48 protein-coding genes, 7 tRNA genes and 1 pseudogene (1 of these 56 cut by a window edge) are annotated in these 57,313 nt (G+C 55.0%); 33 read left to right on the forward strand and 23 right to left on the reverse strand.

Features of this window, described 5'->3' with window-relative positions; genetic code table 11:
- Positions 1–248: 248 nt before the first annotated feature.
- Positions 249–1,105: pseudogene (locus tag HNQ59_RS04870) on the forward strand (IS5 family transposase).
- Between the two features lie 260 nt (positions 1,106–1,365).
- On the opposite strand, the gene HNQ59_RS04875 reads toward HNQ59_RS04870, so the two are convergent.
- Both HNQ59_RS04875 and HNQ59_RS04880 read right to left on the reverse strand, forming a co-directional pair.
- Positions 1,366–2,124, reverse strand: coding sequence for a LytR/AlgR family response regulator transcription factor (locus tag HNQ59_RS04875; protein ID WP_184036000.1), 759 nt, complete (start codon positions 2,122–2,124; stop codon positions 1,366–1,368).
- 2 nt (positions 2,125–2,126) lie between these two features.
- Positions 2,127–3,134, reverse strand: a complete 1,008-nt coding sequence (locus HNQ59_RS04880) for a sensor histidine kinase (RefSeq protein WP_184036003.1) — start codon at positions 3,132–3,134, stop codon at positions 2,127–2,129.
- Positions 3,135–3,164: 30 nt separating this feature from the next.
- Between HNQ59_RS04880 and argH the strand changes: the two genes are divergently transcribed.
- From argH to HNQ59_RS04895, 3 genes are all read left to right on the forward strand, one after another.
- On the forward strand, positions 3,165–4,568 hold the full coding sequence (gene argH, locus HNQ59_RS04885) for an argininosuccinate lyase (RefSeq protein ID WP_184036006.1): 1,404 nt from the start codon (positions 3,165–3,167) through the stop codon (positions 4,566–4,568).
- A 1-nt stretch (position 4,569) separates the two neighbouring features.
- Positions 4,570–4,908: a glutaredoxin domain-containing protein gene (locus HNQ59_RS04890; protein WP_184036009.1), complete on the forward strand. Its 339-nt coding sequence runs from the start codon at positions 4,570–4,572 to the stop codon at positions 4,906–4,908.
- Between the two features lie 190 nt (positions 4,909–5,098).
- On the forward strand, positions 5,099–5,506 hold the full coding sequence (locus tag HNQ59_RS04895) for a GNAT family N-acetyltransferase (protein ID WP_246490852.1): 408 nt from the start codon (positions 5,099–5,101) through the stop codon (positions 5,504–5,506).
- Positions 5,507–5,703: 197 nt separating this feature from the next.
- Here the strand turns inward: HNQ59_RS04895 and HNQ59_RS04900 are convergent, their stop codons facing one another.
- Positions 5,704–6,270, reverse strand: coding sequence for a GNAT family N-acetyltransferase (locus HNQ59_RS04900; RefSeq protein ID WP_184036013.1), 567 nt, complete (start codon positions 6,268–6,270; stop codon positions 5,704–5,706).
- 438 nt (positions 6,271–6,708) lie between these two features.
- On the reverse strand, positions 6,709–7,944 hold the full coding sequence (gene lysA, locus HNQ59_RS04905; RefSeq protein ID WP_184036016.1) for a diaminopimelate decarboxylase: 1,236 nt from the start codon (positions 7,942–7,944) through the stop codon (positions 6,709–6,711).
- 154 nt (positions 7,945–8,098) lie between these two features.
- On the opposite strand from lysA, the gene HNQ59_RS04910 reads away from it, so the two are divergent.
- The 15 genes from HNQ59_RS04910 (at position 8,099) to HNQ59_RS04980 (ending at position 21,182) form a co-directional block, all read left to right on the forward strand.
- Positions 8,099–9,025: a LysR family transcriptional regulator gene (locus tag HNQ59_RS04910; RefSeq protein WP_184036018.1), complete on the forward strand. Its 927-nt coding sequence runs from the start codon at positions 8,099–8,101 to the stop codon at positions 9,023–9,025.
- Between the two features lie 502 nt (positions 9,026–9,527).
- Positions 9,528–10,832 (forward strand): trigger factor, encoded by a 1,305-nt coding sequence (gene tig, locus HNQ59_RS04915; protein ID WP_184036021.1) that lies wholly within the window; start codon positions 9,528–9,530, stop codon positions 10,830–10,832.
- The gene (gene clpP / locus HNQ59_RS04920) at positions 10,832–11,449 is read left to right on the forward strand and encodes an ATP-dependent Clp endopeptidase proteolytic subunit ClpP (protein WP_184036024.1); all 618 of its coding nucleotides are present in this window, start codon (positions 10,832–10,834) and stop codon (positions 11,447–11,449) included. The genes tig and clpP overlap by 1 nt, the downstream gene beginning before the upstream one ends.
- A gap of 138 nt (positions 11,450–11,587) precedes the next feature.
- Positions 11,588–12,856: an ATP-dependent Clp protease ATP-binding subunit ClpX gene (gene clpX, locus HNQ59_RS04925; protein ID WP_184036027.1), complete on the forward strand. Its 1,269-nt coding sequence runs from the start codon at positions 11,588–11,590 to the stop codon at positions 12,854–12,856.
- 193 nt (positions 12,857–13,049) lie between these two features.
- Positions 13,050–15,470: an endopeptidase La gene (gene lon / locus HNQ59_RS04930; RefSeq protein WP_184036030.1), complete on the forward strand. Its 2,421-nt coding sequence runs from the start codon at positions 13,050–13,052 to the stop codon at positions 15,468–15,470.
- Positions 15,471–15,572: 102 nt separating this feature from the next.
- Positions 15,573–15,860 (forward strand): HU family DNA-binding protein, encoded by a 288-nt coding sequence (locus tag HNQ59_RS04935; RefSeq protein ID WP_137939309.1) that lies wholly within the window; start codon positions 15,573–15,575, stop codon positions 15,858–15,860.
- A 95-nt stretch (positions 15,861–15,955) separates the two neighbouring features.
- Positions 15,956–16,031: transfer RNA gene (locus HNQ59_RS04940), tRNA-Val, on the forward strand.
- A gap of 9 nt (positions 16,032–16,040) precedes the next feature.
- Positions 16,041–16,117: transfer RNA gene (locus HNQ59_RS04945), tRNA-Asp, on the forward strand.
- Between the two features lie 151 nt (positions 16,118–16,268).
- Positions 16,269–18,107 carry a SurA N-terminal domain-containing protein gene (locus HNQ59_RS04950; protein ID WP_184036033.1) on the forward strand — a complete coding sequence of 613 codons (1,839 nt, stop codon included), beginning with the start codon at positions 16,269–16,271 and terminating at the stop codon, positions 18,105–18,107.
- A gap of 122 nt (positions 18,108–18,229) precedes the next feature.
- Entirely contained in the window at positions 18,230–20,053 is a 1,824-nt protein-coding gene (uvrC, locus tag HNQ59_RS04955) for an excinuclease ABC subunit UvrC (RefSeq protein ID WP_184036036.1), read from the forward strand.
- Between the two features lie 16 nt (positions 20,054–20,069).
- Positions 20,070–20,645 carry a CDP-diacylglycerol--glycerol-3-phosphate 3-phosphatidyltransferase gene (pgsA, locus tag HNQ59_RS04960; RefSeq protein WP_184036039.1) on the forward strand — a complete coding sequence of 192 codons (576 nt, stop codon included), beginning with the start codon at positions 20,070–20,072 and terminating at the stop codon, positions 20,643–20,645.
- Between the two features lie 78 nt (positions 20,646–20,723).
- Positions 20,724–20,799: transfer RNA gene (locus tag HNQ59_RS04965), tRNA-Gly, on the forward strand.
- A gap of 28 nt (positions 20,800–20,827) precedes the next feature.
- Positions 20,828–20,903 (forward strand) — tRNA-Gly (locus HNQ59_RS04970).
- Between the two features lie 99 nt (positions 20,904–21,002).
- A tRNA-Cys gene (locus tag HNQ59_RS04975) sits at positions 21,003–21,076 on the forward strand.
- Positions 21,077–21,093: 17 nt separating this feature from the next.
- A tRNA-Leu gene (locus HNQ59_RS04980) sits at positions 21,094–21,182 on the forward strand.
- A 261-nt stretch (positions 21,183–21,443) separates the two neighbouring features.
- Here the strand turns inward: HNQ59_RS04980 and HNQ59_RS04985 are convergent.
- The 5 genes from HNQ59_RS04985 to HNQ59_RS05005 all read right to left on the reverse strand — a co-directional run bounded on the left by HNQ59_RS04985 (position 21,444) and on the right by HNQ59_RS05005 (position 26,235).
- Entirely contained in the window at positions 21,444–23,030 is a 1,587-nt protein-coding gene (locus tag HNQ59_RS04985) for a DHA2 family efflux MFS transporter permease subunit (protein WP_184036042.1), read from the reverse strand.
- Positions 23,027–24,106, reverse strand: coding sequence for an HlyD family secretion protein (locus tag HNQ59_RS04990; protein ID WP_184036044.1), 1,080 nt, complete (start codon positions 24,104–24,106; stop codon positions 23,027–23,029). The genes HNQ59_RS04985 and HNQ59_RS04990 overlap by 4 nt, the downstream gene beginning before the upstream one ends.
- A 52-nt stretch (positions 24,107–24,158) precedes the next feature.
- Positions 24,159–24,812: a TetR/AcrR family transcriptional regulator gene (locus HNQ59_RS19800; RefSeq protein WP_184036047.1), complete on the reverse strand. Its 654-nt coding sequence runs from the start codon at positions 24,810–24,812 to the stop codon at positions 24,159–24,161.
- 373 nt (positions 24,813–25,185) lie between these two features.
- Positions 25,186–25,413: a hypothetical protein gene (locus HNQ59_RS05000; RefSeq protein ID WP_184036050.1), complete on the reverse strand. Its 228-nt coding sequence runs from the start codon at positions 25,411–25,413 to the stop codon at positions 25,186–25,188.
- A gap of 90 nt (positions 25,414–25,503) precedes the next feature.
- On the reverse strand, positions 25,504–26,235 hold the full coding sequence (locus HNQ59_RS05005) for an RNA methyltransferase (protein WP_184036053.1): 732 nt from the start codon (positions 26,233–26,235) through the stop codon (positions 25,504–25,506).
- A gap of 274 nt (positions 26,236–26,509) precedes the next feature.
- On the opposite strand from HNQ59_RS05005, the gene HNQ59_RS05010 reads away from it, so the two are divergent.
- Positions 26,510–27,307, forward strand: a complete 798-nt coding sequence (locus HNQ59_RS05010; protein ID WP_184036056.1) for an inositol monophosphatase family protein — start codon at positions 26,510–26,512, stop codon at positions 27,305–27,307.
- A 222-nt stretch (positions 27,308–27,529) separates the two neighbouring features.
- Here the strand turns inward: HNQ59_RS05010 and HNQ59_RS05015 are convergent, their stop codons facing one another.
- The 10 genes from HNQ59_RS05015 to HNQ59_RS05060 all read right to left on the reverse strand — a co-directional run bounded on the left by HNQ59_RS05015 (position 27,530) and on the right by HNQ59_RS05060 (position 39,851).
- Positions 27,530–28,756 (reverse strand): alkaline phosphatase PhoX, encoded by a 1,227-nt coding sequence (locus HNQ59_RS05015; RefSeq protein ID WP_184036059.1) that lies wholly within the window; start codon positions 28,754–28,756, stop codon positions 27,530–27,532.
- A 122-nt stretch (positions 28,757–28,878) separates the two neighbouring features.
- On the reverse strand, positions 28,879–29,982 hold the full coding sequence (locus HNQ59_RS05020) for a hypothetical protein (protein WP_184036061.1): 1,104 nt from the start codon (positions 29,980–29,982) through the stop codon (positions 28,879–28,881).
- Positions 29,983–30,304: 322 nt separating this feature from the next.
- A complete protein-coding gene (htpG, locus tag HNQ59_RS05025; protein WP_184036063.1) occupies positions 30,305–32,209 on the reverse strand; it encodes a molecular chaperone HtpG in 1,905 nt (634 codons plus the stop codon).
- A 94-nt stretch (positions 32,210–32,303) separates the two neighbouring features.
- Entirely contained in the window at positions 32,304–32,483 is a 180-nt protein-coding gene (locus HNQ59_RS05030) for a hypothetical protein (RefSeq protein WP_184036065.1), read from the reverse strand.
- A gap of 160 nt (positions 32,484–32,643) precedes the next feature.
- The gene (locus HNQ59_RS05035; protein ID WP_184036067.1) at positions 32,644–33,321 is read right to left on the reverse strand and encodes a response regulator; all 678 of its coding nucleotides are present in this window, start codon (positions 33,319–33,321) and stop codon (positions 32,644–32,646) included.
- On the reverse strand, positions 33,306–34,706 hold the full coding sequence (locus HNQ59_RS05040; RefSeq protein WP_184036069.1) for an ATP-binding protein: 1,401 nt from the start codon (positions 34,704–34,706) through the stop codon (positions 33,306–33,308). The genes HNQ59_RS05035 and HNQ59_RS05040 overlap by 16 nt, the downstream gene beginning before the upstream one ends.
- Before the next feature lie 287 nt (positions 34,707–34,993).
- Positions 34,994–36,058 (reverse strand): Vps62-related protein, encoded by a 1,065-nt coding sequence (locus HNQ59_RS05045; RefSeq protein WP_184036071.1) that lies wholly within the window; start codon positions 36,056–36,058, stop codon positions 34,994–34,996.
- A gap of 181 nt (positions 36,059–36,239) precedes the next feature.
- Complete coding sequence (locus HNQ59_RS05050; RefSeq protein ID WP_184036073.1) at positions 36,240–36,659, reverse strand: substrate-binding domain-containing protein; 420 nt, start codon at positions 36,657–36,659, stop codon at positions 36,240–36,242.
- A gap of 13 nt (positions 36,660–36,672) precedes the next feature.
- On the reverse strand, positions 36,673–38,154 hold the full coding sequence (locus HNQ59_RS05055) for a hypothetical protein (RefSeq protein ID WP_184036075.1): 1,482 nt from the start codon (positions 38,152–38,154) through the stop codon (positions 36,673–36,675).
- An 86-nt stretch (positions 38,155–38,240) separates the two neighbouring features.
- Positions 38,241–39,851 carry a methyl-accepting chemotaxis protein gene (locus HNQ59_RS05060; RefSeq protein ID WP_184036078.1) on the reverse strand — a complete coding sequence of 537 codons (1,611 nt, stop codon included), beginning with the start codon at positions 39,849–39,851 and terminating at the stop codon, positions 38,241–38,243.
- Positions 39,852–40,107: 256 nt separating this feature from the next.
- Between HNQ59_RS05060 and HNQ59_RS05065 the strand changes: the two genes are divergently transcribed.
- The 4 genes from HNQ59_RS05065 (at position 40,108) to HNQ59_RS05080 (ending at position 45,735) form a co-directional block, all read left to right on the forward strand.
- Positions 40,108–40,875 (forward strand): TetR/AcrR family transcriptional regulator, encoded by a 768-nt coding sequence (locus HNQ59_RS05065; protein WP_246490853.1) that lies wholly within the window; start codon positions 40,108–40,110, stop codon positions 40,873–40,875.
- Positions 40,876–40,990: 115 nt separating this feature from the next.
- Positions 40,991–42,139 carry an efflux RND transporter periplasmic adaptor subunit gene (locus HNQ59_RS05070; RefSeq protein ID WP_246490865.1) on the forward strand — a complete coding sequence of 383 codons (1,149 nt, stop codon included), beginning with the start codon at positions 40,991–40,993 and terminating at the stop codon, positions 42,137–42,139.
- Between the two features lie 15 nt (positions 42,140–42,154).
- Positions 42,155–45,256, forward strand: a complete 3,102-nt coding sequence (locus tag HNQ59_RS05075) for an efflux RND transporter permease subunit (protein ID WP_184036087.1) — start codon at positions 42,155–42,157, stop codon at positions 45,254–45,256.
- Positions 45,244–45,735, forward strand: a complete 492-nt coding sequence (locus HNQ59_RS05080) for a GAF domain-containing protein (protein WP_184036089.1) — start codon at positions 45,244–45,246, stop codon at positions 45,733–45,735. The genes HNQ59_RS05075 and HNQ59_RS05080 overlap by 13 nt, the downstream gene beginning before the upstream one ends.
- A 97-nt stretch (positions 45,736–45,832) precedes the next feature.
- Here HNQ59_RS05080 and pstB read toward each other — a convergent pair whose 3' ends face one another.
- The 4 genes from pstB to pstS form a co-directional block, all read right to left on the reverse strand.
- The gene (pstB, locus tag HNQ59_RS05085) at positions 45,833–46,624 is read right to left on the reverse strand and encodes a phosphate ABC transporter ATP-binding protein PstB (protein WP_184036092.1); all 792 of its coding nucleotides are present in this window, start codon (positions 46,622–46,624) and stop codon (positions 45,833–45,835) included.
- 9 nt (positions 46,625–46,633) lie between these two features.
- Positions 46,634–47,476 carry a phosphate ABC transporter permease PstA gene (gene pstA, locus HNQ59_RS05090; RefSeq protein WP_184036095.1) on the reverse strand — a complete coding sequence of 281 codons (843 nt, stop codon included), beginning with the start codon at positions 47,474–47,476 and terminating at the stop codon, positions 46,634–46,636.
- Positions 47,477–47,485: 9 nt separating this feature from the next.
- A complete protein-coding gene (gene pstC / locus HNQ59_RS05095; RefSeq protein ID WP_184036098.1) occupies positions 47,486–48,490 on the reverse strand; it encodes a phosphate ABC transporter permease subunit PstC in 1,005 nt (334 codons plus the stop codon).
- Between the two features lie 136 nt (positions 48,491–48,626).
- Entirely contained in the window at positions 48,627–49,670 is a 1,044-nt protein-coding gene (pstS, locus tag HNQ59_RS05100) for a phosphate ABC transporter substrate-binding protein PstS (protein ID WP_184036101.1), read from the reverse strand.
- A gap of 325 nt (positions 49,671–49,995) precedes the next feature.
- On the opposite strand from pstS, the gene secG reads away from it, so the two are divergent.
- The 9 genes from secG to nuoG form a co-directional block, all read left to right on the forward strand.
- The gene (gene secG / locus HNQ59_RS05105; RefSeq protein WP_184036103.1) at positions 49,996–50,331 is read left to right on the forward strand and encodes a preprotein translocase subunit SecG; all 336 of its coding nucleotides are present in this window, start codon (positions 49,996–49,998) and stop codon (positions 50,329–50,331) included.
- A 6-nt stretch (positions 50,332–50,337) separates the two neighbouring features.
- A tRNA-Leu gene (locus HNQ59_RS05110) sits at positions 50,338–50,423 on the forward strand.
- Between the two features lie 110 nt (positions 50,424–50,533).
- Positions 50,534–50,890 (forward strand): NADH-quinone oxidoreductase subunit A, encoded by a 357-nt coding sequence (locus HNQ59_RS05115; RefSeq protein WP_184036419.1) that lies wholly within the window; start codon positions 50,534–50,536, stop codon positions 50,888–50,890.
- Positions 50,881–51,357: a NuoB/complex I 20 kDa subunit family protein gene (locus HNQ59_RS05120; protein WP_184036105.1), complete on the forward strand. Its 477-nt coding sequence runs from the start codon at positions 50,881–50,883 to the stop codon at positions 51,355–51,357. The genes HNQ59_RS05115 and HNQ59_RS05120 overlap by 10 nt, the downstream gene beginning before the upstream one ends.
- Before the next feature lie 11 nt (positions 51,358–51,368).
- On the forward strand, positions 51,369–51,962 hold the full coding sequence (locus HNQ59_RS05125) for an NADH-quinone oxidoreductase subunit C (protein ID WP_184036107.1): 594 nt from the start codon (positions 51,369–51,371) through the stop codon (positions 51,960–51,962).
- The gene (locus HNQ59_RS05130; RefSeq protein ID WP_184036109.1) at positions 51,955–53,208 is read left to right on the forward strand and encodes an NADH-quinone oxidoreductase subunit D; all 1,254 of its coding nucleotides are present in this window, start codon (positions 51,955–51,957) and stop codon (positions 53,206–53,208) included. The genes HNQ59_RS05125 and HNQ59_RS05130 overlap by 8 nt, the downstream gene beginning before the upstream one ends.
- Positions 53,208–53,681, forward strand: a complete 474-nt coding sequence (gene nuoE, locus HNQ59_RS05135) for an NADH-quinone oxidoreductase subunit NuoE (protein WP_184036111.1) — start codon at positions 53,208–53,210, stop codon at positions 53,679–53,681. Before HNQ59_RS05130 ends, nuoE begins: the two co-directional genes overlap by 1 nt.
- A complete protein-coding gene (nuoF, locus tag HNQ59_RS05140; RefSeq protein ID WP_184036112.1) occupies positions 53,682–54,977 on the forward strand; it encodes an NADH-quinone oxidoreductase subunit NuoF in 1,296 nt (431 codons plus the stop codon).
- Positions 54,978–55,013: 36 nt separating this feature from the next.
- Positions 55,014–57,313, forward strand: partial view of an NADH-quinone oxidoreductase subunit NuoG gene (nuoG, locus tag HNQ59_RS05145; RefSeq protein ID WP_184036114.1) — the 5' portion only. The gene runs 67 nt beyond the window's last position; the window shows 2,300 of its 2,367 coding nt (coding positions 1–2,300); its start codon is at positions 55,014–55,016; its stop codon lies off the right edge, out of view.

A 57,313-nucleotide genomic window follows, 5' to 3' on the forward strand; every position in this document is an offset into this window, starting at 1 on the left:
GAGCCAGCCCTATGTTTAGGCCTGACCGTGACGTCATGGCGATCACCATGCAGGGGGCTTGGCTTGAGAAGTCGGGAAGAGGAAAGTGCGATATGGGGGGATGGTGCATCCCCAAACGACAGTATGTCGTCCAGGGGCCGGCAGAAGAGGAGGCCTATGGAATTCGGACAGTCCGTTAAGGATTTATCCGTAAATTAAATATACAATACAACCCTGAGCCGACCGTAACTCGGCACAGGATTCTCAAGATGACCAAAACTCGTGCCCATCCGTGGGAAGTGACCGATGAATTCTGGAAACGTGTGGAGCCCCTGATTCCGCAACCCTCACGCGATCCAGCCAGGTAGTACCTGCGCTGTGCTGGTGCAGGACGCCCGCCCAAATTGCCTCGTCTGGTCTTTGAGGCCATCGTGTATGTGCTTAGAACCGGTTGCCCATGGAAGGCTTTACCCAAGGAGCGCTTTGGCAGAGCCAGTGCGGTGCATCAGAAGTTCATGCAGCGGTCCAAGGCCGGATTCTTCGAGGCGCTATGGAAAGTGGGCGTTGCCGAATACGACAACTTTGAAGGCATCGCTTGGCGTTGGCAAAGCATGGATGGGGCGATGTTCAAGGCACCCTTGGCGCAAGAGGCTGTCGGCCCCAACCCGACGGATCGGGGAAAAAACGTAAGCCAGCGTCATCTGCTGGTGGACGGACCTGGTATCCCGCTATCACTCGTCGTGACCACAGCCAATGTGAACGACGTGACACAGATTGATGTTGTACTCGATGCTGCGGTGATCAAGTACCCAAGCAGCGTCGCTCCAAACCTCTGTGTCCGGATGCGGGCTATCGCGGCAAAGGTGCCATGGCTGTGATCCTGGCACATGGCTACATCGCGCATGTGGTCAGTCGGCAGAGAAAAGCGGCAGAGAAAAGACGTGATCCGCAGAAGAAAGTCCGGCGCTGGATGGCCGAGGCTTGCCATGGCGGGTTTAACCGGTTCCGCAAGCACTTGGTACGCTACGAAAAGCGGGAGCATACCTGCTTGGCACTCAACCACCTTGCTGCAGCCATCATTGCCTTGCGCAAGATCGATTTACCCGTCCATATTATTTATGGATAAATCTTAAGCAATCGCGTCGTGACTGCCCAGGGTGTCATGGGAGCCATTGCTGCTGTGCCAGCACGTGTCGCGATCCAGCCAGATTATCAACGACCCGCGTGCTTTGGGCGCTACGTCGTAGGCATACTAGTTCGTGATCTTGTCCTTTGGCGGGATGGACTTGCTTTTGCCATCATTACTACCTCGCTGGTTCGGACCGTGATAGGGCAGCAAAGTCATTGCCTAGCATTGCCCGGCAAAGAGAGGGCGCAATTGGGCTTTTATAAGTGTCGATACTCGCGCACGATGGCTTGCTGGCGGCGACTGATGGGGAGGCGTTCGGGGACGCCGTTCAGGATGGCAACCCAGTGCCCTTCGCCTTCTTGGGTTGTGGCTCGTTCAAAGCCGGCGATATAGGCTCGTGCGACTAGGCAGTTGCGGTGGATGCGGACGAATGCATCGGGGAATTCTTGTTCGAGATGGGTGAGCGATTCTTCCAATAGGTATTCTCGCGCCAATGTGCGGACAGTGACATATTTCAGCTCTGCTTTGAGATACAGCACGTCTTTGATTGGTACCAGCACCACCTTGCCTCGTTCAGAGACGCTGAGGAACTGGCGGCTTTTTTGATCGAGATTTTTGACTGAAGGGGGAGGGGCATGGAATTTATTGGCTTTTTCCAATGCGGCCTGTAGGCGTTCGAGTCGGATTGGTTTCAACAAATAGTCGATGGCATTGACTTCAAATGCTTGTAGCGCGAATTGATCATAGGCGGTGGTGAAGATGATGGCGGGCGGCTTGGGCAGTTTTGCCATGTGCTGGGCCAGCTCGATGCCTGACATGCCTGGCATTTTGATATCCAGCAGGGCTACGTCAGCCTCATTTTCATTCAGCCAAGTCAGTGCCTGTTGGCCAGAGGCGGCCTCTCCGGCGATGGATAGGCCCAATGCGCCGGGGCAGTCGTCGATCAGGTCTTTGAGGCGCTGTCGAGCGGGCATTTCGTCATCGACGATCAAAATTCGAATAGCATTTGCAGCCATGATTATTCTCGATAGGGCAGCACGATATGTACTTGATAATAGTTGCTGCCAACGGTCGTGGTAAGGGATGCTTCTGCGTCGAAGAACAGCGCAAGTCGTTCTCGGATGTTGCCCATGGCCATCTTGTTGCCGGCGTGATGTTTGCCGTCATCGGGCGAGAACGGGTTGCGGATGTCCAGATGGACTTCGTTACGCGAGCGGTAAGCATTGATGCTGATGATGCCCGGCGTTTCGCAGGGCTCGATTCCATGATAAACGGCATTTTCAAGCAAGGGCTGTATGACCAACGGTGGAATTTTAGCTTGTAACGGCGCCTTTTCAATATGCCATTCGAGTTGCAATCGTTCGCCTAGACGCAACTGCTCAATGGCCAGATAGTTGGATGCCAGCTCTAATTCACGCTTCAATGAAGACAGCTGGTTGTTGTCTGCCATGACTACGCGGAACAGATCTGCCAAGTCTTCCAGTGCGCGCTCTGCGACACGGGGTTTGCTGCGGATCATGCTCAGCACTGCATTTAGGCTGTTGAACAGGAAGTGGGGTCGGATACGTGCCTGCAGGGCTTGGAGGCGTGCTTCTGCAAGGGCAGGAGACAGTGCGCGATTCCTTAAATAGAAGTAATTCAGCAGTACACCGCTGCTGGTGGCACCGTACAGTAGGGCACGGATGATGCGCTCGCTCACCTTGATGGTAGGGTCGCCAAATACCCATGCGCCAATGGCACAGATCAGGGCGGTGCTGCCGAGTACGATCAATACGCCATTGCTGTAGCTTTGTCGGTGCAAGGGTTCGTTGATCGCGGCCAGGCATAGCATCGCGGCCAGCATGGTTGGCTGGGCAACCGTTGAGAATGCAGTGAAGGTGTTGGCCAGATCGCGAAGGGCATCGCTGCAGGTCAGGGCTGCCATCAAGATGGCAAGGTTGATGGCCAGCAGTATCCGTACTTGGGTGCCCAGGTTGCGGAAGTCTGGCAGGGCGTCGGGGACGCGGTTTTGGCTTATAATCGTCATCCCTCCATTTTTGTACAAGGCGAATGACATATGCAAGCCAGTAACCTGGATAACCGCGATAAAGCGTGGTCTGGCCGATTCTCCGAGCCGATGTCCGATCTGCTGCAACGCTATAATGCGTCGGTGGATTTTGATAAACGCATGGCGGAATTCGACATCCAGGGCTCATTGGCGCATGCGCGGATGTTGACCCGTGCCGGTGTGCTGTCAGAGGCGGATCTGAGTGCCATCGAACAGGGTATGTCGGAAATCCTGGCGGATATCCGCGCGGGCCGGTTCGAGTGGACGATTCAGCTTGAAGACGTGCACATGAACATTGAAAAGCGGCTGACGGATAAGATAGGGGATGCTGGGAAACGCTTGCATACCGGGCGCTCGCGCAATGATCAGGTGGCAACCGACATTCGCCTGTACGTGCGTGCTGCCATCGATGAAATCAGCGCCTTGTTGGTCGAGGTGCAAAAATCGTTGTTGGATCTGGCGGAGCAACATGTTGATACGGTCATGCCTGGCTTTACTCATCTGCAGGTTGCGCAGCCGGTCACCTTTGGCCACCACCTGATGGCGTATTTCGAGATGTTTGGGCGTGATATCGAGCGCTTTGTCGATGCTCGCAAGCGTACCAACCGCATGCCACTGGGCAGTGCCGCCTTGGCGGGCACCAGTTACCCGATCCAGCGTGAGTACACCGCAGAGCTGCTGGGCTTTGAGCAGGTCTGTCGCAACTCGCTCGATGCGGTATCAGATCGTGATTTCGCCATCGAATTCACCAGTGCGGCCTCGATTGCCATGATGCACATGTCACGTTTGTCCGAAGAGCTGATTTTGTGGATGAACCCGCGTTTCGGTTTCATTGATATCGCGGATCGTTTCTGCACGGGCAGCTCGATCATGCCGCAAAAGAAAAACCCAGATGTGGCTGAGCTGGCGCGTGGCAAATCTGCACGTGTGTTTGGTCATCTGATGGGGCTGCTGACGCTGATGAAAGGCCAGCCGCTCACGTATAACAAAGACAACCAGGAGGACAAGGAACCGTTGTTCGATACGGTGGATACCTTGACCGTCACCCTGACCATCTACGCGGACATGCTACGGGGCATCACCGTCAATAAGGAAGCAATGCGGGCTGCGGCCTTGCAAGGCTATGCCACTGCTACCGATCTGGCTGACTATCTGGTCAAGCGAGGCTTGCCTTTCCGCGATGCACACGAGGCGGTGGCCCTGGCGGTGCGTCATGCCGAGCAGCAGCGTTGTGATCTGGCTGAGCTGAGTCTGGACACCCTAAGGCAATTTTCAACCTTGATCGAAGCGGATGTATTTGAGGTGTTGACCCTGGAGGGTTCGCTCAATGCCCGTAATCATATCGGCGGCACCGCACCCGCTCAGGTGCGCGCAGCCATTGCCGCTGCCAGGCAAGCGCTCGGAGGGGATTGAGATGTGGCGGAGCGTCGCGCCGATCCTGATCATCTGTGCGTTGGGTGGGCTGTGGCATGGGTGGAAGCAACCATCCAAGCTGGAGATCAAGCCAGATGAGCTAGGGCGTGTACAGCTCTATGCAACGACCTGGTGTGGTTACTGTCAGGCTGCACGCCAATACTTCCAGGCCAAGGGCATCCAATATGTCGAATACGATGTCGAAAAAGACGCTGAGGCCAATCGGCGTGCTGTTGGCTATGCAGGCCCTGGCGTGCCGGTCATTGTGGTGGGGCAGGACGTGATGCATGGTTTTTCAGTTGAAGAATTTGAAGAGCGCTTTGCCTCACGGGCTCAGTGACAGCGTTGCTGCTGGCATTCGCCCCTCGGCCATCAAAATTCAGCTCAGTCATTTTCCATCGGTGCAGCAGGGGCTGCTCAGCGCGGCTCCTGCCATGTCATGCGTTTCATCGATGTGGTAGCGAAATATGCAAATCCATTGGCAGTGTCTGGCATTTCATCAGCTGAATGTCCATCAATTGTATCTGGTGATGTCTTTGAGACAGCAGGTGTTTGCGGTCGAGCAATCCTGTGTCTATCAGGATGCTGATGGCGCGGATCAAGCAGCATGCCATCTCATGGGGTGGTCTGTTGATGGCAGGCTGCTGGCTTACGCCAGATTGCTCCCGCCAGGTGTCAAGTTCGCAGATGCTTCGTTTGGCCGGGTGGTCACCAGCCCGGATGTACGTCGCCAACGTATTGGCTGGCAATTGCTGGATCAGGTCATGCAGGCCATGGATCGGCTGTTCCCTGGGCAGCCGATCACCATCGGTGCGCAAAGCCATCTGCAATCATTCTATGGCAGCAAAGGGTTTGTAGCGATTGGGCCAGAATACCTGGAGGATGGGCTGCCGCACATCGACATGAGATGCCCAGGTTCCGTCGGCGCGATTGCATAGTCCACGCTGAATCGGGTCATCAGAACCTGGTGGCCACCGCTGGGTGATGCAATCAGGCTGTGTTGGGCATCACCGCAAGGATAGGGCTCAGAACGAGCCGGGCGGGCGAACGACGGTGGATGGCACGTCTGCCAACCAAGCCAGCTGTCGTGCTGCCTTGAAAGGGTGAAGTCATAACCCGTCCATACCCGCTTGGTTCAACGCAGGCTGGAGATATCATCTGCCGACATGGCCAGCATCGGGTTGCCGTTGTGGGCGGTTCGATTGATCGGTCGGAACCCCAACGAGCGGAAAAAAGCACGAGAGGTTGCGTTGTCAGGGTGGTGGGTGACGACCATCCATTGGCAATCCGGCAAGGCTGCCAGCCCTTTCAAAATGGCGGTGGCCGCGATCCGGCCCAGGCCTTGACGATGATAACGTGCATCGATGACCAGCTGCTTCAGCTCATATTCACCCGGCACGCGCTGTGTCTGGGCGGGGTCATTGTAACTGGGGCCGAAGGCAATCATGCCAACCGCACCGTCGGCAATGTCAGCGTGAATCAGCCTGAATTGTATGCCAGGGCGATCCAGCGATTGCTGATGCCAATACCAGCAAGGCTGCACCCAGGTTTTTTCCAGCGCGCCCGGGTCGATCTGTTCCAGATCACTACGATTCAGGAGTGTGACGGGTCTGAGTTCTAAATTCATGGTTGTTGGGGTTTCCAATTGCAGGGCAAGAAGAAGCGGGGCAATCGCTGTCATGGCGGCAACGGAACTGGCCATGAGCTGCCTCCCCACCAAGTGCAAACGCAATCCATCGATCATGTGTCAAAAGCGGACTTGGCGGATGGTTTATGCCAAGGCCTGCCTTATTCTGCGGTGCGCTATGTGGGGTCGAATCCTAGTGCAGCAATAATATATTAGCCAACTACTTTCGATGCTTCTTATATTTTAATGATGAAATGTATGGAAGCGTCGTGAAATCGGTGGATATGAAGAATATTGCTTCTCTTTGAAATCATTAATGTTTGTGAGGTGAGAGGCAATACATGCACATCGGTAAATGTAGATGTAAGCGGTTGAGACTTGGTGCCGATGGGCCAAGAGGCGTAGATAAAAAGTAGGGGCAGCGGCTGTGCCAAGCCCTGCTGCATGGCAGCCAGCCGGGCTTGGTCGAGGGGTATCGGCAGGAGCGCCCAAGGCGGGCGCACTGGGCAAGCGTTACAGGCTTTCCAGCTGCAGCAGTTCCTCGATGGTTTGCCGCCGACGGATCAAGTGTCCTTGTCCGTTTTCAACCAACACCTCTGGAATCAACGGGCGGCTGTTGTAGTTGGACGACATGGACGCCCCATAGGCACCGGTATCGTGGAAAAGCAACAGGTCACCCACCTGTGTCGTGGGCAGATCACGTGACACGACTGTGCCGCCATCCTGCTGGGTGAACACGTCGCCGGATTCACACAGCGGGCCTGCCACGACAGTCGGGACTGGCGGCGCCTCGCCAGACTGGGCGCGATCGGAAATGACGGAGATGCCGTGATAGCTGCCATACATGGAAGGCCGCATCAGATCATTGAACCCCGCATCCACTAGCACAAAGTGCCTGGAACCCATCTGCTTGACCGCCCGAACCTCTGTCAGCAGCGCACCGGCCTCGGCCACCAGATAGCGTCCTGGCTCGATTTCCAGGCGGATCGGGTGCCCCAGCTTGGCTGCAATCCGCTGCCGGGCTGCGTCCCACAGGCCGAAATAGTGCTGGGTGTCAACGCGGGGCTCGTGCCCGACATAAGGAATCGATAACCCGCCACCTGCGGAAATGGCCTCGATGTCATGCTGCATCCCGCAGGCCAGCTCAACCATGGCATCGCACACCTTTTCGAGGTGTTGATAATCCACCCCCGAGCCAATATGCATGTGCAAGCCGACCAGGTGTAGCTGATGTTGTCGGATGGCTGCCAGCGCTTGCGGCAGTTGCGTGTGCCAGATGCCATGCTTGCTGTTCTCGCCACCAGTGTTGGTCTTGTTGCTGTGGCCGTGCCCAAACCCTGGGTTGATTCTCAGCCAGACGCGGTGGCCGGGGCTACGTTGCCCCAGCTGGTGCAGCATGTCGATCGAGCCCGCATTCACCTCGATTCGTTGCGCCACGACCTGCTCCAGCGTGGGGCGATCCAGCAGATCAGCCGTGAAGACGATGCCTGCAGGATCTCCCGCAGGGCTGAATCCCGCCTTGAAGGCCCTTTCCAGCTCGCCTGCCGAGACGGAATCCACCACCACGCCAGCTTCTCGCATCAGGCGGAGGATGTGGGTGTTCGAACAAGCCTTCTGCGCAAAGCGAATCACGTCAAACGCGCGTAGTGCCTGGATTCGCTCGCGGATCACCGAGGCATCATACAGCCAGAGCGGCGTGCCGAACTCCTCGGCCAATTGGTGCAGCAAGGGGGAGGGGAAGGTGGGCATGGTCGGTCAGCTCCTCGACATCGGATTGGATTCGTTGGCGGCATGCGCCGCAAAGATACCGATATCTTTACTTGATTTGATCATTCAATAAAATAATAAAATATCGCCTATCCATTCATTTTTGATATGCATTGGCGATCATGACAAGGGCCATATGAAGATCTCTTTCCGTCATATCGAGGTGTTTCGCGCCGTGATGACCGCAGGCAGCGTAACCGGTGCCGCCACGCTGCTGAGCACCTCTCAGCCCACCATCAGCCGGGAGCTGGCGCGGCTGGAGCAATTGTTGCAGCTCCAATTGTTCGAGCGTGTAAAAGGCCGGCTGATCCCCACCACCCAGGCACTCTCGCTATTTGATGAGGTGCAGCGCGCCTATGGGGGGCTGGAGCGGGTCGTGAGCAAGGCTCAGTCACTCCGTCATTTCGAGCAGGGCCAGCTATCCATCGCCGCCCTGCCGGTTTTTGCGCAGACCTTGCTGCCACTGGCATGCCGCGCCTTCAATGACCAGTTTCCACACGTCAGCCTGACCATCACCCCAGAGGAATCCCCCCTGCTTGAGGAAAGCCTGAGTGCCCAGCAGCACGACCTGGGCTTGTCGGAGCAGGCGACAACGCCACCAGGGACGGCACAGCACGGCATATTGACGGCGGACATGGTGTGTATTTTGCCCGAGGGGCATCGGCTTCTTGACCGGGCTTGTCTGGCGCCCAGCGATTTCCACAAGGAGCCATTCATCAGCCTGTCTGGCTTCGACGTGTATCGACAAAGGCTCGACAGCCTGTTCCTGGAGCATCAAGTCGAAAGGCGGATGTTGATTCAGACCACCAGCGCGGCATCGGTGTGTGCCATGGTTCGCGAAGGGCTGGGGGTGGCCATCGTCAACCCGCTGACAGCCTTTTGCGAGTTGGGGCAACGCATCCAGGTGCGACCATTTAGCCTGTCGGTGCCGTTTCAGGTCTGCAGCGTCCGCCCCCTGCATCGTCCGCCATCCGCGTTGGCAGACGCTTTTGCTGCGACCTTGTTGAAAACGGCGCGGCAGCTGCAACAACGCATCCAGCAGCAATTCAGCCCGGCTGGATAGCCTCCATCAGCGGGCATACCCACATATCCGCATCGACCAAGTTCAGAGCTTTGCTCTTGTCCACGAATGAACACCCACATCGCCATGATCCACGTCAATACCGCGCGGTCTGACGCTGCCACCAAGAATTCTCAGCAGATACGGCTATGCCATGTAAGTAGCTGACTTTCATATTAATCAATGCCTTGTGTGCTGATGTCGAGCTGAGAGACTGGTTGTGCGCAATATCCCAATCGGTCGATGATCTGACATACCAAACCATCAACCACGCGATGCACGAAAACCCGCTCCATGACGCTGTTATGACGAAGACGGACATATGCCAGATCCAAACGAATACCTCGCCAAACCGCACCACGCCATGCGGCTTGCCTGTTTATAAAGCGAATGGCATCATTCATAGTTTGCGGTCAGTTCGACTCCACCAGCTTGTTGGCCCGCGCTCAACCACTGAGTTGCCGCCGGATTTGAATACAAGTAATTGAATGATTGAGGAATAGCAATGCAAGTGAATTTGGAAACCCTGGGCCAGCTAGAGCGTCGCCTGAACATAGTCGTGCCCTTTGCGCAAATCGATGCCGAAGTCAATTCCCGCCTCAAGCGCGTATCCCGCACCGCCAAGATCCAAGGCTTCCGCCCAGGTAAGGCGCCGCTGCGTATCGTTGAGCAGTTCTACGGCCCACAAGTGCGTGAAGAAGTCTTGGGTGAAACCGTGCAGCGTAGCTTCAGCCAAGCGGTAACAGAACAGCAATTGCGCGTTGCCGGCTATCCTCGCTTTGAGCCGCTGCCTGCAGAGGGCGACACCACTGATTTCAAATTCAGTGCAGTCTTCGAGGTGTATCCGGAAATCGCCGTGGGTGACCTGTCCGCAGTCGACCTGGAAAACCCTGTCACCGACGTGACCGACGCCGAAGTAGACAAAACCATCGACATCCTGCGCAAGCAACGCACCTCGTTCAACGCAGTGGAGCGCGCAGCTCAGGAAAACGACCGCGTGATCATCGATTTTGCAGGCAAGATCGACGGTGAAGTGTTCGAGGGTGGCAAGGCAGACAACTACTCCGTATGGCTTGGCCAAGGCCAGATGCTGAAAGATTTCGAAGCAGGCATCGTGGGCGTGAAGGAAGGCGAATCCAAGACTTTCGAAATGGTCTTCCCAGAGGACTATCATGGTAAAGACGTGGCTGGCAAGACTGTGGTTTGGGAAATCACCGTCAAGAACGTTGCCGAAGCGACATTGCCTGAATTGAACGACGACTTCGCCAAGATGCTGGGTATCGAAGACGGCGACTTGACCAAAATGCGCGATGAAGTGAAGAAGAATGTTCAGCGCGAAGTCAGCCGCCGCCTGAAGGCCCGCCTGAAAGAAGGCGTGATGCAAGCCCTGCTCGACAACACCAAGTTCGATGTGCCCAAGGCATTGGTGCAGATGGAAGTAGGCCGCCTGCAGCAACAGACAGCCAATGATTTCGCATCGCGTGGCATTGATGTTGCTAATATGCAATTGCCAGCGGAGCTGTTCACTGCACAGGCAGAGCGCCGTGTTTCTTTGGGCTTGATCCTTGCAGAATTGGTGAAGCACCACAATCTACAAGCGAAGCCGGAGCAGATCCGTGTGATCGTGGAAGAGTTCGCTGAGTCTTATGAACAGCCGGAAGATGTTGTCAAATGGTACTACGCAAGCCGCGAGCGTCTGGAAGGGCCTGAAGCGTTGGCTACCGAAGACAATGTGGTTGAGTGGGCCAAGACACAGGCGAAAGTTCAAGACAAGGCACTCAGTTTTGATGAACTGATGGGGAATAAGTAATGTTCCAAAAATCGGATTGGCAGCCTCAAAACATCGGCTTGGTGCCGATGGTTGTAGAAAGCAGCGGGCGCGGCGAGCGCGCCTACGATATCTATTCACGCTTGTTGAAAGAGCGTGTGGTGTTCCTCGTGGGGCCCGTCACAGACGAGTCAGCCAATCTGGTTGTGGCGCAGTTGCTGTTCCTGGAGTCGGAAAATCCCGACAAGGATATTTCGCTCTATATCAATTCACCCGGTGGTTCGATCACCGCCGGCATGTCGATCTACGACACCATGCAATTCATCAAGCCCGATGTCAGCACATTGTGTATTGGTCAGGCTTGCAGCATGGGCGCGTTCCTGCTTGCATCCGGCAGTAAAGGCAAGCGCTTTGCACTGCCCAACTCTCGTGTGATGATTCACCAGCCGTTGGGCGGATTCCAAGGCCAGGCTTCGGATATCGAAATCCATGCCAAGGAGATCCTGTATTTGAAGGACAAGTTGAATCGCATGCTGGCAGAGCACACCGGGCAACCACTGGATAACATCCTGCGCGATACAGACCGTGACAATTTCATGAGCGCAGAAGCGGCTCGTGAATACGGCTTGATCGATCAGGTCATCTCCAAACGCGGTTGAAATGCCTGAGCACGGGCCTTGCAAGGCCCGTGTTTCACTTGCTGATGAAATTCGCTACACTGCAGATAAATCATTGTATTGATCAGCTCGGTACGTCGAGCGTCTCTATCTGCCATCCAGTTTTTCGGGGATACGGCCATGTCCGACAGTAATGAAAAAATGCTTTATTGCTCCTTCTGCGGCAAAAGCCAGCACGAAGTGCGCAAATTGATTGCCGGCCCCCAAGTGTTCATCTGCGATGAATGTATCGAACTATGCAACGATATTATTCGCGAAGAGACGCAAGGCCAGAGCAACGAAGACAAAGTCACCGGAGAAAACAAATTACCGGTGCCTTCCGAGATCCGCTCGATTCTCGATAGCTACGTCATTGGTCAAAACAAGGCCAAGAAGATCCTGGCCGTAGCGGTCTACAATCACTACAAGCGCCTTGCGCAGCAGGAAAAGAGCTCCGATGTGGAGCTGGCGAAGAGCAATATCCTCCTGATTGGCCCGACCGGCTCAGGCAAGACGCTATTGGCCCAGACCCTGGCTCGATTGCTGAATGTACCATTCGTGATGGCTGACGCCACCACGCTGACCGAAGCCGGTTATGTGGGAGAGGATGTCGAGAATATCATCCAGAAGCTCCTGCAGAAATGTGATTACGATGTGGAGAAGGCCCAGCGCGGCATTGTCTACATTGATGAAATCGACAAGATTTCCCGCAAATCCGACAACCCCTCGATCACTCGTGATGTATCGGGAGAAGGGGTTCAGCAAGCTTTGCTGAAGCTGATCGAAGGCACGGTTGCGTCGGTTCCACCTCAAGGTGGGCGTAAGCACCCCAATCAGGAGTTCGTACAGGTTGACACCACGAATATCCTGTTTATCTGTGGTGGCGCATTTGATGGTCTTGAAAAAGTCATCCGCAATCGCTCCGTAAAAGGTGGGATTGGCTTCGGTGCTGAAGTTCAAAGCAAGGATGACAAAGTCGCTGTTGGTCAGACTTTGCGTGATGTCGAGCCTGAGGATTTGATCAAATTCGGTTTGATTCCAGAGTTTGTTGGTCGCCTGCCTGTGGTGGCGACGCTGGAAGAGCTGGATGAAGCCGCATTGGTCACCATCCTGACAGAACCCAAGAATGCGCTGGTCAAGCAATATCAAAAGTTGATCGCCTTGGAAGGCGCAGAGTTGGAAATCCGCGAGGACGCCCTGTATGCCACAGCACGTAAGGCACTGGCACGTAAGACGGGTGCACGCGGTCTGCGGTCGATTCTGGAGCATGCATTGCTGGATACCATGTATGAGCTGCCTGGAATGACCAATGTGAAAAAGATCGTGTTGGATGAGAACTGTATTCAAAACAATGCAGCGCCACTCATGATCTATGAAGATCAGCCCAAAACAGCCAATGCAGCACCTTGAGTGTTGAATCTGTTTTTGTGAATGTAGTAAGTTTTCCGCCCCTTCTGGGGCGGAACTTTTTTCTGCTATGCCTTGGTAAATCGGCTAACATTAGCTGAACGCTACATCTATTCTGGGCGTGCGGCCAAAGCTTGAATTATGAACGGTCGCCCACATCTGCCTAATCTGTCAACTTGCTGCCCAGGTGAACGATATGTCCCACCAAAACGAACTACCTGCAACACCGACCTCGTTGCCACTTTTGCCATTACGTGATGTGGTGGTATTCCCACACATGGTGATCCCGCTGTTCGTCGGGCGTCCGAAATCCATCAAAGCGCTGGAAACCGCGATGGAAGATGGCAAACAGATCCTATTGGTTGCGCAGAAATCTGCCGCCAAGGATGAGCCTCAGCCCGAAGATTTGTACGGTGTTGGCACGGTTGCTACGGTGCTCCAGATGCTGAAGCTGCCAGACGGCACCGTGAAAGTGCTGGTTGAAGGATCACAACGCGCCTTGGTTGACTCAGTCGATAGCGAACAAACGCATTTCGTGGCTAAAGTGACACCTGTGCAATTGGATGACAAGGAAAACCACGAAGTCGAAGCCATGCGCCGTGCTTTGATCGCGCAGTTTGATCAATACGTCAAATTGAACAAAAAAATACCCCCGGAAATCTTGACCTCGCTTTCTGGAATTGATCAGGCTGGCCGGCTGGCTGATACCATTGCCGCCCATCTGCCACTCAAACTTGAGCAGAAGCAAGAAGTTCTGGAAATGTTCCCGATCAAGGATCGATTGGATCATCTACTCGGTCTGTTGGAAGCGGAAATCGACATCCTGCAAGTCGAGAAACGCATCCGTGGCCGCGTCAAGCGCCAGATGGAAAAGAGTCAGCGCGAGTACTATTTGAATGAGCAAGTCAAAGCCATTCAGAAAGAGCTGGGAGAAACCGAGGAAGGTGCTGATCTCGACGATCTTGAGAAAAAGATCAAGGTTGCAGGCATGACCAAGGAAGGCAAGGCCAAGGCGGAAGCCGAGCTTAAGAAGCTACGACTGATGTCCCCGATGTCAGCCGAAGCCACCGTCGTCCGTAACTACATCGAAACTTTGATCGGCCTGCCCTGGAAAAAACGCACCAAAATCCACAAAGACCTGGCTGAAGCCGAAACCGTGCTCGATACAGATCACTATGGATTGGATCGCGTCAAGGAACGCATTCTGGAGTACCTCGCGGTGCAACAGCGCGTTGACAAGCTCAAAGCACCGATTTTGTGCCTAGTAGGCCCGCCAGGGGTGGGCAAGACCTCACTGGGGCAATCCATTGCCCGCGCCACCAACCGCAAATTTGTCCGGATGGCACTGGGTGGTGTGCGTGATGAAGCGGAAATTCGCGGCCATCGTCGGACTTACATCGGCTCCATGCCCGGCAAGATTCTGCAAAACATGAATAAGGTTGGGGTGAAAAACCCATTGTTCCTGCTGGATGAAGTAGACAAGATGGGCATGGACTTCCGAGGCGATCCAAGCTCCGCGCTGCTGGAAGTGCTCGACCCCGAACAGAATTCAACCTTTGTTGATCACTACATCGAAGTTGAATATGACCTGTCAGATGTGATGTTCGTTGCCACCGCCAACACATTGAACATCCCCGGACCCCTGCTCGATCGGATGGAAATCATCCGTTTGTCAGGTTATACCGAGGACGAAAAAGTCAATATTGCCGAGCGCTACCTGATTCCAAAGCAGATGAAGGCCAACGGGCTGAAAGAAGGCGAGTTGAGCATCACCGAAAGCGCCATTCGAGATGTCGTCCGTTATTACACCCGCGAGGCAGGTGTGCGTAGTCTTGATCGCGAGATTGCCAAGATCGCACGAAAAGTGGTCAAGAGCCTATTGCTGAAAAAGGACAAAACTGGCAAGGCCATCTCGGTCAATGCTCGGAACCTCGATAAATACCTGGGTGTCCGCAAATACCTCTACGGAATTGCAGAGCAGACCAATCAGGTTGGCCAAGTGACCGGTCTGGCCTGGACAGAAGTGGGCGGCGAGCTGCTGACCATTGAATCGGTGGTGTTGCCTGGCAAAGGAAAAATGACCACGACGGGCAAGCTGGGCGATGTGATGCAAGAGTCCATCCAGGCTGCGCTATCTGTCGTTCGTAGTCGCGCACGTAGCATGGGTGTCGATGAGTCCTTCCATGAAAAGAAAGATATCCATATTCACCTGCCAGAAGGCGCAACACCCAAAGATGGTCCAAGTGCGGGTATCGCCATATGCACCGCAATCGTCAGCGTGCTGACAGGTATCCCTGTGCGCGCAGATGTAGCGATGACCGGTGAGATCACATTGCGAGGTGAGGTACTGCCTATCGGCGGCTTGAAAGAGAAGTTGTTGGCGGCCCATCGAGGCGGAATCAAGAATGTATTGATTCCAGAGGGCAACGTGAAAGATTTGGCTGAGATTCCGGACAATATCAAACATAAATTAACGATTCATCCAGTGAAATGGATCGATCAGGTGCTTGAATTGGCCTTGGAAAGACTGCCTGTGATCGAAGGTGAAAATGACGTTGGCATCGAAGTTCCGCCTAAAACAGAAGACTCGGCTACTGGCGCGGCTTTGAAGCATTGATTTATCTGGCAATTAACTTGACATGGAGAATTTGCAGTTGCTATAAAAGCCCTGTAGGGCGTTTAAAGTGAACCTAAATAACTGAATGGAAAGGGGACGTTCGTGAACAAATCCGAATTGATCGACGCGATTGCCGCACATGCCGAGATCTCCAAAGCCGCTGCTGGCCGCGCCCTGGATGGTGCGATCGAAGCGGTCAAGGACGCATTGAAAAAAGGGGATATGGTTACGCTGGTGGGTTTCGGTACCTTCTATGTTGGCGAACGTTCTGCTCGTAATGGGCGCAATCCGCGTACGGGTAAGACAATCAAGATTGCGGCAGCGCGCCTGCCGAAATTCCGTGCAGGTAAGTCTTTGAAAGAGGCGGTTCAGCCCCCAGGGAAAAAATAATTTCGTCTGAATGCAAAAAAGAGCTTGGCGAAATAAGGATGTCTCTATATAATGCCGGTCTCTGTCGTTAGCCAAGACTGGTTTTCGGCAGATCCGGGCGCTTAGCTCAGTTGGTAGAGCGTCTGCCTTACAAGCAGAATGTCGGCGGTTCGACTCCGTCAGCGCCCACCAAAGCATTCCGGAGCGGTAGTTCAGTTGGTTAGAATACCGGCCTGTCACGCCGGGGGTCGCGGGTTCGAGCCCCGTCCGCTCCGCCAAATTTAAAAAAGGGTGAACTCCGGTTCACCCTTTTTTGTTTCTTGTCGCCACCTTTTGTCAAAAGATACTTGCCCTGGCTGGTTTTATCGATAGAATTACGCGCTGACCCTTCAACATCAAACCTATGAAGCTCGTGCTTCCCATATCCAAATGTTTGAATTTGTAGAAAAGTATAAAACTCCGCTTCAAGTCCTGCTAGGCGTCATCGCCGTGTCTTTCGTTGGTTTCGGTGTTGGCAGCTATGATATCGGTAGTGATCCGAATTTCGTGGCGAAGGTGGGCGGGCAAAAAATCTCCCGTCAAGAATTGGTGAATGCTATCCAGGGGCAGAATCTGCCCAATACGCCAGAGGTCAAGGAAGAAATTCTGCGCGGATTGATTTCCCAGCGATTGCGCATTAATCATGCAACTGACATTGGTATGCGTGTGTCAGATGCTGAGTTGGCAAAATACATTGCGGGTATTCCAGCATTTCAGGATAACGGGGTGTTTAGCAAAGCCAAGTATGAACAATTCCTGAAAGCGCGCGGATGGTCTGTCGAGTATCTGCAGAACCAAGTCCGTAATGATCTGGTTTCGGCCCAGTTGGTGGATAGCGTTGTCAGCAGTGGGTTTGCATCGAAGACCATGACTGCCCAACTGCTGGGTTTATTTGAAGAGCAACGAGAAGTGTCGGTAGCTACCTTCTCGCCCCAGGCTTTTACAGCTCAGGTCAAGCTGGATGCGGATGCAGCGAAGAAATATTACGATGCGCACCCTGACGAGTTCAAGCAGCCAGAGCAGGCGAGGGTGGAGTATGTCGTGCTCTCCAAAGAGGAATTGGCTGCGCACCAGGCGGTGACAGATGCCGAGTTACAGCAATACTTCGATCAGAATAAAGACAGCCTGGCCAAAGAGGAGCGCAAGATCAGTCATATCTTGCTGACAGTTGATCCAAAGGCAAGCGCGGAAGAGAAGGCTAAAGTCAGGGCTAAAGCGGAAGACCTTCTGAAAAAGGTACAGGCTGCGCCGGATACGTTTGCCCAATTGGCAAAAGCAGAATCTCAGGATCCGGGCTCTGCGGTCAATGGTGGTGATCTGGGTTTCTACAGCAAGGGTGGTGGTTTTGTAAAACCGTTTGAGGATGCGGCCTTCTCAATGAAGAAAGGCGAAATCAAAGGATTGGTCGAGACCCAATACGGCTTCCATATCCTGAAGCTGGATGATCTGCATATGAAGTCGTTTGATGATGTCAAGCCGCAGGTCGAGGCAGCAGTCAAGGCACAAAAAGCGTCGCAGCTATTTGGTGCTGCGTCGGACAAGTTCAACGACTTGCTGTATAACCAGCCCGACTCACTGAAGGCGGTCGTCGATGAGTTCAAATTGACGGTCAAGCAAAGCGATTGGTTGGATCGTAAAGCGGCCAAAGATGCTGACCTCAATAATCCGAAGGTGCTGGAAGCGCTGTTCTCCGACGATGTCATCAAGAAGAAGCATAATAGTGAGGCCGTTGAGTTCATGCCTGGCAAGTTGGTTGCCGCCCGCATGATCGAGCATCGCCCTGCGGGAGCGAAGGCGTTGACGGAGGTTCAAGCTGAGCTGGTGAAGAAATTGACACTGGATAAGGCAAAAGAACTGGCGGTGGCCGACGGCAAGGCGAAGCTGGGTGCGCTCAACTCGGGTAAGGAGATAGGTCTTTCCTGGGGTGAGTCAGTGAAACTGACCAGGCAAGGGTCGCAAACAATCGATCAGGACAGTGCCCGAGAGATATTCAAACTTGCTGGCGCCAAGCTGCCTGCATATGCGGCTTCCACATTGCCGGATGGCGGATTCGCCATCTATAAGTTGACCAAGATCACGCCGGCAGATGTGGGGCCAGATAAGGTCAAGGCAATGTCGCAGATGGTGGCGCGGCAGACCTCCCAGCTAGAGGCGATGGCCTACGTCAAGAGTCTGGAAGGCAAGTACAAAGTCGAGATTCAAAAAGAGTCACTTGGCAGCGCCGAGTGATCTGACAGAATCGGTTTGAACGGCGGGTGTTGGTTGCACCTGCCGTTTTTTTTCTGCGTGGATGGTGGTAGGTCGCTTTTGAAACCATGCTAGCTCTGGGCAGGTACTGCTACCATATGGCTATGGAAGCTTCTACCGTATTCGACCCCAAGCCCATACTGACCGCCTTGCCCAGCCTGCCTGGTGTCTACCGCATGCTGGCCGTTGACGGTTCGGTGTTGTATGTCGGCAAGGCAAAAGACCTGAAAAAGCGCGTATCGTCTTATTTCCAGAAGACGGATCTGTCGCCTCGCATCAAATTGATGGTAGCGCAGATTTCGGCGATTGAAACAACTGTGGTGAGAACCGAGAGTGAGGCATTCATTCTTGAAAACAACCTGATCAAGGCACTCAGTCCACGTTATAACATCCTCTTTCGGGACGATAAATCCTACCCCTACATCTTACTGACTGGCCACGCATTCCCTCGACTGGGCTTCTATCGTGGTGCGCTGGATCGCAAAAATCAGTATTTTGGCCCGTTTCCGACTGGACATGCAGTACGTGAAAATATCCAATTGCTGCAAAAAGTCTTCCGCCTGCGCACATGCGAAGATTCCGTCTTCAACAATCGGTCGCGCCCATGCCTGCTTTACCAGATCAAGCGCTGTACAGGGCCTTGTGTCGGGCTGATAGCCCCGGCGCAATACCAGGCTGATGTGCGTAATGCCATCTTATTTCTGCAAGGCAAGGACCATGAATTGCTGGCGGATCTGCAGCAGAAGATGGATGCAGCTGCAGAAGCATGGCGCTTTGAAGAGGCCGCCTTGCTGCGGGATCAGATCCAGAGCCTCAACAAGATACGTGGTAAGCAATTTGTCAGCAGCAACACCTCCCAATTGGATGCAGATGTGGTGGCCTGTGTCGCAGCCAACGGCTTGCTATGTGTCAATCTGGTGATGATTCGTGGTGGTCGCCATCTGGGTGATAAAAGCTTCTTTCCCAGCAATGCAGAAGGCTATTCGGCACCACAAGCACTTGAAGCTTTCTTGCTGCAGCACTATCTGGAACGGGGCATTCCGCACGCTATCATCGTCAACGGCGTGCCCGAGCCAGAGCCCTTGCAACAACTACTGTCCGAGCAGGCAGAGCGCAAGGTGCTATTGAATACATCACCCACTGGCGAGCGGCGAGTCTGGTTGGAGATGGCCATCAAGAATGCGGAAATCGCCATCGGCCAACGCTTGGTGAATCAATCAACGCAAGAAGCGCGACTGAATGCGTTGCAAGCCCTGCTGGGGCTTCCTTCTGGCGAGGCACGGATCGAATGCTTCGACATCAGCCACACCATGGGTGAGGCCACCGTCGCATCATGTGTGGTCTATGACCACATGGCTATGCAACCCTCAGAGTATCGTCGCTACAACATCACCGGGATCACCCCTGGAGATGATTTTGCCGCCATGCGGGATGTGTTGACCCGACGTTACCAAAAGATTGCGGCGGGGGAAGGATTGATGCCCGATCTGATCCTGATCGACGGTGGAAAGGGACAGGTGGGCGTGGCGCAGGAAGTCATGTCGGAAGTGGGGCTGACGGATTTGCTTCTGGTGGGCGTGGCGAAGGGCGAAGAGCGTAAGCCAGGGCTGGAGCAGTTGATTATTCCCCAGCACCAAAAGACGCTACAATTACCAAGTGACCATCCTGCCTTGCACCTGATCCAGCAGGTTCGTGACGAAGCGCACCGCTTTGCCATTACTGGCCATCGGAATCGACGAGGTAAAGCACGTACGACCTCCACACTGGAAGACATCGATGGCGTGGGGCCAAAACGGCGACAGCGGCTGTTGGCGCACTTTGGTGGACTCAAGGGCGTTCAAACTGCCAGTGTTGAACAATTGTGCCAAGTTGAGGGTATCAGTCGAGCATTGGCCGAAACCATCTACAAACAGCTGCACTCATCTTAACTAACCACGACTTCTCATGCCGTTCAATCTACCGATTTTTCTCACCTGGTGTCGTATTGTGCTTATCCCCTTGTTCGTGGGTATCTACTATCTGCCGGCACAATGGATGCCGATGGGGGATAAAAATCTATTTGCCGCAATGTGTTTTGCGCTGGCAGCCATCACAGACTGGTTTGACGGCTATCTGGCACGTGCACTTGCGCAGACCACCTCATTCGGAGCCTTCCTCGACCCAGTCGCAGATAAATTGATGGTTGCTGCCGCATTGATCCTATTGGTCAACCTTGGGCGGACGGAAGCATGGATAGCCGTGGTGATCATCGGGCGGGAAATCACCATTTCAGCCTTGCGCGAATGGATGGCCCAGCTGGGAAGAAGCAAAAGCGTGGCAGTCAGTTTCATTGGTAAGCTCAAAACAGCTGCGCAAATGATTGCGATTCTGCTATTGCTCTATGCAGGACCGATCATTCCAGAGATCAGCACACTTTTTATTGGCGAATTGCTGATGCTGATCGCAGCTGTTTTGACTTTATGGTCAATGATTTATTACCTGCGCGTTGCATGGCCCCTGATCAAGCATGCAGAAAATTGATTACGAAGTGTTGACACGAATATTTTCGCCGCTATAATGGCGGCTCTCTGAACGACGGCGGTAACGCAGTCAAGCAAAGCGGGAATAGCTCAGTTGGTAGAGCACAACCTTGCCAAGGTTGGGGTCGCGAGTTCGAGTCTCGTTTCCCGCTCCATTAAAAGCTTGAGTCTGTCAGAAATTATGCGGGAATAGCTCAGTTGGTAGAGCACAACCTTGCCAAGGTTGGGGTCGCGAGTTCGAGTCTCGTTTCCCGCTCCAGTTTCAAGGGAAAGCAGTGCTTTCCCTTTTTAATTCAAGGCCGATGGCGAATGGCCTTGAGTTGCGATAAACTAAGTCGGTTTTCGCAACGCCTGCGATGGCGGGTTAGCAAAGTGGCTATGCAGCGGATTGCAAATCCGTCTACGTCGGTTCGATTCCGGCACCCGCCTCCAAATTCCAGTTACCATCAGCCCGGATGGTGAAATAGGTAGACACAAGGGACTTAAAATCCCTCGCTGGGAAACCGGCGTGCCGGTTCGATTCCGGCTCCGGGCACCATGAATTCATTTCAGTACAGAATATTAAAACCCACAATGTGTCTGCTTGTGGGTTTTTGCTTTTTGCTTTTCCTCTCACACCATATATCGCTTGCCATTGGGGGGCACTTGGCAGGACGGGTACCTGGTGCTGTGGTTGGGTGTCGCGTGAAACGACCGCAGCTGATGCTTAAATGGTCAAGGGGATCTCCGGGCTGCTGTTTGGAGATGCGAGAGCAAAAAGCCAGCGCCAATGGCGCTGGCTGGCATGATCAGGGAGGGCTCAGTGCGCGTCCATGGCGCCTTGCCGCAGTTGTGTATTCCTCATCAATAACAGCAAGGGCATGGCGCAGGCCAGCACGATCCCAAGCCAGAAGAACAGCTGGTTGAACGACAGCATATTGGCTTGTTTTTGCACTTGTACATTCAAAATGGCCTGGGCCTTGATCGAGGCCATGCTTTCCGGCACGCCGCGTGCAATCAGGATCTGCTTCAATGTGCTCAGTCGTTGCATGGTCGCGATCGAGTTGTTGGTCAGATGCTCGGCCAGGTGGGCTTGCTGCGCTTGAACAAGATGGCTGAAACTGGTGGCTGAGGTGGCGATGCCGACACTGCCGCCCAGCATGCGGGTCAGGTTGTATAGGCCGCTGGCATTGGCCATGTCTTGTGGGGCGATGTTGCTCATGGCCAGGTTGTTGAGTGGTACGAAGACCATACCCAGCCCCAATCCACGTAATACCAGCGGCCAGAAGAAGTCCTCGGTGCCACTGTCGGTGGTCAGGTGGTAGTGCATCCACATGGCGTAACAGAATACCGCTGTGCCCAGTACGATCATGGCTTTTGCCGAGACGCCTCTGGCGACGAGTTTGCTGGTGGTGGCAAGGGCAATTGCGGTTGCAATGGCTGAGGGCAGGATAAACATTCCTGTCTGGAAGGCGTTGTACCCCATCAACGCCTGGGCATAGATCGGGAACATGAAGATGGTGCTGTAGAGTGCTGCTCCGGTCAGGAAGGCGTAGACGAGCCCTGCATTGAATTGGCCGTCTCGCATGATGCGCAAATCGACAATCGGGTGCTTGCTTTCCAGCTCGTGGATGACAAAGATGAACAGGCCGAAGAAAGAGGCCAGTGCCAACATGATCACTTCGGTGGATTCAAACCAGTCATTCTTTTCGCCGCGCTCCAGCATGGTTTGCAATGCGCCAATGCCGATGGCGAGAAGGATCAGGCCGATGTAGTCGATTCGTGCGGCCTTTTTTTGCATGGCGGAATCGGGCACGTAGATCAGCGCCAGTAGCAATGCACCAATGCCCAGTGGCAGGTTGATGTAGAAAATCCAGGGCCAGGAGTAGGCATCAGTCAGCCAGCCGCCAACTGTCGGCCCCAATGCTGGCCCGGCCATGATGCCCATGCCAAATATGGCCATGGCGGTGCCTAGCTCTTTGGGGGGAAAGGTTTCGAATAAGGTGGACTGAGCTGTTGCGATCAGTCCGCCGCCGCCGATGCCCTGGACGATCCGCCAGGCCACCATGGATTCCAACGATGTGGCCGCGCCGCAGGCCATGGAGGCAATGGTGAAGACCAGGATCGAGAGTGCGAAGTAATTACGCCGCCCCAGTTGGTTTGACAGCCAGCCCGAGATGGGCAGGACGATCACGTTGGCGACGACATAGCCGGTCGATACCCAAGCAATTTCGTCCAATGTGGCGCCGAGCGAGCCCATCATGTGTGGCACTGCGACGTTGACGATGCTGGTATCCAGCAATTCGAGCACCGAAGCCAGGGTCACTGTCAGTGCAATGATGAAGCGGTTGGCTTGGATGCTGGCCGGCGTGGTCGAACGCGACAGACCAGGTAGGATGGGGCTCATGTTCTGGCCTCGATGGTGGCATTGACGCTCATGCCGGGACGTAACGGGTGTTTCTGATCCGCTGTCTGCGCCAGGCGGATCTTCACAGGGATGCGTTGAACCACCTTGGTGAAGTTACCGGTGGCATTGTCGGGGGGGAGCAGTGTGAATTTGGCACCTGTCGCAGCGCTGATCGATTCAACCTTGCCCTCGAACTTCATGCCAGGGTAGGCATCGACTTCGATCTCGGCTTTGGCGCCTGGCTGCACTTTGCCGACATCCGTCTCTTTGACATTCGCCACCACCCAGATGTCATCATTGGTCACCAGACTCATCAAAGTCTGGCCGGGCTGTACAAGCTGTCCTACCTCGACATTCTTTTTGCTGACCATGCCAGTGGTCGGGGCTTTCAGCTCAGTGTCGGCCAGTTGGATGGCTGCCAGATCACGCACTGCGCGTGCTGCGTCCACCTTGGATTTAGCCGTGCGTAATGCTGCGGAGTACACCGTGACCTGTTCGCCAGCGGCGCTGGCCGAGTCGCGAGCGGTCTTCAGTTGCGCTTCGGCTGTGCGTACTGCTGTCTCGGCGGCATCCAATTGTTGTTGTGAGGCCATGGCTTGTGCAGCCAGTGACCGGGTGCGTTCATAGTCGTTTCTGGCTTTTTGCAGATTGGCTTCTGATTGCTTGATATTGGCGCTGGCCGCCGAAGCATTGGCTTGTGCCCAGCTGATCTGTGCAACGGCTTGGCCTACGTCATTGCCTTGTTTGCCTGCGTTGGACAGTGCGACAGCCAATTCCGCATCGGCCTGGAGCAGCTTGGCTTTGTAGTCACGGTCATCGATCTTGACCAGCAATTCACTTTGTTTGGCTGTCTGGTTGTCTTCTGCTTGGACTTCAGTCACATACCCGGCCACACGGGCCGCAATTGGGACGATCCGACCTTCGATCTGTGCGTTGTCAGTCGATACATAGTGCTGACCATGCCACCAGTTGTAGCCCAACCCCCCTGCTATGCCAATCGTGGCAATCAACAGCACAAGGCGTGCCTTGCTTTGTTTCTTGGGTGCTTCGATCGGGGCTTGTGCATCGGTTGTCATGCTAGGTTCTCCAGGGTGCGAATATCTGATTTTTGATGATGAAGGCAAGACATCAGGGCTTGATGTCGGCTGCCGTAGTGGGCCGGAGGGCTGCCAGCAGCATATCCAGGTGAAAACGCGCAAAGGCGGGCAGGTCGAACAGGTTTTTCCTGTAAGGGCCAAAGGCCTGTTGCCATAGCGTCTGCATGATGATGGGTGAGATGATTTCACTCACCGTAAAGCCGATATCGACAGCACGGAATTCACCTTGCTGGATACCACGCTCGATCACCTGGCTGTAGATACGGCGGCTTCGATCAACCACCTCTTGCAAATAGAACTGGGCGATTTCGGGAAAATTGCCTGCTTCGCCAATCGCCAGTTTGGACAAACCATTGACAGGTGAATTTTCCAGCTTTTCAACCCAGCGTAATATCAGGGTTTCCAATAGCTGTGCCGCAGATTGTTGTGTATCAGCGACCATCTCTTCAGCCAATTGCAGGCTAGGCCCCCAGGCATCGCGCACAGCTGCTTTAAACAGGTCTTCTTTGCTGGCGAAGTAAAGATAGAGCGTTCCCTTGGTGACACCAGCCGCCTTGGCGACCTCGTCAAGCTTGGTGGCGGCATAACCCTTTTGAATGAACAAAGCCAAGGCTGCTTCGGTGATCTCGGCTGGGCGGGCATCTTTACGGCGCTGCCAGCGTGGTTGAGGTTGATCTGAGTTCATTTTGATATTAATAACTAACTGGTCAGTTAATTATTATGGCGAGCGCTGGCGTTGTCAACAGGTATGCCGTATTCAATTCCGTACGCAATTGCCTATTTCAGGTGTGAAATCCACGCATTCGATTGATTTGGTTTGAAATTTACCGCTTGAGATAGGGGATTGTTACAGGTCTGGCGACAGATGTGGCTTGGCTGGGTAAAGTGTTATGTGGCGGGCAGGGGGAGGGCTGCTTGATCTGGCTGTGCGTCGCCCGCAAGGACGCTCAGGAGGCACTCGCCATGAGAGGAGTGGAATCTGGACTGGTCGGGTTGCAATGAAAAAAGCACAAGCCGGAGCTTGTGCTTTCATCTGGAATGGTATGGGGCGCCACAGGCTATTGAGTGATACGCCGGTGGCCGATATCCGCCGCTTCTCGGATGGCTTCGGCGGCTTTGCGATCCCCGACCTTGATTTCTGGTGAGCGTATCGCGCTGCTTCGACGCGGGATATTGCTGCCCGTGATGTATTCTTTGTCATCATCATAGGGAGCCTGTTCTGGGGTATTGCTGCAGGCCGCCAACGTAGCAGCCAAACTGAGCGCCAGAATCAATGATGGTTTCATGCCTGCAATTTTTCCTGATGTGTTGAGATAATTGATGCGCCGCTCCAGCACCTTGCTCGCTTACCGCCAAGCGCCCGAGCGGCATGATGTTCACTGGCTGCGTTTACTGGCAAGGGTTTTCGTCAAAATACCGCGCAGCATGTCGATTTCATCGACTTCCAATGTCGCGCGCTTATATAGACGGCGTAATCTTGGCATCAAGCGCTTTGGATTGGCCGGGTTGAGGTAACCGATTTCAATCAAGGTGGCTTCCAGATGCTGCAGCATGCCTTCGATCTGCTCTTGCGTGGCCAGGGTCGGCGGGGTGGGCCAGTCGTCAAAGCGTGTCAGCCCGGCTGCCATGCGCAGCTCATAACAAACCAATTGCACCGCCGCAGCGAGATTCAGCGAGCAGTATTCAGGGTTGGTCGGTACATGGATCAGCAGGTTGCATTGCATGACTTCCTCATTGGACAAACCAAACGTCTCGTTGCCAAACACAAAGGCGATCTCGTTGTGGGCGGCCAGATGCATGGCCTGTGTGGCCGCCTCGCGCAAATTCTCCGCTGGCAACGTCAGCTCTCTGCGCCGTGCGGACAGCGCTGCCGCGAAGCCCACTCCCTGCAATGCCTCACTCAGCGAGCCGCATACCGTGGCGTGGCGGAGCACATCGACCGCGCCACTGGCCAGGGCGTCAGCATGATCATTGGGAAACTCCTTTGGGTTGACGAGATACAACTTGGTGATGCCCATGACCTTCATGGCACGGGCGGCTGATCCAATATTGCCGGGGTGGCTGGGGTTGGTGAGGACAATGCGAATACGATCCAGATGATCAGCCATGATGCGGGTGACTCTAACAAATCAAAAGCGGAATTTTAGCAGGGTTGGACAGCTTTCATGGGCAGGGTTGAGGAGCAGCATGGTGACATGGAGCCGCAAAACCGACACTTGGCGCCGCAGAAAGCGCCCTGGGGGTAAATTCGGGTTTCCTGATAGACCTAAAAACAATACAATAGCGCCCATTCATCGCGGTACTGAACTATTCTTAACTGGTATCCGCTCGTTCCTTGTCATCGTGGTGGTCGATCAACACCATCACATTGGAGTCAAAAACATGCACCCGATGCTGAATATCGCGGTCAAGGCTGCTCGCCGGGCCGGGACCATTATTAACCGTGCATCCAACAATCTGGATGTGTTACGTGTTGAACGCAAGAACCATAACGACTTCGTCAGTGAGGTCGATCGCGCAGCGGAGCAAGCCATCACCGAGGTGCTGTTGGATGCATACCCCAACCATGCCATTCTGGGCGAGGAGGGTGGTGCGCAGGGAGACTCCGAATATCAATGGATCATCGACCCGCTCGATGGCACCACCAACTTTCTGCACAGCTTTCCCCAATACGCCGTATCGATTGCGTTGTCGCACAACGGCACCATTACCCAAGGCGTGATCTACGACCCGGTTCACAACGACCTGTTCACTGCCAGCCGTGGTGCGGGTGCGTTTCTGAATGACCGCCGTATCCGTGTCTCCAAACGAATTCAACTGGCAGACAGCCTGATTGGTACCGGCTTCCCATACTCAGACTTTGCCCATCTCGAAACCTATATGTCGATGTTCAAGGATCTGTTGCAGCGCACTGCTGGGTTGCGCCGTCCAGGCTCTGCCGCGTTGGATCTGGCCTATGTTGCCTGTGGCCGTTTCGACGGGTTCTGGGAGTTGGGACTGAAACCGTGGGACATGGCTGCTGGTGTGTTGATGGTTCAGGAAGCTGGTGGCTTGGTCAGCGATGTGGAAGGTAATGAGCATTTCCTGGAAACTGGCCACGTTGTGGCGGGTACGCCAAGAGTCTTCGGTCAATTGCTGCAAGCATTGCAACCGCACTTGACGGACTCCCTGCGGTACTGAGCAGCCTCAGCCACACCCGAAAACCCATGCCGTTCGGCATGGGTTTTTCTTCATCTGAGGACAGGGTTATTTGCCTGGATCAGGGCTGGTTGTCTTGCAAGCAGGTTGCCAGTCCAATCCAAGTCAAGCCCTTCATCAGAGCTCCACGCGTCTTTGCCACCCCTGCACCCGGCCATCCACGCCAATGTGCACTTGGTTTGCAGAGTAAGATGGAGCATCGCGCTAGAGATTTTGAAATGGGCCGCTGATCTCATAGGTGATGCCGCCCGCTGGGGTGGCTTCTTGTGAGCTGAAATACAGCCGGGTTCCGTCAGGGCTGAAGGCTGGGCCGGTGATTTCCGAGCTGTCCTGATTGACGACCTGGAGAAGAGGGGCGACGCGCCGGTCGGGCGCGATGACGACGATTTGCATGTCGCCGCCGTCCTCTGCCACCAGTACGTCGCCACGCCTGGATACCACGACGTTGTCAACACCGGTCAGGATGGGGTTGGGGGCAGTGGCTTCGTCGTAGATGATGTCGAGTTTGTTGCTGCCAGTGGTCAAGGCCCACACGCGGTTATCGCCTTTGGTGGTGAAATAGATGACGCCATTGTGGAACCAGATGCCTTCGCCACCATTGAAGGCGCTGCTGGCAGGGACTTGCCGCCGGGTGCGGATGTCGTTGCCGCCCGGGTTGGGCTGGGGGACGGGTAGCCATTCCAGTTGGTAGGGTGCGGCGTTGCCGATCCGTTTGGCCACTTCCAGTGTGCCGTTGGTCAGGTTGCCAGGTGTGGCGGGGCGGAAGCGGTAGAGGCGCCCATCGGTTTTGTCCTCGGTCAAATAAAGGTAGCCGGTACGGGTATCGACGGCGACGGCTTCGTGGTCGAACCAGCCGAGTGCATTTCTGACGATGGGGGCTCTGGTGCCGTATGGGTCGCATTCGATGACGCGTCCCCGATCCGTTTCTTCGCAGGTCAGCCAGGTCCCCCAAGGGGTGGGGCCGCCTGCGCAGTTACGTGTGGTGTTGGTGCAGATGCTGTAGGCGCTGATGATATTGCCTCTGCGGTCAAACCGGATGGCACCGACTCCCCCTTTGTTATCTTTGACTTCTGCATTGGACACGTAGATCCAGCCACCATCATGGGTGGCAAAGGTGGCGCCACCATCTGGCTCTAGGTGCCAGATATATCCACTACCGGCAACGCGGCTACCACTACGGGCAACGACACGTGAGGTGAATCCTGCGGGAAGACGTATGCCATCGCTGTTTGGCGGTTGTAGCGGGCCGAGTCGGCCTGTGGCCATGATGGGCTTCAAGCCTTCGTCACCACGTGGGTTGGCGGGCACTGCAAACAGGTTGTTGGCCAGCGCGGCCTTGCCGCCCAGGGCTAGCAGGCCACTGGCCAGCAGGCTGGTGCGCAGCCATTGACGGCGGTTGGGTGCCTCGGGCGGGGGCGTGTCATTTGTCATGATTTCACTCTGTGGGTTGGCGATGGTTATGGAACCCATCCATCATCGACGTGGAGGGCTGGATGTGATCAAGCGGTATCACGTCGAGCGGCTGGTTGCTGCATGGGTGGAAGGTGCGCCAGTCAACTCAGCAGGTATGCCACTTTGCCTGCCAGAATCAAGCGCTGGTCGTCAAATGCCAACAAGCCGTCGCCGCGCTCGGTGACTGTAGGGCATTCCAGTGTGATGGTCAGCTCAATGCGGCTGCCTGGCAAGGCGGACTGCCACTCAGGTGGCAGATCGAGTGTGCCTTCCACCAGGTTGTTGCCTATGCAGACCGACAGCCGGTCTCCGCTGATCACGCCCAGCCCATCGCCGCCTTCTTCGGGTAAGGGCAGATAGACATCTGCGATCAGACGATTACAACAACTGAGGTTGCCTAGCTGTGACAGCACTTGCCCTGGGTAGACATCGGTCAGGTTCAGGCCGCTCAGAAAGACCGTGGCCTGATCGCCAGCCTGGCCTTCCGCCAGCACCTTGTCGAAGCTGCCAACCGCTGTGCAGAATGCCTGTTGCACCCCTCGGCTGCCGATCAGCTCGACAATGTGGCCTTCTGAAATCGCCCCACGGCAGATGCAGCCGGATACTGTGACATGGTTACTGCCTGAGGCAATGTGCTGTATCGGCATGGCCAATGTGCCATTCAGGTCCCGCTCGGGCAGGGGGAGTTGGTCGCAGGCGTCCAGCACGGCGCACAAGGCGGTAAATGAATCGTCGTACAGGTGGATGAAAGGTACCTGACCGGCTGGGTGGTGATAAGTGTCCAGCTGTGCTTTCAACGCACCTTCCAGCAAATCGTCATGCATGGCATCAGCCTTACCGGGTGCGTGCTGGATGACCATGACCAAATGGGTCACCCCCATATGGTGTGCCATCAGCAATGCTGCGTAGCTGTGCTCAGGTGGGGTGTCTGCGGCAATCAGCACAATGGCGGCATCCACGCCGCTCATCTGGCAAGCCTGGTTGGGCAAGGTGCCTGGGTTGCAGCTCAACGCGAAATGGCGGGTGGGGGTTTCCAGCTCCTCCAGCGCGGGCCAGCCATAGCGCCGTTGTGTGGGGCCTTCGTGTGGCATGTATCGTCGGGCTGCGCCGCATAACCTGCGTTGGAATTGTTGTCGGTCTGCCTCTTGCAGGCCGAGCAAGGCGAGATTCAGATGGGGTTTGTGGCGAGAGAACGCTTGGGTCATGCCGAATCCTTTCTTTGCGACAGCGGTTTTTACAGTGTTGCAATTCGGTTAACGGCTTGGCTCGGTGTTGGGTGCATCGGCTGATCGGCATGCAGACCAGGAGCCACGGTTACAGCGGTGAAAAACAACTGGAGATGTGCTTATCGAGCGCGGGAAAATCTTAGCAAATGCACTTGTATCTTTCCTAATGCGCATGCCGAAAACTGTAGCAGGCCAGCTCTTTCAACTAGGGTTGTCGGCCTGGGCCAGACAGATATCTGCCCGATATGGTGCATATAAAACAAAACCCCGCCTGGGCGGGGTTGTGTGGGTGGTGGGATGATCAGGCTGACAGCGCCATCATCAAACCATTCAGGCGCTTGACGAAGGTGGCTGGGTCTTCCAGCTGTCCGCCTTCGGCCAGCTGTGCTTGATCCAGCAAAATATGGCTCCAGTCGCCAAAATGCTCGCCATCCAGATTGCTGTGCAACTTTTGCACGATCATGTGGCTGGGGTTGATCTCCAGGATCGGCTTGCTGGCATCGACTTTCTGGCCGGCTTGCTTCAACAGGCGCTCCAGGTGGCCACTCATGGCATGCTCTTCGACGACGATGCACGAAGCAGACTCGGTCAGGCGGTGGGTGATGCGCACCTCTTTCACACGCTCCCCCAGCACTTCCTTGATTTTGTCGGTCAGCGCCTTGTAGTCGTCAGCAGCTTTCTTCTGCTCTTCCTTCTCGGCTTCGTCTTCCAGCTTGCCCAGATCGAGATCGCCCTTGGCTACCGAAACCAGCTGCTTACCTGCGTACTCGAACAGATTGGAGGTCAGCCATTCATCGACACGATCCGCCAGCAACAACACCTCCACACCCTTTTTGCGGAAGACTTCCAGATGTGGGCTGTTTTTCGCGGCGGCAAAGCTGTCGGCGGTGATGAAATAGATCTTGTCCTGGCCTTCCTTCATACGGCCAATGTACTCATCCAGGCTGACGACCTGAGCGTCGGTATCAGCCTGGGTCGAGGCAAAGCGGCACAGCTTGGCGATCTTCTCTTTGTTGGCATGGTCTTCACCCACGCCTTCCTTGAAGACCTGGCCGAATTCCTGCCAGAAGGTTGCAAACTTGTCGGCTTCGTTTTCCGCCATCTGGCCTAGCAGATCCAACACCTTTTTGGTGCAACCGGCGCGGATGCCGTCGATGTCCTTGGAGTGCTGCAGGATCTCTCGGGACACGTTCAGCGGCAGGTCGCTGGAATCGATCACCCCACGCACGAAGCGCAGGTAATGCGGCAACAGCTTGTCAGCATCTTCCATGATGAAGACGCGACGTACATACAATTTCACACCGTGGCGGCGCTCACGATCCCACATGTCGAAGGGGGCACGTTTCGGGATATACAGCAGCTCGGTGTATTCCTGGCGGCCTTCGACACGGGCATGGCTCCAGGCCAACGGCTCGTCATAGTCGTGCGCAACGTGCTTGTAGAATTCCTTGTATTGTTCTTCGCTGATGTCGTTCTTTGAGCGTGTCCACAACGCAGAGGCTTGGTTGACCGTCTCATCGCCCTCTGCCGGGGTGATGTTGCCATCCTTGTCATAGCCAGGTGATTTGACCATGACGATCGGCAAGGTGATGTGGTCGGAATACTTACGCAGAATGCTTTTCAGGCGCCAGTCATTGGCGAATTCCGCGTCTTCTTCACGCAGGTGCAGCACGACTTGTGTGCCCCGTGTGGCTTTATCGACATTTTCCAGCGTGAATTCACCTTCGCCGCCGGACTCCCACTTCACGCCATGCTCTGCCGACAAACCTGCGCGGCGGGTGGTCAGGGTCACGCGGTCGGCCACGATGAAGGCGGAATAGAAGCCCACGCCGAACTGGCCGATCAGGTTGGCATCCTTCTTCGAATCACCAGTCAGGTTGTCGAAAAAGGCGCGGGTGCCAGAGCGCGCGATGGTACCGATGTTTTCGATGACTTCCTGACGGCTCATACCGATGCCGTTGTCGGTGATGGTGACAGTGCGGGCGTCCTTGTCGAAATCCACACGGATCTTCAACTCGGAATCGCTCTCGAACAGCGCCGGGTCGGACATGGCTTCGAAGCGCAGCTTGTCGCAGGCGTCAGAAGCGTTCGATACCAGCTCGCGCAGGAAGATCTCCTTGTTTGAATACAAGGAATGGATCATCAGCTGCAACAGTTGTTTGACTTCGGCCTGAAAGCCCAGGGTTTCTTTATTCGCAGTAGTCATGGTTTTCGATCACTCTGTGAATGGATGTTGGTTGAAGGAATGGATGCAAAGTGGGGGTGTCTACAGGGAATTCAAGAGGGGTGAGTGCACAAGATCAGGAAATGATGGTGCTGACCAAGTCAATTTTCTTGATTCCTATGGACAATAGTTGGTATTTCGGGCTGGACATCCGGGCCTCCTCACTATGGCGGTGATGTTGTCGCTCCTGATTGGGAGGTGTGCTGGCAGCGGTAACGCTCTGGCTGTTCGGTGCGGCGGCGGTCTTGCTGGACATCAGCATCTCAATCGGCTATGAGCAATTCATCCCTTGCTGGCTTGCGGGAGCGGTGTGGATGCTACATGGCTGATACGGCATTGGGTCAGACGTATCTGCGGGCGTCATTGGGCACGGGGCCTGGCACCGGCTTGGCGAGCACAGGCAACCTTTTGCCGGATCAAGCCTTGAGCGCAGGTAGATTGAAACGATACCCCGCGCCATACACCGACTCGATGTAGTCGTGGTCTGGCCAGCGCTCAGCCAGCTTGCGGCGCAGCTTCTTGACATGGCTGTCGATGGTGCGATCGGCTACGACACGTTGGTCGGGGTAGATGCGATCCATCAATGCATCGCGTGAGAAGATGCGGCCTGGCGTTTGGGCGAGCAGTTGCAGCAATTTGTATTCGATGACGGTCAGGTCGAGTGCTTCTCCATGCAGGGTGGCCTGCAATCGATCGTCGGCAAATTGCACTGGGCTGGGGCTTGGCTGGCCTGGCATGCGGCGGCGTAGCACCGCTTTGACGCGGGCGGTGGCCTCTCGCAGGCTGTAGGGTTTGCAGATGTAGTCGTCGGCACCCAGCTCCAGCCCCAGCAGGCGGTCGATTTCGTCTACCCGCGCGGTGGTCATCAGAATCGGTACGTCGCTGGATTGGCGGATGGTTCGGCAAAGGGTCATCCCGTCCACGTTTGGCAGCATCACATCCAGCAGGATCGCGTCTGGCTGGTGCGCCTTGACCCAGGATAGCACTGCTGCGCCATCATGCAGGCAGGTAGGCTCGAAGCCTGCCTCTCGTAGAAAGTCAGCCATCAGGCCTGCGAGCCGTACTTCGTCTTCGACAATCAAGACTTTTGCCATGTCAGTGTCCTTTCGTCCGGTAGATCGATGATCAGCCGTAAGCCGCCCAACGGGCTGTGTTCTGCACGAATCCGGCCATCGTGGCCGTGTACGATATTGGCCACGATAGCCAGACCGAGCCCGCTGCCGCCCTTGGCGCGATCGCGGCTGGCCTCGACACGGAAGAAGCGCTCGAACAGGTGGGGGAGGGCCTCCTCTGGCACACCAGGGGCGCTGTCTTGCCAGGTCAATTGAAAACCATCACTGGTGGCGCGTAATCGGATGTCGAGCTGACCGCCCGCATCCGTGTAGCGGATGCTGTTCTCGATCAGGTTGGTGACCAGCCTGGCCAGTTTGCTGCCATCCCCTTCGATCATGGCGTGATCGGGCAGGTCGGCCCGTAATTGCAATTGTGATCGGTGCAGGCGGGCGGCATGGTTATCCAGCTCGTCTTGAATCAATTCACCCAGGTTCACGGGTGCCATTTTGTAGCGCAGGCTGGCGCGGTCGCTCATCAACAGTGCCTGCAGGTCGTCCGCCAGATGTGCAAGGTGGCGCACCTGTGCCGACAGCTCACGATTGGTGTCATCGTTGTAGCTGCGGATACGGTCCCGCAGAGCCTCAAGCTCGCCCTGCAGAACCGCCAGTGGGGTGCGCAGCTCGTGTGCCAGATCGGTCAGCCATTGGCGCTGGCTGGTGCTGTGCTCGTCCAGGGCGATGGCCAACCGGTTCAGCTGGCTCGCCAGGCGCCCCAATTCGTCGGTGGATTTGACGGGTAGGCGTGGGCTGTAATCAAGTGCCGTCAGTTGTTCCACCACTTTGCTGATGCGGTGGATGGGGCGTAGCAACAGCCCTGCGAGCGGCCAAGCGAAGGCCACTGAGCCAATGGCCATGATGATCAACGCCGCCAGCATGATATTGCGCTGTCTGGCCAGATATTGCTGGGTCATGCCATCTGGGGGTGGTTTGCCGGGCAAGCGCCCGAGATAGCCGAATATCTGTTGTTGTCGATTGCGTAGCGGTGTCAGCTCCATCTGGTGGAGTGCCAGATGAGGGCCTGCCGTGATGATCTTGTCTGCATTCAACAATACCAGTGGGAACAGTGGGCGGGGTGGCATGGCCGGGCCGGGTTGATCAGGGCGGCGTGGCGGTTGGGGAAAGACCAGACGGATTGCTTCGCCCCAGGCTTTGGGGTCGTCATGCAGGTGTTGTCCCTGCCCTGGGGCGCCATATCGGGCTTCCAGGGCTTGGCGCATGGATTGGATCATCTCCCGTTCGGTGTGATCCATCTGGGCGAGCACCCCTTGTTCCAGGCTGACGCTCAACATCAGATACATCACCCCGACCAGCAAGATGCCGAAGCCAGCCAGAGCCAAGGCCAATTTGGCTTTTAACGTGAATGCCATATGCCGACGCAGACGGAAAAAAAGCGGCATTGTAGGTTCGCTTGGCATGGTTTCAAAGTGCCATCTGGCGGGCTGTTTCAGCAAACGCCAACGACAGATCGACCCAACACGTGCTTCGGCGCGGGCTGAGGCCGTATCGATGGAACCTGTGCGCTCGTCCATTGCAAGCCTCGGCAGTGTCCGGGGTGGGCTGCGGTCGTCCAGGGGCGGCTGGGCCATTGACTTCGGTGGATTCAGGGGGGCGGGGTCGAGCCGATGCTTGATCCCGCCAGCTCATCGGGTGGGGCTCAGTTGTCTTCGCCATCCCACCAGCCGGTTGTCCAGCTGCCGCGTGGGCCGGTGCCGACTTTGTAATCATTGAGCAGCTTGGTGTACTTCATGATCGCCTGCCCGACAGCTTCCATATGGTCATCATTGACATGGGGAATATTGCGTGATGGCATCTTCACATTGGTGTTGTCCATATTGAGCAGGCCCCAGCGACCGGTGTAATTGGTGATCGGGTGGTCGTTCAGCAGTTGGACGACATTTTGGGTGTCCCAGCTGATGCCGCCATCGTCGGTGACATCCACCACTTTCAATTCGCGTAGCCCAGCCGGGGTGACACCGCTGCTCGCCCAGCTCCAGTCAGAGTCGATCACTGTGGCATAGCTGAAGATATCTGAGCTGGGGTGGGTGCCGTGCGCATTCTGGGCGATATAGATCTTCGGACGGTTGCCATTCCAGCTGATGTCTTTGGGTGCATGGCGCGACTGCTTGCCGTGGGCATTGGTATAGACATCGGTCACCTCGCCGGTTTTGGCATTGATACGGACGCTGGCGTGTTCCCAGTCGCCTTCGTGGCGGCCAAAGTTGCACCAGGCGAAGTTGGTCTTGGTTGAGCTGTCCCAGACCCATTTATAGGTGAACGCACGGAACATCTCGCAGTCGTTGTAGGCGAACAGCATCGTGTACTGTACCTCGCGATAGTCGGTGCCGTTCTTGTTGTAGCGGACGACGTGCGCATATAGCGGGGCTTGGGCGCTATAGGACACGTTGCGGGCATTGTCGTCGAGATCGAGGTAGTCGTCGCTGTTGGTGGCGAGGTGAGCAAACTGATCAGGCGATTGCGGGTAGGATCTGAGAATATTGCCATTTTTGTCCTTCAGGACGGAATGCTTATAGAAGTACTCAATGCTGGTCGGAAAGTGTTTTTCTTCCGGGTGGAACTGCATGATGGGCGCCAGCTGCTTGGCCAGTTGCACATCGCTGAGATTCGGATCGACCTTGGCGGCCTGGCCCAGGCTTGGCAATACCATCAGGGCGGCCAGGGTTGTCATGCGAAGAGGGGTGTGCTTGGCTGTGAAGTCCATATTGTTTGTCTCGTTCTCGATAAGATGATTGAGCCTGCGCTGTCTGACAGGTTGAGAGCGAGTGTAGTGGCGATGTTTGCAACAATTTGGCAGCAAAATGACAAACATTGTGCAATGGTGCAAAAAACAAGGCCGGCACTGTCTGGTTGACAGGGTGCCGGCCTGTGGGCGAGCAACAGGGCTATTGCGACAGCACCACCTTCACGCTGCTGTCCACCGCTCCTTTATCGATATATCCGATCATGTTGGGGTTGTCGGCAATCAACTTTTTCACTGCGCCGTCATTGCCGATTTCCTTTGGTGGCTGGCCCTTGCCTGAAAAGATCAGCTTGGACCAATAGGCTTTGACCTGGGCTGCAGATTTGCCGGTCACCTTGGTGTAGAACTCCTCACGCGGCCCAGCCCCTTCTGATTGATCGACAGGCACCGCCTGGCCGCCACCGGGAAAGCTGTTCGATTTGCCAAGGAAAATCTGCGACACCTGATCGGCTGTCAAATTGCCAGCACTGCTTTTGGCGCTGACGATCACGGCGATGTCGGCCTTGGCCAGGGGGGCCAGTAGCAGCATGATGAGGGTGGCACGGACTAATGGGGTTTTCATGGGTGTCTCCCTTTCAGAACACGAAATCGACGGCCAGGCTGAACAGATTGATCTTCTTGCCTGGGTCGAAACCCACTTGATTGTTGTTCAGCGTATAGCCAGCCCCTTTGTTGTCGATTTTCAATTGATCCCACTGCATTTTGACATCCATGTTCTTCATCACATCCCAACGGACGCCCAATGTGATGTTTCGTTGCGCGGTGGAGCCGGCAAACAGCAATACATTGAGCCCTCCGTTCAACAAGCCCAGTGATTGGTTGATCTGCGGAACCCCGCCATTCACCTGATCAATACCCGCTTGCAAGGCGGCCAGCTGCGGAATGGCAGGCAGGTTGCTGATGGCTGGGGCGCTGATCGGGCTGGCACCGTTGGAGGTGAGCTCGCTATCGGTCTTGATCCGAGAGTAGGTGGCATAAGGGGTGAATTTACCGACCCGCACGCCGCCGGACAGGTACCACGCAGTGGTATCCGCGACCAGGGAATCATTGGTGCGCTTGGTGTATTCAGCCTGGATGAACCAGCCACCTGGGTCGTAAAGCGCGCCAAAGCCCACAAAGGAGGCGGGTACGTTGTCCGCTTCATAGCGCTCGACGATGCTGCGCACGGACTGAGCTGTGGCTGTCGCATCAGCGGCTGCAGCCGCTGCGCTGGTGGCGGTGTTGCTCAGGGCTGTCAATATCGGGGCTGGCAGCGGCTGCTGACCGGCTGACTGTGCACCAGCGGCAACCTGTGCGGCGCCTGCGGCGAGTTTATCCACACCATTGGCCAGTGCGCGATAACTGTTGAAAAACGTGTTGGTGGCAGGGCCTTGGTAGGTGAAGCGAGTACGGACATAGCCCGCACGCAAGGTCAGAGAGCCGATTTCAGAGGTGACATTCAAGCCAAGTGTCCTCCGGCCCTCGGACTCGTTCATGCCCGCCGAGGTAGGAATTTTATTCTTGGTGCGACCGCCATAGGCCTGGAAGGTGGTGGAAACGTCGCCAGTATTGAGCCGATACACTGCATCTGCACCATCGAGATGTGAGAATGGCACCTGGAAATAGACCTCTGTCGGCGGGCGGACCCACGGGTTGGCATAGCCGACCTTCCGGTAATCCGACACCATATAGACGGGCAAGGCCATCCTGCCCGCGTGGAATGCAAGATCAGATGTGGCCTGGATCTTGGCATTGGCCCACTCCAGCGTGGGTTTGAAGGTCTTATCATAACGTCGCTCAGAGATCACCTGGATGGTGCCCGACAGTATGTCATTTGCCTTCATGTCCGCTTGCAAGCCCAGCTTGCTGTCCACGCCGAAATCGTATTTGTGCGAGTAGCCCGCACCATTGGGCTGGTTCAGCCCGGTGCGGTAATCAGCCAGGTCGGTACTGGAGTGCACAACGCCCACTGTGCCAAACCCTCGTAACTTGAAGGCGTCACTGCCATCCGCCCATACCTGGCTGGTCAAGGCTACCAGCGCAGATCCGACCGCAGCTACCATCAGGCGCTGTTTCATATCTTGTCCTCCTGAAGCTGTTTTGAATATGCCCGACTGCCCGACGACCGATGGGCGGGTCAAGACAACGGTTTTGCCAACAGAACCTAGGTTTTGAAATGCCCCGAAACCTCACGCAGATTTTCAGTGAGTTGCTTGATGGTGCTGCTGATCTTTGCCAGCTTCTTGCCCTGATCCTCCGTCGCAGCCGAGATCCGATGCAGATCGTCCATTTGCGTGCCGATCTGCCCCGACGCCTGCTGTTGTTGATCAGTTGCCTGGGCAATGGTCTGATTCATCCGGCTGATGGTGCCGACCTTGTCTGAGATTTCCTGCAAGGTCTGTCCTGATCCGGTCACTTGCTCCACGGTGGCTTCCGCTTCGCGTTGGCTGGCCAGGATCACGTCAACGACCGATGCGGTCGTGGCCTGCAGTTGCGATACGATTTCAAAGATCTGGCTGGTGGAGTCACGGGTGCGGGCGGCCATGCTGCGCACTTCATCCGCCACCACGGCAAAGCCACGCCCATGTTCACCGGCCCGTGCGGCCTCGATGGCGGCATTGAGGGCCAGCAGATTGGTTTGCGACGAGATCCCCTTGATGACATCGACCACCACATTGATCTGCTGGCTATCTGATTCCAGCTTCTTCAGTGTTGTCGAGGCTTCATTGACCTGCTGTGCCAGCTCGTTGATACGGGTGATGGTGGTGCGGATGTTGGTGAGCCCATTCGCCGCCGAGGCGTTGGCCACAGCTGCCGCATCAGATGCAGATGCCGCGCTGATTGCCACGCTGTCGATCTGCTGGGCAATGCCCTCGACTTGTGCCGCCACCCGCCCGATCACCTGTTTCTCGGTGGTGATGCTGCTGTCGGTGTTGCTGGCGATCAGGCTCATCTCGTCTGTGGTTTCGCTCAATGCGTTGACCGATTCGACAACGTGACGGATATCGCCATGTAGTCGTTCGATGAACGTGTTGAACCATTTCACCAATTCACCGATTTCATCGCGGGTATATTGGCGGATACGCAAAGTCAGATCACCCTCGCCCTGGGCGATGTCACGCAGCGATCGCACCACCAGATCGACGTTCCGCTTGATCGAGAAGGACACCACCAGGCTGAACAACACGCCGCCCCCAATGGCGGCCAGGGCGCCGATCACCCCAACGAACAGCGCTCGCTGTTGTGATGCTGTGGTTTCCTCGACTGTCTCGGTGAAACGCTTATAACTGGTATCGCGGAAGGCGGTCAGGTGGGTTCGATAGGTGGTGAGCAGGTCGCCCATGCTCTTGATGGCGGCTGGATCGGGGGCCTGTCCCGCCAGCATGCCGGCAGAGAGCTTCGCGGCTGCATCGTAGTAGGCATTGAACTCCGACACCAATTTATCTGGCTCGTTTCCGGCCATCGTATCGGCCTGCTTGATCTTGTCGAGATTGGCACGCACTCGCTTCGCCTGCTCGTCCACCGCCTGCAATGCTTCTTTTTCGCCCGCCGCCACAGCGGAGTTCAGCGAGCCGATGATGTTGTCGAGCAGGGCCACATTGTTGTTGGCCGCCTCCAGTGTTGGAAACAGATCGTTCTGGATGATTTTGAGCCGGTGTGTGTTGGCGCTGGAGACCGAAAAGTTATAGGCGACATAGATGACGAGGAAAACAGCGGCAATGGATTGGGAGAGCAGTATCTTCTGACGCAGTGACAGTACTGAAAGTAACTTCATCGTTGTGTTCCGGTCGAGGTGGGACGGTCAAGTTGAGCTGCCAGTTACTTTTATAGTCTGTTGTTGGGGCCATGCGCTAATTCTATGTAGGCATTGGGCGCGGTCTGGTCAAGTAAATTACTGAGTAATAACATTAATCCAATCTGATTTAGATATATGTTGAAACAAAAGTCTGATATAGGCATACTGCATGGTAGGTTAATGCCATTCTGGTTGGTATGTTATATGGCGGCTCTCGATGCATAATGGTAATTCATTGAAATTTATTGACATTCTCAGGGATCTTGCTGAGGAGAAGGGCGTTGAGCAGGTCAGCTATGGCGACGTGGCAGGCCGCGCTGGCGTGCCTTGGCAAACCGTCAAGCGACATCTAGGGGCTCGCGAACATTTTGCCGAACTGTTGAACAATCAGGCTGAGCAACCCAACCCGGACGCACGTGTTCGTATATTGCATGCCGCCGCCAAAGTGTTTGCGGAAAAAGGCTATGAAGCAGCTTCCCTGGACTTGGTCGCTGCTGCGGCAGGCCTGACAAAAGGCGCAATATATTGGCATTTCCGCAACAAAGCGGATTTATTCTTTGCGTTATTGGACAGCCGCTTCCGGTCATCGGTGGATGGTTTGCCACATCAGGTCGAGCAGGCTTTGCAACACACCGAGCCACGGCAGGGGTTGACCTCTCTGGTCTCCAATCAATGGCGCAATGGGATGACCGATCCGATGTGGCCCGCACTGTTCCTTGAGTTCGTGGGCCAGATCCGAGATGAGCAGGTTCGCCAACACATTGCGAAGACCTATGACGAGACTTATTCGCTGTCCAGCAAATTGCTGCCTGTGTTGAAAAAGGGCGGGCTGGCGGCCAAGGATGTTGACGACCAGGCCATGGGCGTCATGTGGACTGCGCTGTTTGACGGCTTGATGATCGCCAAATTGGTGCAACGGGATACGCTGGATGTGGAGCGGTTGCTGCCCATCATTGTCGATCTGATCTGGCGTGGCATTGGCCCGAAGGCTGATGTCGATTGACAGATCGACAAAAAGATTTCCATTTGAAAAAGAGAGAGCTGAGCAAGGCATCGCAAAGCTGGCATTCGACCGGCTGCCGCTGTTTTGCCGACCTAGCTAGGAGCACAAGGTGAATATGAAACGTTCTGCAAAAATAGGCATGCTGATCGTCCTTGCACTCGGTATCGGGGTGGGGGCAAAGGTGATGAATGGCGACAAGGACAAAGACAAGGCTCAGGCCGTTGCCGAGGACAAGAAGAAGGGCAAGCCTCAGCCGATTGCGCTGCTGGAGCTGGCAGAGGCGGATCTGTTCCGCATCCAGGTCGGGGAGTTCCGCCGCACGCTGGTCTTGACCGGCAACCTGAAGCCGATTTCGGAAACCATCGTCAATGCCAAACAAAGTGGCCCGATTGCCAGTGTGCTGGTGCGGGAAGGTGATGCGGTCAAACAAGGGCAGCTGCTTGCCATCATGGATGACGCTGAGGTACGCCAACGCCTGAATGAGCGCCAGGCCCAGCTGGAGAGCTTCAAGGCAGAGGCCGCCTATGCCGAGCGCAATCGTGAGCAGAATCGAGAGCTGATGAAGCAGGCATTCATCTCGCAAGAGGCATTCAACCGTATCGACAGCGACAGTACTGTCAAGCAGGCGCAATTGAAGGCACAGATTGCGCAGCTGGAGCTGGCCCGTAAATCCATGCGTGATACCAAGATCGTATCACCGATCCAAGGCTTTGTTGCTACCCGTGATGTCAACCCTGGCCAGGATGTTGCGCCCGGTGCCAAGCTGTTCAGCATCATTGATCTCTCGCAGCTGGAATATGTCGCGCAGGTACCGGCTTCCGATATCGCATCGGTGTCAGTCGGCCAGACTGTCCGTTTGCATGTGGATGGCTATAGTGGCCGTGAATTCCTCGGCAAAGTCGAGCGGATCAACCCGGCAGCTCAGCAAGGCACCCGCAGCATCGCGGTCTACATCCGCATCGACAATACCGATAATGCGCTACGGACTGGGCTGTTCGCCAGCGGCGAATTACAGCTCGATACGCAGGACAAGGCCATTGCGGTGCCGGATGCGGCTGTGGTGCTCGACAAGGGGCAGCGCTACATCTGGGTTCTGCGTCAGAACAAACTCGACAAGGCACACGTCGAGGTGGGGGCACGTGACCCCCGCACCGGCAAAGTGGAAGTCCGTAAGGGCTTGATGGCCGGGGATGCCGTGGTGCTGGCCCAGCTGGCCGATGAGGCCCGGGGCGCTTCGGTGAAAATGGCCACCGCCAAGCCTTGAGTAAAGGATGACATCATGTGGTTAACCAGAATCAGTGTGCGGAACCCGGTTTTCGCCACCATGTTGATGGTGGCATTGGCGGTGTTGGGCATCATTGCGTATTTCCAGTTGCGGATTGAAAACTTGCCAGATGTGTCAGTGCCAACCGTGATCGTCACCGCAGATTACCCCGGCGCGGCGCCCGAAATCGTCGAGAGCGATGTCGTCCGTCCGTTGGAGGAGGCGATCAATGGCATCTCCGGCATCAAATTGCTGCGGGGTCGGGCATTTGAAGGGTATGCCTTCGCGGTGGTCGAGTTCCAATTGGAAACCGATCCGCAGTGGGCGATCCAGCAGGTGCGCGAGAAGGTGGATCAGGTCCGGAATACGCTGAAGAAAGAGGTCAAGGAGCCCAAGGTCGAATTGGCGCAGGCGGATGACATGCCGGTCGTATCCTTGTCGGTCACCTCGCCAGTCAGGTCGCATCGCGAGTTGACGCAGATCGCGGACCGGATTGTGTCCAAGCGGCTGAAGTCGTTGCCCGGCGCGGGCAAGGTGGAGGTCATCGGTGGCGTGGATCGGCAGATCCGTATTCTGCTGCAGCCAGACAGCATGAAGGCTTTGGGTGTCAGCGTCGAGGATGTCATCAATACCATCCGTCAGGAAAACGTCGAATTCCCGCTGGGCACCGTCACGGTGGGTACGGGGGACAAACTGGTACAGATCCGTGGCCGGTTGAAAGATGCGCCTGCGTTTGGTCGGTTGATCGTTGTCAATCGCGGGGGCTCGGTGGTGCGGTTGGAGCAGGTCGCCACGGTGGTGGACAGCCAGAAGGAACTGGAGTCGATCGCCTATGTCAATGGCCGGAAGGCGGTATCGGTCGATGTCAGGAAGGCAACCGGTGCCAATATCGTTGAGCTGGTGGACCGCGTCCGTAAGGAGATGGATGCCCTGCACGCCATCTTGCCGCCAGATGTCAAATTGCAGGTGCTTTCGGACAACACGGAAGGCATCAAGCTGATGCTGGAAGATGTGAAACGCACACTGCTGGAAGGCGCGTTGCTGACCATCATCATTGTGTTGTTGTTCCTCGGCTCATGGCGCAGCACTGTCATCACCGGCCTGACCCTGCCCGTGTCGCTGGTTGGCACATTCTTCGCGTTGCAGCTGTTCGGTTTCACCATCAACCAGCTGACCATGATCGCCATGTCATTGTGTATCGGTCTGTTGATCGACGATGCCATCGTGGTGCGTGAAAACATCTCCCGGCATGCAGCCATGGGCAAGGGGCGGATACAGGCCGCGCTGGATGGCACCAACGAGATCGGGATGGCGGTGGTCGGTACGACCTTGACCATTGTGGCGGTGTTTTTGCCGGTTGCCTTCATGGGTGGGATCATCGGCAAATTCTTCTTCCAGTTTGGGGTGGCGGTGTCGGCTGCCGTGCTCATCTCCATGCTGGTCAGCTTCACGCTCGACCCAATGCTGTCCAGCGTCTGGGCCGACCCACATAGCCACGGCAAAGCCATGCGTGGGCCGGTGGGCTGGCTGCTGAGCTGGTTTGACCGAAAGATGGACGCGCTGGCCGAGACTTATGCCAGCATGATCCGCTGGGCTTTGCGCAAGCGTAAAACCACACTGGCCTTGGCCATGGCCAGCTTCGTCGCGGCATTTGTCATTCTTGGTAAGGTCGGCGGGGAGTTTGTGCCGGATTCCGACTTTGATTTCGTACAGATGCAGATCGAAACCCCGATCGGCTCCTCGCTGGATTACACCGGTGCCAAGGCCAAGCAGGCATCGGATGCCATCATGACCTTTCCAGAGGTGAAGCAAGCCTATGTCGCGGTGGCGCAGGATTCCGCCAAGAACCAGGCCAATCTGTTCATCAATTTGACATCGCGCAAGGAACGCAAGCGGGATCACAAGGAGATGCGTCGGTTGTTCCGTGAGCGCTTGCAGCAGATCGGTGGTATCAAGGTGTCTGGTGGGGACTCCAATATGCCCATCATCTTGAGTATCCAAGGGGGGGATCTGGACGAACTGAAGCGCTTGTCCGAACAGGTCATGGCGATGCTGAAGGCGATTCCCGGCGCGGTGGATGTCAAGTCGAGCATGGAAGAGAAGAAACCAGCACTGTTGGTGGATATCAACCGTGATCAGGCGCAGGATCTGGGGCTGAATGCCGCACAGATCGGCACTGTGCTACGCCCCTTGCTGGCTGGGCAGGCGATCAGCACCTGGCTGGGCCCGGATGGTGAGAATCACGACGTGAACGTCAAGATCCCAGACCACCTGCGTGCCTCGCTGGATGATCTGGGGCGCTTGCCGATCGCCAGTCGTGGCAATCCGGAACAGCCTTGGATGATCGAGCTGGGCCAAGTGGCCAAGCTGCGTGAAGGCACCTCACAAAGCCAGATCAAGCGCTCCAACCAGTCGCGTGAAGTGACTATCGTGGCCGGGGTGGAAGGGCGGCCTCTGGGTGATGTGGTGACGGAGATGAATAAAGGTATCGACAAGATCAAGTGGCCGGTTGGCTATAAGATCGAGACGCGTGGCGGTGCGCAGGATATGCAGGAATCCGCTCATCACGCCGGCAAGGCGATGTTGATGGCGATCATGTTCATCTATGCCATTCTGGCCACCCAGTTCCGTAGCTTCCTGCAACCATTGGCCATCATGTCATCTCTACCGCTGGCCTTGATCGGCGTGGCGCTGGGGTTGTTCCTCACCAACAGCACGTTGAATGTGATGTCGATGATTGGGATCATCATGCTGATGGGGCTGGTGACCAAGAATGCCATTCTGCTGATCGATTTCACCAAGCAATCGATGGAGGAGGGCATGAACAGAGCGGAGGCGATAGTCGAGGCTGGGCGTATCCGTCTGCGTCCAATCTTGATGACCACTGCCGCCATGGTGTTGGGCATGATGCCGGTGGCAACCAGCAAGGACATGGGCGAGGGGTATGCTTCGATGGCCAACGCCGTGATCGGTGGGGTGATCACCTCAACTTTGCTGACCTTGGTTGTGGTGCCGGTGGTCTTTACATATCTTGACTCCCTCGGCACCTGGGTCAAACGCAAATTGGTCAGCCCCGAGGAGATTCAATCCGCAGGTGAGGAAGTATGTTCGAAGTAATCACAACCCATGAAATCGATGCGGTTGACTATGACAGCCTGGCATCGCAATTGACAGGTCTGCTGTCAGGCGAGCGTAACTTTGTGGCGAACAGTGCCCAGTTCTCGGCGTTCATCTACCAGGCCCTGCCAGTGCTGAATTGGGCAGGGTTCTATTTCTATGATGGACAAGAGCTGGTGCTGGGGCCATTTCAAGGTAAGGTGGCATGCGTTCGCATCCCACTGGGGCGCGGTGTGTGTGGTACCAGCGCCCAGCAGCGCCAGACAATACGGGTGCCGGACGTGCATGCCTTTGACGGTCATATCGCATGTGATAGCGCATCCAACGCCGAAATCGTACTGCCCATCATCAAAGATGGGCAGTTGGTGGGGGTGTTGGATATCGACAGCCCGTTGAAAGATCGCTTCAGCGAGCACGATCAAGCGGGGCTGGAAAGGCTGCTGGGCATCTATCTGGACGGAACTGATTTCCCGATGTGAACAACATCGGCAGTAGCCTGGCAACCAATGAAAAGGCGCGGCCTGAAAGCCGCGCCTTGATTACGTCTGGGGGGTGTTGCAACCGCTGCAATACGCCTCAGCCAAACTTACCGGTGATGTAATCTTCCGTTGCCTTCTTCTTCGGCTTGGTGAAGATCTCATTGGTATCGCCATACTCGATCAACTCACCCAGGTACATATACGCGGTGTAGTCAGATACACGAGCCGCCTGTTGCATATTGTGGGTCACGATCACGATGGTGTAATCGTTCTTCAACTCGTGGATCAACTCTTCGATATGGGCGGTCGAGATCGGGTCCAGCGCAGAGGTCGGCTCGTCCAGCAGCAGAACTTCAGGCTTCACCGCAATCGCGCGGGCAATGCACAGCCGCTGCTGCTGGCCACCAGACAAGCCATTGCCGCTTTGCTTCAGCTTGTCTTTGACCTCATCCCACAGCGCGGCTTTCCGCAGGGCCCACTCAATACGGTCATCCATGTCGCTCTTGCTGAGCTTTTCATAGAGCTTCACGCCAAATGCAATATTGTCGTAGATCGACATCGGAAAGGGCGTGGGCTTTTGAAACACCATGCCGATCCGGGCGCGCAGCAAGTTCAGGTCTACACCCTTGTCCAGAATGTTCTGACCATGCAGCATGATCTCGCCCTCTGCCCGTAATTTGGGGTAAAGCTCATACATCCGGTTGAGGGTTCTCAACAAAGTGGATTTACCACAACCAGATGGGCCGATGAACGCGGTCACTCGTTGTGTTTCGATGTCGAGGTTGATGTTCTTCAGCGCATGGAAATTGCCGTAGTAGAAATTGAGATTCCGGATGGACAATTTCACGGTGCTGAGCGTTTGCTGGGTCATGACGAATTCTCTACGCATGATGATCAATCAATTGGATTTTTGTCTAAATAGCGAACGGGCCAGAATATTCAGAGCCAATACGCTGACGGTAATCAACAGGGCGCCGCCCCAGGCCAGTTTCTGCCAATCTTCGTAGGGACTCATCGCAAATTGGAAGATCACCACCGGCAAATTGGCCATTGGCGCATTCATGTTCATGCTCCAGAACTGATTGTTCAGTGCAGTGAACAGTAACGGTGCTGTCTCGCCGCTGATGCGGGCCACAGCCAGCAGAATGCCAGTCAGAATCCCTGCTCGTGAGGCCTTCAGCGTAACAAAGGTGATCACCTTCCACTGTGGCGCACCCAGCGCAGCGGCAGCTTCACGCAGACTGTTGGGAACCAGGCGCAGCATGTTCTCGGTGGTGCGCACCACAACGGGAATCACAATCAGGCTCAGTGCCAATGCACCCGCCCAACCCGAGAAGTGCTTTACCTTCGCCACATAGATCGTATAGACGAACAGGCCGATGACGATGGATGGCGCGGACAGCAAAATGTCATTGATGAATCGGGTGGTAGGGGCCAGCCAGCCTCGTTCACCGAATTCAGCCAGGTAGGTGCCGGCCAGAATGCCGATCGGCGTACCGATCAGCGTGCCGAACAGTGCCATGAGCAAGCTGCCGAAGATCGCGTTCAACAGCCCCCCGGCTGAGCCTGGTGGGGGTGTCATTTGCGTGAACATGGCGATGGAGATGGCATCAAAGCCATGTTGGAACAGCGTGATGAGAATCCACGCCAGCCAGAACAACCCAAACCCCATGGTCAGAACCGACATGACGATGTTGAACGAGTTGATGAAACGGCGCTTCGCGTAAATAGTCTTATTCATAATGGGCACTCAGCTCGACTGGCCTTCACGTTTTTGCAGCTGTATCAGCAATACCTTGGAAAGCGCCAGCACGATAAAGGTGATGACAAACAAGATCAGACCCAGCGTAATCAATGAGCTGGTGTACAGCTCACCCGTGGCTTCGGTGAACTCGTTGGCCAACGATGACGCAATACTGTTGCCAGGCATGAACAACGAGACGTTGAATTCATGGGCATTGCCGATCAGGAAGGTGACAGCCATGGTTTCACCCAGCGCACGACCCAGCCCCAGCATGATGCCACCGATCACCCCAGCCTTGGTGTATGGCAAGACCACACTGCGCATCACCTCCCAAGTGGTGCCACCCAGCCCATAGGCCGATTCCTTTAACATGGGCGGGACGATTTCAAACACATCTCGCATCACCGAAGCAATGAACGGGATCACCATGATGGCTAAAATCAGCCCGGCGGTGAACATACCAATCCCCATCGGCGGGCCGCTGAACAAGGAACCGATGATAGGGATCGGGCCGATGTGCTCATTCATCCATGGCTGGATGTGTTTAGCAAACCAGGGAGCAAAGATAAACAACCCCCACATGCCATAAATGATGGATGGGATGCCGGCCAACAACTCGATTGCCGTCCCTAGCGGGCGGCGCATCCACATCGGCGCCAGCTCGGTCAGGAACATGGCGATGCCAAAGCTGACCGGGATGCCAACCAGCAACGCGATGGCAGAGGTCACCAAGGTGCCATAGATCGGGATCAGCGCACCGAAGCTTTCCTGAACCGGGTCCCAATCCATGGTGACCAGAAACTTCGCGCCAAAATGCTTGATCGCAGGTAGCGACCCTTCGATGAGCGACAAGATGATGCCCGCCAACAGCGCGAGCACAACGAACGCAAACACGCGCGTGACATTGCGAAAGATCGCATCGTATAGGCGTCCGGAATGGGTTCGCCCGGTCAATTGATGATGCTTGGGGGGCGGATTGAGCAAGGCAGGGGCTGCAGGAGCAGATTGCATTGAAAGCCTCGATTGCTACGGTTCAAACAGCACGGAAGGGGCCGTCTGGCCCCTTCCATACGACTTCAACGAATCTCAACACGATGGCCATTAAGTTTTAACAGCACTGTAACATGTGTGAGTAAGTTTCTGTAAATCAGTAGATTGCTTTGCCACTAGCGTCTTTGACCTGTGCTTTCCACGCGCTACGAACCAGCTTGACCACATTGTCCGGCAGCGGAATGTAATCAAGCTGCAGCGCAGTCTGGTCGCCTTGGTCGTATGCCCAGTCAAAGAACTTCAAGACATCCTTACCACTCTCGGCTTTCTCCTGAGACTTATGGATCAGGATGAAAGTCGCACCAGTGATCGGCCAGCTCTGCTTGCCCGGCTCATTGGTGAGGATTTCATAGAAGCCAGGCGCCTTCTCCCAGTCAGCATGAGATGCTGCTGCTTTGAAACTGTCCTCGCTCGGAGCGACAAACTGACCATCCTTATTCTGCAACTGGGTGAACGCCATCTTATTCTGCAGAGCATAAGCATACTCCACATAACCAATCGAACCCGCCGTCAGCTTCACATAGTTGGCTACACCCTCATTACCCTTGCCACCAATGCCAGTTGGCCACTTGACCGATGCCTCCTCACCAACTTTTTCCTTCCACTCAGCGCTTACCTTGGACAGATAATTGGTAAAGATGAACGTTGTGCCAGAACCATCAGAACGGCGAACGACCGTGATCCCTTGATCCGGAAGACTCAAGCCTTGATTCAAGCTGGCGATACGGCTGTCGTTCCACTTGGTGATCTTGCCAAGAAAGATGTCGGCCAGCACAGCGGGCGTCAACTTCAACTGGCCAGGCTGCACACCTTGCAGATTAATAACCGGCACCACGCCACCCATTACAGTGGGGAACTGCATTAAACCTGCTTCTTCCAATTCCTTCGGTGTCAAAGGCTTGTCGGATGCGCCGAAATCAACAGTTTTTGCCTTGATCTGCTTGATGCCACCACCGGAACCGATGGATTGATAATTCAAGCCAACACCGGTTTTGGCCTTGTAGGCTTCAGCCCATTTCGCATAGAGCGGATAAGGGAAAGTCGCGCCAGCACCCGTGATATCTGCAGCAGATGCAAAAGGAGCATAAAAAGCTGTTGCGCAGAAAGTAACCACAAGGCTGCGGGCAAAAATGGCTTTCATGAACGACTCCGAATATAGGAAGATTTCGATTACAAAACAATGAAAAACGAAGAAAGCGCCGCCATATTAGTAGATCAAGGTTGCAGAAATATTACAAATCATCATCCATCCGAAACCAGGGCGGGCATTTGACTGCCCGCGAAAGCTATGCGTATAATCCGCAGGCTTTGCGAAACGGGCGCTGCGTAAAGCGTGCTTCAGATCGGGTTTCCGTCTGCGTTTGGCTTTAGAAAGCATTTGATATGTGCTCTGGCTAAATAAACACAGTCTTTGAGGATGTAGAGCTTAAAGATTTGCGGCAGAGTTCAATTTTTAGGTAGAATATATGGAAATCCTGAAGCTGATAGTGCAAATAGTCAATGTGCTTTCTGCGGTATCACTGATCGTCTTGGTTCTAATGCAGCACGGGAAAGGTGCTGACATGGGCGCTGCATTCGGTAGTGGTGCTTCGGGTAGTCTTTTTGGGGCGGCGGGCTCTGCGAACTTTCTGAGTCGTGCAACTGCTGTCTCTGCGCTGGTATTCTTTGTAACCTGCATGAGTTTGGTGGCCTTGGATGCCAAAAAGCCTGGTGGGTTGGGAGTAATGGAATCGCACGCTGTTCCGGCTGCCCCGGTTCAGCAGCCTGCTCAGGCGCCGAAGCCTGCAGGGATTCCGGAGTAAGTTTTGGCCGACATGGTGAAATTGGTAGACACGCTATCTTGAGGGGGTAGTGGGCGTAGCCCGTGTGAGTTCGAGTCTCACTGTCGGCACCATCATTAATCAGGTGGCTCTTTTGCCTGGTTTGCGCTACAACTGATAAAAATCGGCATTTTAAGGGCGGCTTGACCGCCCTTAAAAGCTAATGCGCGGTAGTGGGGTGCAAATGCTACAACAATATTTTCCCATTCTTTTATTCTGTGCGGTCGGTCTTGCTGTTGGTGTGGGCCCGATGTTGCTGGCTTGGTTGGTTTCTCCAAATAAGCCGGATGCGCAGAAGCTCTCTCCTTATGAGTGCGGCTTTGAGGCATTCGAAGACGCTCGCATGAAGTTCGATGTTCGTTATTACCTGATAGCGATTCTTTTCATTATCTTTGATCTGGAAACGGCCTTTTTGCTGCCCTGGGGTGTTGCACTGCGTGACCTGGGTTCATCCGGCTTGATTACCATGGCGGTGTTTCTGGTCGAGCTGGTGATTGGCTTTGTCTATTTGTGGAAAAAAGGTGCGCTGGAATGGGAATAGAAGGCGTATTGGAGAAGGGTTTTGTCACGACAACAGCTGATAAGGTCATCAACTGGGCTCGGACGGGTTCCCTTTGGCCGATGACTTTTGGTTTGGCGTGCTGTGCTGTTGAAATGATGCATGCAGGCGCATCACGTTATGATCTGGATCGCTTTGGTGTGGTGTTTCGTCCCAGTCCGCGCCAGTCTGATTTGATGATTGTGGCAGGGACGCTCTGTAATAAGATGGCGCCTGCGTTGCGCAAGGTTTATGACCAGATGCCGGAGCCTCGTTGGGTTCTGTCCATGGGTTCCTGTGCAAATGGTGGCGGCTACTATCACTATTCTTATTCTGTGGTGCGTGGCTGTGATCGGATTGTTCCGGTCGATGTGTATGTGCCCGGCTGCCCGCCGACGGCTGAAGCGTTGCTGTATGGCATCATCCAGCTTCAGAATAAGATCAAGCGTACTTGTACGATTGCCCGTTGAGCAAGGTTAACATGAGTCAAAAGCTGGAAAATCTCTCCGCAGCACTTGATCGTGTCTTGGCGGATAAAATCGTTTCTAAGGTCTGTGTGCTGGGTGAGCTGACCATCGTCATCCGGGCTTCTGATTGGCTCGACGTCTCCTGTACACTGCGTGACGATGTGGCATTGTCATTCGAGCAGTGTACTGACGTCTGTGGCATGGACTACAGTTCCTACGGGGATGGTCGCTGGGATGGTGCGCGCTTTGCGGTGGTTTACCATCTACTGTCTGTGAGACAGAACTGGCGGCTTCGTGTCAGGGTGTTCGCTGCTGATGACGAGATGCCTGTTGTGCCCTCACTCGTGACGATCTGGCCGGGTGTTAATTGGTTCGAACGTGAGGCTTTCGATCTATTTGGTATTGTCTTTGAAGGGCACCCGGATCTTCGTAGAATCCTCACCGACTATGGTTTTGTTGGTCACCCTTTCCGTAAGGATTTCCCGCTGTCTGGTCATGTTGAAATGCGCTTCGACCCAGAGCAAGGTCGCGTTATCTATCAACCAGTGACAATCGAACCGCGCGAGATAACGCCGCGAATCATCCGCGAGGAGAACTACGGTGGCTGAAATCCGTAATTACACGCTGAACTTCGGGCCGCAACACCCTGCTGCCCATGGTGTATTGCGTTTGGTACTGGAGTTGGATGGTGAGGTAATTGAGCGGGCAGATCCGCACATTGGCCTGTTGCACCGTGGTACAGAGAAGCTTGCCGAAAGCAAGACATTCATCCAGTCGCTTCCATATATGGATCGCCTCGATTATGTGTCGATGATGTGTAACGAGCACGCCTATGTGATGGCGATCGAGAAGCTGTTACAGATTGACGTGCCGATCCGTGCACAATACATCCGCGTCATGTTCGACGAGATCACTCGTATCCTGAACCACCTGCTGTGGATCGGTGCGCATGCACTGGATATCGGCGCAATGACGATGTTCCTTTATGCCTTCCGCGAACGTGAAGATCTCATGGATTGCTACGAAGCCGTCTCCGGAGCTCGCATGCATGCGGCTTATTATCGCCCGGGTGGCGTGTATCGTGATCTGCCGGATCGGATGCCACAATACACTTTCTCCAAGATCAAGAATGATCAACAGCTGAAAGCGCTGAACGAAAATCGGCAAGGCTCCCTGCTTGACTTCATTGAAGACTTCACCAATCGCTTCCCTGGTTGCGTTGATGATTATGAAACATTATTGACTGACAATCGGATTTGGAAGCAGCGTACCGTTGGTATTGGCGTGGTATCGCCAGATCGGGCCAAGGCGCTGGGCTTCACGGGGCCGATGTTACGCGGCTCAGGCGTTGCCTGGGATTTGCGTAAAACACAGCCTTATGAGGTCTATGCCAACATGGACTTTGATATTCCGGTTGGTGTTGAGGGTGATTGCTATGATCGTTATCTGGTGCGGGTTCAGGAAATGCGTGAGTCCAACCGGATTGTCAAGCAATGTATAGACTGGCTACGAAAAAATCCAGGCCCTGTGATCACAGGTGACCATAAAGTGGCCCCGCCTTCTCGATTGGCCATGAAGACCAATATGGAAGAGTTGATTCACCACTTCAAGCTATTCACCGAGGGCATGCACGTTCCAGAGGGTGAAGCCTATGCTGCGGTGGAGCATCCCAAGGGTGAATTTGGTATTTATTTGGTATCTGACGGTGCCAACAAGCCTTATCGATTGAAAATTCGCGCGCCAGGTTTTCCGCATTTGGCAGCGTTGGATGAAATGGCTCGCGGTCACATGATTGCTGATGCGGTTGCCATTATCGGTACCCAAGATATCGTATTCGGGGAGATTGACCGCTGATGCTGTCCGCTGAGTCCCTTGCAAAAATTGATCGTGAAGTAGCCAAGTATCCCGCCGACCAAAAGCGCTCTGCGGTGATGGGCGCATTGCGCATTGCGCAAGTCGAGAAGCGCTGGTTAAGTGCTGAATTGATCGAATATGTTGCCAACTACCTGCAGATTCCGCCCGTTGCAGCTTATGAGGTGGCAACTTTCTATAACATGTATGACCTCAAGCCCGTTGGTAAATACAAACTGACGGTGTGTACCAATCTGCCCTGTGCCTTGTCTGGAGGCGTTGATGCCGGTGAGTATCTACAGAAGAAATTAGGCATTGGTTACGGTGAGACAACTGCCGATGGCAAGTTCACCCTGATTGAGGGGGAGTGCATGGGTGCTTGCGGCGATGCGCCGGTCATGCTGTTGAATAACCATTCAATGTGCAGCTTCATGTCGCGTGAGGCCATCGACAAGAAACTCTCGGAGCTGGAATAAATGGCTGTCTTTGAGAATGGTGTAATTTTCGAGGGTGTTGATACCAGCGATTCACAGTGTTGGACGCTGGAAGCCTATCGTGCACGTGGCGGCTATAAAGCATTGACGCGCATTCTTGAGTCCAAGATGACTCAGGATGAAGTGATTGCGGAGGTGAAAGGCTCGTCTTTGCGGGGGCGTGGTGGTGCGGGCTTTCCGACGGGTCTGAAATGGAGCTTCATGCCACGGCAGTTCCCCGGTGATAAATATGTCGTTTGCAATAGCGATGAAGGTGAGCCCGGAACATTCAAAGACCGTGACATTATGCGATATAACCCTCACTCATTGATTGAGGGCATGATCATCGCCGGTTACGCCATGGGGGCCAAGCGTGGCTATAACTACATCCATGGCGAGATCTTTGAGGTTTATGAGTTATTTGAAGCAGCGCTGGATGAGGCTCGGCAAGCCGGATTGCTCGGGGAAAACATCCTGGGCTCTGGGTTCACTTTCGACTTGTTCGCCCACCATGGATATGGTGCCTACATCTGCGGGGAAGAGACTGCGCTGCTGGAGTCGCTTGAAGGGAAGAAAGGGCAGCCTCGTTTCAAGCCGCCGTTCCCGGCAAGTTTTGGCTTGTATGGTAAGCCGACCACAATCAACAACACTGAATCCTTTGCTTCTGTTCCGTTCATCATTCGCGATGGGGCGCAGAAGTTTCTGGAGTTGGGCAAGCCTAATAACGGCGGAACCAAGCTGTTCTCTGTATCTGGCCATGTCAATCGGCCTGGTAACTTCGAAATCCCATTAGGTACACCATTTTCAACCCTGCTGGAAATGGCTGGTGGTATGCGCGGCGGGAAAAAACTGAAGGCCGTGATTCCTGGCGGTTCCTCCGCTCCTGTACTGCCCGGTGATGTGATGATGGATCTGACCATGGATTACGACAGTATCTCCAAGGCTGGATCAATGCTTGGTTCCGGCGCGGTCATCGTCATGAATGAAGATATCTGTATGGTGAAAGCATTGGAACGCTTAGCCTATTTCTATCATGAGGAGTCATGCGGCCAGTGTACCCCTTGCCGAGAGGGGACGGGTTGGCTGTATCGAGTGATCCACCGCATTGAAAATGGTCTGGGGCGCCCAGAGGATCTCGATCTGTTGGATTCCGTAGGAAACAACATGGCAGGCAAGACGATCTGTGCGCTTGCTGATGCTGCGGTATTCCCGGTGCGTAGCTTCACCAAGCATTTCCGCAAAGAGTTCGAATATCACATCGAACATAAGAAGTGCATGGTTGATCACAAATGGTGTTGATCCGTTGATGGATCGAACGACAGGTAGCGAATAGCGATGCTTGAAATTGAAATTGATGGCAAAAAACTGACGGTGCCGGATGGATCGACCGTCATGGAGGCTGCGAACTCCGTAGGTACTTATATCCCACACTTCTGCTATCACAAGAAGTTATCCATTGCGGCCAATTGCCGTATGTGTCTGGTGGAGGTGGAGAAAGCACCTAAACCGTTACCTGCCTGTGCCACCCCCGTCACGGATGGGATGAAAGTCCATACGCACTCTTCTTTGGCTTCCAAAGCTCAAAAAGGCGTGATGGAATTCCTGTTGATCAATCACCCATTGGATTGCCCAATATGTGATCAAGGTGGCGAATGCCAGCTTCAGGATCTGGCGGTTGGGTATGGTAATACTGCATCGCGCTACCAGGAAGAAAAGCGTGTGGTGGTCAACAAGAATATGGGGCCGTTGATTTCGACGGACATGACCCGCTGCATTCACTGTACTCGTTGTGTTCGATTTACTGAAGAGATTGGCGGATTTCAGGAAATCGGCATGGCCAATCGTGGCGAACACTCTGAGATCCTGCCTTTTATCAACAAGACGGTTGATTCCGAGATCTCTGGTAACGTCATTGATCTCTGTCCTGTTGGCGCATTGACATCAAAGCCCTTCCGCTATTCAGCCAGAACGTGGGAGTTGTCCCGCCGTAAATCTGTCAGCCCCCATGATGGTCTGGGGAGCAATCTGGTTGTGCAGGTGAAACAGTCCCGTGTTATGCGTGTGCTGCCGCGTGAAAATGAGTCGATCAACGAATGCTGGATTGCAGATCGTGATCGTTTCTCATACGAGGCGTTGAATTCTGAAGCCCGTTTGACCAAGCCTATGCTCAAGCATGATGGCAAATGGCATGAGGTGGAATGGCAAACCGCGCTGGACTATGTTGTTCACGGCTTGACCGACATTAAAGCGCGGCATGGTGCGGCGAGCATCGGTGCTTTGGCTACCCCACATAGCACACTGGAAGAGCTGTATCTGTTACAAAAACTTGTGCGAGGGCTGGGTTGTGGCAACGTTGATACGCGCATGCGCCAACGTGATTTCCGCGGGGATGCAGTAGATAAACACATTACCTATCTGGGTATGCCGATCACCGCGCTCCGTAAGCTTGACCGCATCTTGTTGATTGGTGCCAACGTCCGTAAAGAACAGCCACTGATTGCCGCTAAGCTCAGGCATGCGGTGAAAAAGGGCGCACAGCTGTCGGTGATTCAAAGCAGCGATGACGATCTGCTGTGCTCAACGCACACCAAGCTGGTGGTGGCCCCCAATGTGATAGCTGCACAACTTGCAGCGGTGTTGAAAGCGCTGCTGGAAATCAAAGGTGCTGTGGTTCCTGATGCGGTTTCCTCCTTGTTGGCCGATGCACTGGTGACAGAGTCAGCACGCGCGATCGCAATCAGTTTAAGCAGTGGCGAGCATGGCGCTATCTTGTTGGGTCAGGCCGCCCTGTATCACCCAGACTACAGCATGATCCGTTTACTGGCTGGTGAGCTGGCTACGTTGGCGGGCGTTACGGTCGGGGAGCTTACGCCTGCAGCAAACACGGTTGGCGCCGCATTGGCAGGTGCTCACCCTCTACGTGGCGAGCTTTCTACCGATGCAATTCAAGGATTGAATGCACGCGAGATGTTTGAACAACCTCGCAGGGCATACCTGTTGTTGAACGCGGAAGTTGAGCTGGACGCCCACAATCCGCAACAGGCGATGTCTGCGGTCAAGCAGGCTGATATGGTTGTGGCGATGTCTGCTTTCAAACATGAAGCGATCGATTACGCCGATGTCTTATTGCCTATCGCACCATTCAGTGAAACCTCCGGTACATTCGTCAATATGGAAGGTCTGCCTCAGAGCTTCAATGGCGTTGTGAAACCACTGGGAGACGCCCGTCCAGCCTGGAAGGTGTTACGTGTTTTGGCTAACCTGCTTGGCTTGTCGGGTTTTGACTTCAACACATCAGAAGAAGTGCGGGATACCGTGCTCAAAGGCGGGCAGGCTTCAGTGGATGCGCAGCTGAAAAATGTCACTTCAGTCAAAGCGCAGCCTTTGGAACAGCCTGCAGGATTGGCTCGCTTGGGTGAGGTGCCAATCTATCAATCGGATGCCTTGGTTCGTAGAGCACCAGCTCTTCAGATGACAAAAGATGGCAAAACGTTTGTCGCCTCCATCAACGGCAAATTGGCCAACGAACTTGGTTTAACCGATGGCTGCGATGTCAAAGTCACGCAGCAAGATGGGTATGCCAAATTAAAGCTGGTCATTGACGATAAACTGCCTGATCAGGTCGTGCGCGTGCC

Origin of the sequence: Chitinivorax tropicus (assembly GCF_014202905.1) — a bacterium.
Classification (GTDB): Bacteria; Pseudomonadota; Gammaproteobacteria; order Burkholderiales; family SCOH01; genus Chitinivorax; species Chitinivorax tropicus.

What these genes read in the sequence shown, in the direction of transcription:
- HNQ59_RS04875 (WP_184036000.1), bottom strand. Translation starts at nt 2,124, where the DNA reads ATGGCTGCAAATGCTATTCGAATTTTGATCGTCGATGACGAAATGCCC.
- HNQ59_RS04880 (WP_184036003.1), bottom strand. Translation starts at nt 3,134, where the DNA reads ATGACGATTATAAGCCAAAACCGCGTCCCCGACGCCCTGCCAGACTTC.
- argH (WP_184036006.1), top strand. Translation starts at nt 3,165, where the DNA reads ATGCAAGCCAGTAACCTGGATAACCGCGATAAAGCGTGGTCTGGCCGA.
- HNQ59_RS04890 (WP_184036009.1), top strand. Translation starts at nt 4,570, where the DNA reads ATGTGGCGGAGCGTCGCGCCGATCCTGATCATCTGTGCGTTGGGTGGG.
- HNQ59_RS04895 (WP_246490852.1), top strand. Translation starts at nt 5,099, where the DNA reads ATGTCTTTGAGACAGCAGGTGTTTGCGGTCGAGCAATCCTGTGTCTAT.
- HNQ59_RS04900 (WP_184036013.1), bottom strand. Translation starts at nt 6,270, where the DNA reads ATGGCCAGTTCCGTTGCCGCCATGACAGCGATTGCCCCGCTTCTTCTT.
- lysA (WP_184036016.1), bottom strand. Translation starts at nt 7,944, where the DNA reads ATGCCCACCTTCCCCTCCCCCTTGCTGCACCAATTGGCCGAGGAGTTC.
- HNQ59_RS04910 (WP_184036018.1), top strand. Translation starts at nt 8,099, where the DNA reads ATGAAGATCTCTTTCCGTCATATCGAGGTGTTTCGCGCCGTGATGACC.
- tig (WP_184036021.1), top strand. Translation starts at nt 9,528, where the DNA reads ATGCAAGTGAATTTGGAAACCCTGGGCCAGCTAGAGCGTCGCCTGAAC.
- clpP (WP_184036024.1), top strand. Translation starts at nt 10,832, where the DNA reads ATGTTCCAAAAATCGGATTGGCAGCCTCAAAACATCGGCTTGGTGCCG.
- clpX (WP_184036027.1), top strand. Translation starts at nt 11,588, where the DNA reads ATGTCCGACAGTAATGAAAAAATGCTTTATTGCTCCTTCTGCGGCAAA.
- lon (WP_184036030.1), top strand. Translation starts at nt 13,050, where the DNA reads ATGTCCCACCAAAACGAACTACCTGCAACACCGACCTCGTTGCCACTT.
- HNQ59_RS04950 (WP_184036033.1), top strand. Translation starts at nt 16,269, where the DNA reads ATGTTTGAATTTGTAGAAAAGTATAAAACTCCGCTTCAAGTCCTGCTA.
- uvrC (WP_184036036.1), top strand. Translation starts at nt 18,230, where the DNA reads ATGGAAGCTTCTACCGTATTCGACCCCAAGCCCATACTGACCGCCTTG.
- pgsA (WP_184036039.1), top strand. Translation starts at nt 20,070, where the DNA reads ATGCCGTTCAATCTACCGATTTTTCTCACCTGGTGTCGTATTGTGCTT.
- HNQ59_RS04985 (WP_184036042.1), bottom strand. Translation starts at nt 23,030, where the DNA reads ATGAGCCCCATCCTACCTGGTCTGTCGCGTTCGACCACGCCGGCCAGC.
- HNQ59_RS04990 (WP_184036044.1), bottom strand. Translation starts at nt 24,106, where the DNA reads ATGACAACCGATGCACAAGCCCCGATCGAAGCACCCAAGAAACAAAGC.
- HNQ59_RS19800 (WP_184036047.1), bottom strand. Translation starts at nt 24,812, where the DNA reads ATGAACTCAGATCAACCTCAACCACGCTGGCAGCGCCGTAAAGATGCC.
- HNQ59_RS05000 (WP_184036050.1), bottom strand. Translation starts at nt 25,413, where the DNA reads ATGAAACCATCATTGATTCTGGCGCTCAGTTTGGCTGCTACGTTGGCG.
- HNQ59_RS05005 (WP_184036053.1), bottom strand. Translation starts at nt 26,235, where the DNA reads ATGGCTGATCATCTGGATCGTATTCGCATTGTCCTCACCAACCCCAGC.
- HNQ59_RS05010 (WP_184036056.1), top strand. Translation starts at nt 26,510, where the DNA reads ATGCACCCGATGCTGAATATCGCGGTCAAGGCTGCTCGCCGGGCCGGG.
- HNQ59_RS05015 (WP_184036059.1), bottom strand. Translation starts at nt 28,756, where the DNA reads ATGACAAATGACACGCCCCCGCCCGAGGCACCCAACCGCCGTCAATGG.
- HNQ59_RS05020 (WP_184036061.1), bottom strand. Translation starts at nt 29,982, where the DNA reads ATGACCCAAGCGTTCTCTCGCCACAAACCCCATCTGAATCTCGCCTTG.
- htpG (WP_184036063.1), bottom strand. Translation starts at nt 32,209, where the DNA reads ATGACTACTGCGAATAAAGAAACCCTGGGCTTTCAGGCCGAAGTCAAA.
- HNQ59_RS05030 (WP_184036065.1), bottom strand. Translation starts at nt 32,483, where the DNA reads ATGTCCAGCAAGACCGCCGCCGCACCGAACAGCCAGAGCGTTACCGCT.
- HNQ59_RS05035 (WP_184036067.1), bottom strand. Translation starts at nt 33,321, where the DNA reads ATGGCAAAAGTCTTGATTGTCGAAGACGAAGTACGGCTCGCAGGCCTG.
- HNQ59_RS05040 (WP_184036069.1), bottom strand. Translation starts at nt 34,706, where the DNA reads ATGGCATTCACGTTAAAAGCCAAATTGGCCTTGGCTCTGGCTGGCTTC.
- HNQ59_RS05045 (WP_184036071.1), bottom strand. Translation starts at nt 36,058, where the DNA reads ATGGACTTCACAGCCAAGCACACCCCTCTTCGCATGACAACCCTGGCC.
- HNQ59_RS05050 (WP_184036073.1), bottom strand. Translation starts at nt 36,659, where the DNA reads ATGAAAACCCCATTAGTCCGTGCCACCCTCATCATGCTGCTACTGGCC.
- HNQ59_RS05055 (WP_184036075.1), bottom strand. Translation starts at nt 38,154, where the DNA reads ATGAAACAGCGCCTGATGGTAGCTGCGGTCGGATCTGCGCTGGTAGCC.
- HNQ59_RS05060 (WP_184036078.1), bottom strand. Translation starts at nt 39,851, where the DNA reads ATGAAGTTACTTTCAGTACTGTCACTGCGTCAGAAGATACTGCTCTCC.
- HNQ59_RS05070 (WP_246490865.1), top strand. Translation starts at nt 40,991, where the DNA reads ATGAAACGTTCTGCAAAAATAGGCATGCTGATCGTCCTTGCACTCGGT.
- HNQ59_RS05075 (WP_184036087.1), top strand. Translation starts at nt 42,155, where the DNA reads ATGTGGTTAACCAGAATCAGTGTGCGGAACCCGGTTTTCGCCACCATG.
- HNQ59_RS05080 (WP_184036089.1), top strand. Translation starts at nt 45,244, where the DNA reads ATGTTCGAAGTAATCACAACCCATGAAATCGATGCGGTTGACTATGAC.
- pstB (WP_184036092.1), bottom strand. Translation starts at nt 46,624, where the DNA reads ATGCGTAGAGAATTCGTCATGACCCAGCAAACGCTCAGCACCGTGAAA.
- pstA (WP_184036095.1), bottom strand. Translation starts at nt 47,476, where the DNA reads ATGAATAAGACTATTTACGCGAAGCGCCGTTTCATCAACTCGTTCAAC.
- pstC (WP_184036098.1), bottom strand. Translation starts at nt 48,490, where the DNA reads ATGCAATCTGCTCCTGCAGCCCCTGCCTTGCTCAATCCGCCCCCCAAG.
- pstS (WP_184036101.1), bottom strand. Translation starts at nt 49,670, where the DNA reads ATGAAAGCCATTTTTGCCCGCAGCCTTGTGGTTACTTTCTGCGCAACA.
- secG (WP_184036103.1), top strand. Translation starts at nt 49,996, where the DNA reads ATGGAAATCCTGAAGCTGATAGTGCAAATAGTCAATGTGCTTTCTGCG.
- HNQ59_RS05115 (WP_184036419.1), top strand. Translation starts at nt 50,534, where the DNA reads ATGCTACAACAATATTTTCCCATTCTTTTATTCTGTGCGGTCGGTCTT.
- HNQ59_RS05120 (WP_184036105.1), top strand. Translation starts at nt 50,881, where the DNA reads ATGGGAATAGAAGGCGTATTGGAGAAGGGTTTTGTCACGACAACAGCT.
- HNQ59_RS05125 (WP_184036107.1), top strand. Translation starts at nt 51,369, where the DNA reads ATGAGTCAAAAGCTGGAAAATCTCTCCGCAGCACTTGATCGTGTCTTG.
- nuoE (WP_184036111.1), top strand. Translation starts at nt 53,208, where the DNA reads ATGCTGTCCGCTGAGTCCCTTGCAAAAATTGATCGTGAAGTAGCCAAG.
- nuoF (WP_184036112.1), top strand. Translation starts at nt 53,682, where the DNA reads ATGGCTGTCTTTGAGAATGGTGTAATTTTCGAGGGTGTTGATACCAGC.